This is a genomic window from Hahella sp. NS-SX17, from assembly GCF_057367735.1.
This window is the reverse complement of sequence record NZ_CM170632.1, coordinates 4035746-4093416: the sequence shown is the minus strand read 5'-3', so window position 1 is coordinate 4093416 and position 57671 is coordinate 4035746. Positions and strand designations below refer to the sequence as shown.

General features: G+C 55.2%; 44 protein-coding genes and 1 pseudogene (2 of these 45 running past the window's edge). 22 read left to right on the top strand and 23 right to left on the bottom strand.

Translation table 11 applies throughout. The features are described from left to right. From AC2IBB_RS18190 to AC2IBB_RS18175, 4 genes are all read right to left on the bottom strand, one after another. Positions 1-539, bottom strand: partial view of a hypothetical protein gene (locus tag AC2IBB_RS18190; RefSeq protein ID WP_486328180.1) — the beginning only. It extends 1051 nt beyond the left edge of the window; only the first 539 of its 1590 coding nucleotides appear in the window; its start codon is at positions 537-539; its stop codon lies off the left edge, out of view. Between the two features lie 20 nt (positions 540-559). Then, positions 560-2770, bottom strand: a complete 2211-nt coding sequence (locus AC2IBB_RS18185) for an SAM-dependent methyltransferase (RefSeq protein ID WP_486328179.1) — start codon at positions 2768-2770, stop codon at positions 560-562. Positions 2771-2783: 13 nt separating this feature from the next. Then, positions 2784-4631 (bottom strand): hypothetical protein, encoded by a 1848-nt coding sequence (locus AC2IBB_RS18180; protein WP_486328178.1) that lies wholly within the window; start codon positions 4629-4631, stop codon positions 2784-2786. 97 nt (positions 4632-4728) lie between these two features. Further along, complete coding sequence (locus AC2IBB_RS18175) at positions 4729-6519, bottom strand: hypothetical protein (RefSeq protein ID WP_486328177.1); 1791 nt, start codon at positions 6517-6519, stop codon at positions 4729-4731. A 721-nt stretch (positions 6520-7240) separates the two neighbouring features. On the opposite strand from AC2IBB_RS18175, the gene AC2IBB_RS18170 reads away from it, so the two are divergent. From AC2IBB_RS18170 to AC2IBB_RS18155, 4 genes are all read left to right on the top strand, one after another. After that, a complete protein-coding gene (locus AC2IBB_RS18170) occupies positions 7241-7630 on the top strand; it encodes a GFA family protein (RefSeq protein ID WP_486328176.1) in 390 nt (129 codons plus the stop codon). A 269-nt stretch (positions 7631-7899) separates the two neighbouring features. Further along, positions 7900-8412, top strand: a complete 513-nt coding sequence (locus AC2IBB_RS18165) for a hypothetical protein (RefSeq protein ID WP_486328175.1) — start codon at positions 7900-7902, stop codon at positions 8410-8412. A 206-nt stretch (positions 8413-8618) separates the two neighbouring features. Then, positions 8619-9314 (top strand): DUF1963 domain-containing protein, encoded by a 696-nt coding sequence (locus tag AC2IBB_RS18160; RefSeq protein ID WP_486328174.1) that lies wholly within the window; start codon positions 8619-8621, stop codon positions 9312-9314. Between the two features lie 279 nt (positions 9315-9593). After that, entirely contained in the window at positions 9594-10013 is a 420-nt protein-coding gene (locus AC2IBB_RS18155) for a hypothetical protein (protein WP_486328173.1), read from the top strand. Between the two features lie 62 nt (positions 10014-10075). On the opposite strand, the gene AC2IBB_RS18150 is transcribed toward AC2IBB_RS18155, so the two are convergent. From AC2IBB_RS18150 to AC2IBB_RS18135, 4 genes are all read right to left on the bottom strand, one after another. Beyond that, positions 10076-11563, bottom strand: coding sequence for an aldehyde dehydrogenase (locus AC2IBB_RS18150; RefSeq protein WP_486328172.1), 1488 nt, complete (start codon positions 11561-11563; stop codon positions 10076-10078). Between the two features lie 21 nt (positions 11564-11584). Beyond that, positions 11585-12466: a 4-hydroxy-tetrahydrodipicolinate synthase gene (dapA, locus tag AC2IBB_RS18145; RefSeq protein WP_486328171.1), complete on the bottom strand. Its 882-nt coding sequence runs from the start codon at positions 12464-12466 to the stop codon at positions 11585-11587. A gap of 285 nt (positions 12467-12751) precedes the next feature. Further along, on the bottom strand, positions 12752-14323 hold the full coding sequence (locus AC2IBB_RS18140; protein WP_486328170.1) for an RICIN domain-containing protein: 1572 nt from the start codon (positions 14321-14323) through the stop codon (positions 12752-12754). A gap of 420 nt (positions 14324-14743) precedes the next feature. After that, positions 14744-15991 (bottom strand): NAD(P)/FAD-dependent oxidoreductase, encoded by a 1248-nt coding sequence (locus AC2IBB_RS18135; protein WP_486328169.1) that lies wholly within the window; start codon positions 15989-15991, stop codon positions 14744-14746. Positions 15992-16144: 153 nt separating this feature from the next. Between AC2IBB_RS18135 and AC2IBB_RS18130 the strand changes: the two genes are divergently transcribed. From AC2IBB_RS18130 to AC2IBB_RS18120, 3 genes are all read left to right on the top strand, one after another. Then, complete coding sequence (locus AC2IBB_RS18130; protein ID WP_486328168.1) at positions 16145-17152, top strand: 4-hydroxyproline epimerase; 1008 nt, start codon at positions 16145-16147, stop codon at positions 17150-17152. Positions 17153-17272: 120 nt separating this feature from the next. Continuing rightward, positions 17273-17950 (top strand): GntR family transcriptional regulator, encoded by a 678-nt coding sequence (locus AC2IBB_RS18125; protein WP_486328167.1) that lies wholly within the window; start codon positions 17273-17275, stop codon positions 17948-17950. A 98-nt stretch (positions 17951-18048) separates the two neighbouring features. Next, a complete protein-coding gene (locus AC2IBB_RS18120) occupies positions 18049-18366 on the top strand; it encodes a hypothetical protein (protein WP_486328166.1) in 318 nt (105 codons plus the stop codon). A 56-nt stretch (positions 18367-18422) separates the two neighbouring features. On the opposite strand, the gene AC2IBB_RS18115 is transcribed toward AC2IBB_RS18120, so the two are convergent. Beyond that, entirely contained in the window at positions 18423-19187 is a 765-nt protein-coding gene (locus AC2IBB_RS18115; RefSeq protein ID WP_486328165.1) for a PEP-CTERM sorting domain-containing protein, read from the bottom strand. Positions 19188-19459: 272 nt separating this feature from the next. On the opposite strand from AC2IBB_RS18115, the gene AC2IBB_RS18110 reads away from it, so the two are divergent. Next, a complete protein-coding gene (locus tag AC2IBB_RS18110) occupies positions 19460-20440 on the top strand; it encodes a hypothetical protein (RefSeq protein WP_486328164.1) in 981 nt (326 codons plus the stop codon). A gap of 296 nt (positions 20441-20736) precedes the next feature. Here the strand turns inward: AC2IBB_RS18110 and AC2IBB_RS18105 are convergent, their stop codons facing one another. From AC2IBB_RS18105 to AC2IBB_RS18095, 3 genes are all read right to left on the bottom strand, one after another. Next, a complete protein-coding gene (locus AC2IBB_RS18105; RefSeq protein WP_486328163.1) occupies positions 20737-21039 on the bottom strand; it encodes a hypothetical protein in 303 nt (100 codons plus the stop codon). A 43-nt stretch (positions 21040-21082) separates the two neighbouring features. Beyond that, a complete protein-coding gene (locus AC2IBB_RS18100) occupies positions 21083-22549 on the bottom strand; it encodes a winged helix-turn-helix domain-containing protein (RefSeq protein WP_486328162.1) in 1467 nt (488 codons plus the stop codon). 180 nt (positions 22550-22729) lie between these two features. Beyond that, positions 22730-23503: a helix-turn-helix domain-containing protein gene (locus AC2IBB_RS18095; protein ID WP_486328161.1), complete on the bottom strand. Its 774-nt coding sequence runs from the start codon at positions 23501-23503 to the stop codon at positions 22730-22732. Between the two features lie 246 nt (positions 23504-23749). Here AC2IBB_RS18095 and AC2IBB_RS18090 point away from each other — a divergent pair, with 246 nt between their 5' ends. The 5 genes from AC2IBB_RS18090 to AC2IBB_RS18070 all read left to right on the top strand — a co-directional run bounded on the left by AC2IBB_RS18090 (position 23750) and on the right by AC2IBB_RS18070 (position 28434). Continuing rightward, a complete protein-coding gene (locus AC2IBB_RS18090; protein ID WP_486328160.1) occupies positions 23750-24094 on the top strand; it encodes a hypothetical protein in 345 nt (114 codons plus the stop codon). A 496-nt stretch (positions 24095-24590) separates the two neighbouring features. Beyond that, positions 24591-25370, top strand: coding sequence for an ABC transporter ATP-binding protein (locus AC2IBB_RS18085; RefSeq protein ID WP_486328159.1), 780 nt, complete (start codon positions 24591-24593; stop codon positions 25368-25370). Then, positions 25367-26380 (top strand): FecCD family ABC transporter permease, encoded by a 1014-nt coding sequence (locus AC2IBB_RS18080; protein ID WP_486328158.1) that lies wholly within the window; start codon positions 25367-25369, stop codon positions 26378-26380. Before AC2IBB_RS18085 ends, AC2IBB_RS18080 begins: the two co-directional genes overlap by 4 nt. Continuing rightward, the gene (locus AC2IBB_RS18075; RefSeq protein ID WP_486328157.1) at positions 26377-27438 is read left to right on the top strand and encodes a FecCD family ABC transporter permease; all 1062 of its coding nucleotides are present in this window, start codon (positions 26377-26379) and stop codon (positions 27436-27438) included. The genes AC2IBB_RS18080 and AC2IBB_RS18075 overlap by 4 nt, the downstream gene beginning before the upstream one ends. A gap of 39 nt (positions 27439-27477) precedes the next feature. After that, positions 27478-28434, top strand: coding sequence for an ABC transporter substrate-binding protein (locus AC2IBB_RS18070; RefSeq protein ID WP_486328156.1), 957 nt, complete (start codon positions 27478-27480; stop codon positions 28432-28434). A 59-nt stretch (positions 28435-28493) separates the two neighbouring features. On the opposite strand, the gene AC2IBB_RS18065 is transcribed toward AC2IBB_RS18070, so the two are convergent. Then, positions 28494-30560, bottom strand: coding sequence for a TonB-dependent receptor (locus tag AC2IBB_RS18065; protein ID WP_486328155.1), 2067 nt, complete (start codon positions 30558-30560; stop codon positions 28494-28496). Positions 30561-30845: 285 nt separating this feature from the next. On the opposite strand from AC2IBB_RS18065, the gene AC2IBB_RS18060 reads away from it, so the two are divergent. Further along, positions 30846-31655, top strand: coding sequence for an IclR family transcriptional regulator (locus AC2IBB_RS18060; protein WP_486328154.1), 810 nt, complete (start codon positions 30846-30848; stop codon positions 31653-31655). 83 nt (positions 31656-31738) lie between these two features. On the opposite strand, the gene AC2IBB_RS18055 is transcribed toward AC2IBB_RS18060, so the two are convergent. Further along, entirely contained in the window at positions 31739-33055 is a 1317-nt protein-coding gene (locus tag AC2IBB_RS18055) for an NtaA/DmoA family FMN-dependent monooxygenase (protein WP_486328153.1), read from the bottom strand. A 207-nt stretch (positions 33056-33262) separates the two neighbouring features. Beyond that, positions 33263-34954 (bottom strand): hypothetical protein, encoded by a 1692-nt coding sequence (locus AC2IBB_RS18050; RefSeq protein WP_486328152.1) that lies wholly within the window; start codon positions 34952-34954, stop codon positions 33263-33265. A gap of 421 nt (positions 34955-35375) precedes the next feature. Between AC2IBB_RS18050 and AC2IBB_RS18045 the strand changes: the two genes are divergently transcribed. The 3 genes and pseudogenes from AC2IBB_RS18045 to AC2IBB_RS18035 all read left to right on the top strand — a co-directional run bounded on the left by AC2IBB_RS18045 (position 35376) and on the right by AC2IBB_RS18035 (position 37948). After that, positions 35376-35708 (top strand): hypothetical protein, encoded by a 333-nt coding sequence (locus tag AC2IBB_RS18045; protein WP_486328151.1) that lies wholly within the window; start codon positions 35376-35378, stop codon positions 35706-35708. A 52-nt stretch (positions 35709-35760) separates the two neighbouring features. Next, a pseudogene (locus AC2IBB_RS18040) lies at positions 35761-36147 on the top strand (formate/nitrite transporter family protein); the annotation flags it as partial. An 82-nt stretch (positions 36148-36229) separates the two neighbouring features. Next, positions 36230-37948, top strand: a complete 1719-nt coding sequence (locus AC2IBB_RS18035; RefSeq protein ID WP_486328150.1) for a bifunctional protein-serine/threonine kinase/phosphatase — start codon at positions 36230-36232, stop codon at positions 37946-37948. 81 nt (positions 37949-38029) lie between these two features. On the opposite strand, the gene AC2IBB_RS18030 is transcribed toward AC2IBB_RS18035, so the two are convergent. Next, the gene (locus AC2IBB_RS18030; RefSeq protein WP_486328149.1) at positions 38030-38833 is read right to left on the bottom strand and encodes an AraC family ligand binding domain-containing protein; all 804 of its coding nucleotides are present in this window, start codon (positions 38831-38833) and stop codon (positions 38030-38032) included. Positions 38834-39040: 207 nt separating this feature from the next. On the opposite strand from AC2IBB_RS18030, the gene AC2IBB_RS18025 reads away from it, so the two are divergent. Further along, complete coding sequence (locus tag AC2IBB_RS18025; RefSeq protein ID WP_486328148.1) at positions 39041-39958, top strand: pyridoxal-phosphate dependent enzyme; 918 nt, start codon at positions 39041-39043, stop codon at positions 39956-39958. Between the two features lie 1349 nt (positions 39959-41307). Here the strand turns inward: AC2IBB_RS18025 and AC2IBB_RS18020 are convergent. Both AC2IBB_RS18020 and AC2IBB_RS18015 read right to left on the bottom strand, forming a co-directional pair. Next, positions 41308-41751 (bottom strand): DUF6210 family protein, encoded by a 444-nt coding sequence (locus tag AC2IBB_RS18020; RefSeq protein ID WP_011397016.1) that lies wholly within the window; start codon positions 41749-41751, stop codon positions 41308-41310. Beyond that, on the bottom strand, positions 41748-42320 hold the full coding sequence (locus AC2IBB_RS18015; RefSeq protein WP_486328147.1) for a hypothetical protein: 573 nt from the start codon (positions 42318-42320) through the stop codon (positions 41748-41750). The genes AC2IBB_RS18020 and AC2IBB_RS18015 overlap by 4 nt, the downstream gene beginning before the upstream one ends. A gap of 229 nt (positions 42321-42549) precedes the next feature. Here AC2IBB_RS18015 and AC2IBB_RS18010 point away from each other — a divergent pair, with 229 nt between their 5' ends. Beyond that, complete coding sequence (locus tag AC2IBB_RS18010) at positions 42550-43050, top strand: hypothetical protein (protein WP_486328146.1); 501 nt, start codon at positions 42550-42552, stop codon at positions 43048-43050. 65 nt (positions 43051-43115) lie between these two features. On the opposite strand, the gene AC2IBB_RS18005 is transcribed toward AC2IBB_RS18010, so the two are convergent. Together AC2IBB_RS18005 and AC2IBB_RS18000 are read right to left on the bottom strand one after the other, a co-directional pair. Next, positions 43116-44696 carry an ATP-binding cassette domain-containing protein gene (locus AC2IBB_RS18005; protein ID WP_486328145.1) on the bottom strand — a complete coding sequence of 527 codons (1581 nt, stop codon included), beginning with the start codon at positions 44694-44696 and terminating at the stop codon, positions 43116-43118. Positions 44697-44884: 188 nt separating this feature from the next. After that, on the bottom strand, positions 44885-45274 hold the full coding sequence (locus tag AC2IBB_RS18000; protein WP_486328144.1) for a nuclear transport factor 2 family protein: 390 nt from the start codon (positions 45272-45274) through the stop codon (positions 44885-44887). A gap of 184 nt (positions 45275-45458) precedes the next feature. Between AC2IBB_RS18000 and AC2IBB_RS17995 the strand changes: the two genes are divergently transcribed. Further along, on the top strand, positions 45459-45764 hold the full coding sequence (locus tag AC2IBB_RS17995; RefSeq protein ID WP_486328143.1) for a hypothetical protein: 306 nt from the start codon (positions 45459-45461) through the stop codon (positions 45762-45764). Here AC2IBB_RS17995 and AC2IBB_RS17990 read toward each other — a convergent pair. From AC2IBB_RS17990 to AC2IBB_RS17980, 3 genes are read right to left on the bottom strand one after another with little or no spacing between them, the layout of a single operon-like run. Then, on the bottom strand, positions 45761-46291 hold the full coding sequence (locus AC2IBB_RS17990; RefSeq protein WP_486328142.1) for a phage tail protein: 531 nt from the start codon (positions 46289-46291) through the stop codon (positions 45761-45763). The two genes, AC2IBB_RS17995 and AC2IBB_RS17990, sit on opposite strands and share 4 nt — an antisense overlap. A gap of 19 nt (positions 46292-46310) precedes the next feature. Further along, positions 46311-46832, bottom strand: coding sequence for a phage tail protein (locus tag AC2IBB_RS17985; RefSeq protein ID WP_486328141.1), 522 nt, complete (start codon positions 46830-46832; stop codon positions 46311-46313). A gap of 21 nt (positions 46833-46853) precedes the next feature. After that, positions 46854-47372, bottom strand: a complete 519-nt coding sequence (locus AC2IBB_RS17980) for a phage tail protein (RefSeq protein WP_486328140.1) — start codon at positions 47370-47372, stop codon at positions 46854-46856. 390 nt (positions 47373-47762) lie between these two features. Between AC2IBB_RS17980 and AC2IBB_RS17975 the strand changes: the two genes are divergently transcribed. Then, on the top strand, positions 47763-48584 hold the full coding sequence (locus AC2IBB_RS17975; RefSeq protein ID WP_486328139.1) for a sulfotransferase: 822 nt from the start codon (positions 47763-47765) through the stop codon (positions 48582-48584). A 63-nt stretch (positions 48585-48647) separates the two neighbouring features. Beyond that, positions 48648-57671, top strand: the 5' portion of a protein-coding gene (locus AC2IBB_RS17970) for a tandem-95 repeat protein (protein ID WP_486328138.1). 4737 nt of this gene lie beyond the right edge of the window; the window shows 9024 of its 13761 coding nt (coding positions 1-9024); it begins with the start codon at positions 48648-48650; the stop codon falls past the right edge of the window.

Sequence of the window (57671 nt, the reverse complement as noted above, 5' to 3'; positions counted from 1 at the left end):
ATGTCCGTATAGCCTTCTACGCCGCCTTGTCCCTCCGGCGAGTAATGGCGAAAGGAGCCGCTCGTGATCATCTCATTGGCGTAAGTGACAACGCCGTCGCTGCGCAGGGTTTGAGAATCACCCCGGCGTGAAGTGAATTTGACCTGACCGCTGTGAATAGTGGTGGCCGGCGTCCATTTCACATTACTGAAATCCGCTTCCACCTGTTTGGCGACGCCACTGGCGAAGCGATTGTTGATCTGTGTTTTGGCTGTGGCGACATTGCCGTTGGCGAAGGCGAGGGTGGAGCTGTTCAACGCGTTGCCATTGGCGTCTGTTGCGCTATGGCTCAGGGTTCCGCCCTGAATGTCGCCCTGCGGGGACAGTTTTAAGTTGGCGTAACTGGTTTTGGAATAGGACGCGATTTGCTTACCGTCCGCCCCGTAATGGGTGGTGCTGGCATTCTGCGGCAGGCTGGCGACGACACCAGCCAATTGACTGACGTTGGCGATATTTTCCGACGCTTCGAGGTGATCGCTGAGTTCGTGTGTGGCGTTCAAGGCGCATTCCTCCTCAAGGATTAAAGAAGATGGGTTAAATAGCGATTGACGATAAAAGTTGTGAGATTGAACTTTTCCCACTTATGCCATAACAGCAATCCTCCCTTAGGGCTGTTGTGGTGCGCGATATCCGCCAGGTGGCGCGCGGCCCAGTCAGGCAGAGTCGGACCGCAATAATCGGGCGTCGTTGCAGAGATGGAGGAGCCGTAGCACGTGAAAACGCCTTTCTCTTCGTGGGAGCGGGTTGCGCCGTAAAGCTCAATGGAGTTGATGATGGGATCGCGCAAGAAGGTCGCTTCTCCTTCGTAGCAGGCTTTGTCGCCGCCGCGCCAGCGCAGCGTCCCTTTGTTGAAAGAGAACTCTGGAACCATGCGCTGGTTGATCGTCAATCCAGTCTCCGACAATTTGAGGTCGTTGACGTCCCGGTAAAAGCGTCCATCGGTGCGAACGGCGTATTCGCCATAGATGGCGCTAAGGTCATCACAGCCGCTGAAACTACAGGCTTGGGCGCTAAGCGCTTTACGTTCAGGGTCGGCTTCCCGGGCGACAAAAGCGGACTGGGCGCCGTCGCCGTTGGCGTCGCTCCAGATCTTGCCGATCAGGCGGCGGGCGCCGTTGGCGTCCACGTCCAGGCGCAGAAAACCGTGGTGGGGGACCTGGCTGTCCGCCTTCCAGCGAATGGCGCCAGAGTCAAAGGCAAAGGATCGGATACGGACATCGTTGATGTAGATAACGCTTTTATGACGCTGTTTGCGGGCGCCGATGATCGTGATCACAAACTGCTGTTCCGGCTCGATATATACCCCGGTCCAGGGGAACGGATTATTGCGGAAAATAAAATCAATGGCCCCGCCCAAGTGCGCCCACTCAACCTGATAGTTTCGCGACGTTAGCCAGGTCTCGAAGGCGGCTCTGGCTTCTGCTTTGGGCTGATCTCCAAGGGCTTTCACCAGTTCCATCGCAACGGACTTCTGCGTCAGACAGGCGGTCACCGTTGCTTCCGTAGCGGGGGAACGGATGTAAGCGCCTTTGGCGGCGATCTGAATGGCGCCCGAATCCCGCGACGCCAGCATCGCCCGTTCGCGGTCTGACAGCGCGCTAAAACGAGGGTCTTCCAACGCGGCGAGGGGATCGCGACGATAAAGATCCTGCAAGCGCGTATCGAAACGCAGCGCAATCAGGAAGCGACTGGCGGCGGTTTCGTCCTGCCACTTATAGGACGCCGGGATACGAAAATGCTTGAAGGCGTCGAAGGCTTTCATTTCCCGGGGTCCATAACGGTCGATTTCACGCAGGGGCGAGCGGGGCGTCAGCAATTTCTGCCCGGGCTCGATGACGCCCAGATCGACGGCGGTTTGGTAGTCCGTCGGGACCGCCTGCATGGGTGGAATATAGAACGTGGATAGGCCCGTTATTTTGATCTGATTTTCAGGGTCATGCAGCGCGCTGAGGCGATAGGTTTCGATCAGCGGGTCGATGGTGGGATAGCGGGAGCCAATGTAGTGAGTGACTTCATAGTCCACCCCATAGATTGACTGCAGCCAATGGATGAAATAAGAGAACTTGTTATTCAGGTAGCCTTGTCGCCGATAGCCCATTTCTCCAATCAAACCGACCTGCCATAACACCACATGAAGGCTGGCGTCCAGGCGACGGCGGCGGATCAGGCAGTCGGTGGCTTCGTGAGTCTGCAGGCCGGGGTAGCAAGGGTCGATGCCCAGGTCGGAGCACAATGTGTCCAGCGCGCAGACGCCGGCCTTCATGGTGGCCTTATAGCCCTCCCGTCGCGCCAGCTTGATCGCCCGGTGCGTGGACAACACGAATATGCCGGGATGGCCGTAGAACACCACGACAACCTTAAGCCCCTGTCGCACCCAGTAGAGCTGGGCCTCCGTCATCTGCATGTAGGTGGTGTAGCGGACCTTGTCTTCCCCGTACAACACGTACAAGTCCAGGGCGTCGGGTCGCAACTGCTTGAGCCAGACCACGGTGGCGGGGTCGGCCACGCAGTACAGCACTTTGTCCGCTTCTTCGATGAGACGAGTATCGCCGACGGAGACGCCGATTGTTTCAATGCCGGTCCCCAGAATGATCAGCTCGCCTTGCTGTGAGCCGGCGGGGATTTCGCCTTCCTGCACTTCTCTGACTTTATCTCTCAGCGCTGCGATGCCCTGCGCCAGTTCTTCCCAGTGCTTCTGATGATCTTCATATTTTGGATAAGCGCTCGCCATGTGACGTTCTCCCTTACAGAATTTTGGCGACGAATTTCAGGGCGACGCTGGCGCCCACTTTCAACGGCAGGGTTTTGCCCTGGTAGGTATAGCTGGCCAGCGTGGTGTAGGCTTTGGGCCAGTCGCTTTGCGAGGAATATTGCGCCATGGCGTTGACCGCCGCGTTTTCATCGTCCTGGCTCCAGCGCCAGGCGCTGAAGGCCTGATCTTCGGCGTCGTTTTTCAGGGACAGGATGCCGGACACCGCCATGTTCTGCTCGTCAGCGCTGGCGCCTTGGTCCACGTAGTAAGAGAAGGTGGTCCAGCGTTCCTGAATGGTGTTGGCGGGGTTTTCCATGTAATCCATCAGCAGGCCCAGGGGCGCGGCTTCGGAAGGCTGTTCGTCGGCGTAACTGTCGCCGGCCTTTTTGCCCCACATGTCCAGCAGTTTCTGGGCTGCGGTCATCCCCCCCATCACGGCGGCGTTTTTCAGGACAAACTTGAAAATAGCGCCTTTGTTGGCCCACAGAGACTGACCGATGTTCTTCACCAGCGAGCCCAGCGCCGAGCTGTCGACATTGATATCCGTATCGATGTCGGTATCGATATCGGTCACGTTGTCGACGACATTGTCCACTACGGTGTCCACATCAGTGTCGATGTCTACGTCGATGTCGACATCCACGTCCACCACCACTAGGGCGTCGATATCTATGTCAATGTCTACGTCGATATCTACGTCCACATCGACGTCCGTATCCACGTCGGTATCGACATCCACGTCCACATCCACGTCTACATCGGTATCCACGTCCACATTCACCAGATCGCCATTGTCCGCCGCCGCGCTGGTGAACTTGCTGGATATCCATTGCGCCACGTTGCTGAGGTCGGATTTCACTGCGCTGATCACCGCCTGACCTCCGGTTTTTAATGCGTTGAACAGCGTAGGAAGGTTCTTCGCCAGGGCGATGACTGTGTGGCTGATCATGATGATGTTGATGGCGGTGTAAGCGGTGTACGCCAGGTCATAGGCGGACATCCACCAAGCCAGTTGCGGAACCTGATAGGGTTGGACAATGACGTCGTCGCCATTGACTTTGCCGGTAAAGAACAGCTCGTAAACGCCGGCGTCGCCGTTATGCATGATCATGTCCTGCATCACCGCGCTGAGATTGACGCCGCTGGTGTCGGTGGCGCCGTTGGAGGTCAGCGTTCCTTTGCTCAGCGTAAGCTCCACCGTGCTTCCGCTGGTGGGCTGGTAGAGGGCGCTGCCGTCGGCGCCGAGAATAATCTGTCCGCTGCTGTCGTTAGGCAGCACCAGCGGAATAATGGGTTGCGGCGGTTGCGGGTTGTAACAGTAGAGGGTCAGGCCTTCGCTGCCGGCCCAAGCGCGTACGTCGTTTTCCGCCCAGTAGGAAACGGAGGAAAAGGTGTTGTAGTCGAAGCCGACGTTATTGTCGGAGAACCATTGATTCAGCTTTTGATTCTGCTGCGTCAGATCGCTGTTGTTCAGAATGATGTCGTTGACCGCCAGCGCATTGGGGCTATAGGGGCTGCCTTTGTATGCTTTGTAGAAGGCGAAGGCTTTTTGCGCGCTGGCGAGGTCGTCCGCCGTGATGGTGACATTGGTGTCGCCGAGGATATTGGTGACCTGATTCAGCAACGGCATGCCGTCCGACTGGCGCGCAAACGACAGATTTTCCAGAGGGTTGGAGGGGGTATAGGTCTTTTTGGAATTGGCGGCGACGGAGTCCACTTTAGTGTAAACCGGGTACATCGTGCTGGGATTATCCGCCGAGGCGCCGGAAGGCACGGTAAACGTATAGATATCGAGAGCTTCGCTATATTGATTGTCGATGTTAACCACATTCGCGGCCATGCGGATCTCCTTCAAGCGTGAGTAGGGCGTGACAAAGGCGGCGACGGGAGTGCGCGTCGCTGCGCATCCCGTCGCCAGTAGTCAATGAAGTGGGTGTTTAGAAATCTTCGAGTGGCTTGATTTCGTCTTCCGCTTTGGGATCGCTGTTGGAGGCGTCCTCTTCCGCATTTTTCTCCGAATTCTCGATATCTTCGCTGACTTTTTCGCTGGCGGCCTGATTGCTTTCAATCTGCGCCTGCTGCTCGCTGGAAATGGACTTATCGAGGGATTCCGTCAGCGCGGAAGTATTAGCCTGAATGTCCTTGAACGCGCTGGTCTGCTCAGTGACGACCTCATGGAGATTCTCTTCGGTAGCGCTGTTTAGCGCGTCATTGGAGTTCTTGATGCTGGTGGCGCTGGATTCCAGTTGCTCCAGTTGCTGGCCGTTCATTTCACTTTCATATTGCGCCTGAATTTCCAGCGTGCTGGCTTCGGCTTTCAGACCTTCTTCCAGGTTGATGGCGTTCAGGTTGTCATCAATGGAGCCACGTTCCGAATTGATCTCCTCCAGTGCGCTTTCGGTATCCTCCGGCGCGTTTTGTTTGCCATTGCTGAGCTTCTGCACGGCAGTGTCGATCTTCTCGTTCAGGGCCTTCTCAAAGGCTTCCTGCTGCTGCTTGAACAAATCCTCGGTGGTGGGCTCTTTGGCTTTGCCGCGGTTTTTGACCCACTTGAAGATGCCGTACAGAGTTGACGCCACGAAATGCAGCATCATCACCGCGCCGCCAATGGTCATGATGGAATTGAACAATTGCGCGGAGTTTTTCGGGTGGAACAGGGTGTTCCAGAATTCCGAACTTTGATCGGTGCTCAGTTGCGGCGAGTCGAAGCCAATACAGGTTTCTCCTGCAACGGTGCCGGTCAGCACGGGGATGATCTGAGTATCGGACGGATTTTGGGTGAACACGCGTTTCAACTGAAATGTGCCTTTCACCGCTACGTCCGGGATATCCGCGTTCACGTTGTCGACGAACAACGCATTGCTGTAAGTCAGGGTTTTCGCCTGCGATGAATCAACGTCCACGGTGCTGGTGTCAGTAGGGTCTTTTGCGGGAGTGAAGGTGCAGGCGTATCCCGCATTGGGTTTGCTGAGATCCAGCGCCGACGGTTTGGTCAGAGAGAGCGTGCCCACAAAGGAGGTGGTTTTGCTGTCGCTGCTGTACAGGTAATAAGTCGTGCTGTCATATTGCGCCCACACGAACGGGAACTTGCTGTAGTAAGACTCCACGGCGACGAGACCCGCCAGGGTGACGTTCTGGAAGCCTTTGGTGGACGCAAAGAAATCATTGACGCTGTTGGTAATGGAATTGGCCACATTGTCGGAAGAATTCGCGCTGCCGTCCGCCTGACCTTGTGCGGTAGTCTGCGCGCCATTCATGGCGGTTTCATAGTTCTGGGTTAACTGTGAGGTAGGGTAGGCGGCGATGGTCTGATAGAACGTGGCCGCATTGGCTATGGACTGCTGCTCATCCGTGGTTACCGTCTGCGCTGGGAAGGTAACGGGAGAGCCGAAGATATTTTGCATGACGCCGATATTGTCTACCGGGAAATACCAGCTGGAGGTGCTGGCCAGCAGGTTATAAACCAGAGAATACTGCTGCTGTTTGGTGTTGGGATCGGTGTAATACTGGTCCAGGTAAACCGTTCCGGAACCATTCTGGCTGATGACGGTTCCGCCTTCGAGCAATGAGAGAATTTCCAGATCCTGATCGTAAACGCTGGCGTTCTGGGTGTCGCCAGGAGCCTGTGCGGTAGTGGGAGACAGAATGACGATGTCAGAGGTGCAGTTATTGGTGATCACACACTCTTTGCTTGGGTCGGGTTTAGGGGTGGAAGCGGCTGTTGACATGGTACTGGTCCTTGTTAAGCGTTGTAGTGAATAAAAGCGTCCTTCGTACTACAAACTTCGCCTTGCGGCGGTGCGTGCGCCTCCTGACTTTCGGTGCGAGAAAGCAGCGGTGATGCGGTTTGCTCTCGCTTATCCCTGAGAAGCGCGCGCGGGAACGCGCCATACTTTTCGGCGGTTAGTCAGAGGAGTGACTCCCCTGATGCGTCATAACTGTTTAGTCAGGATTGTCGGTTTAAGCAAGGCGACCACAGAGAAAAAACTAAAACCGTTTTGTCTTACTTTTTATGGGCTGATCGCGGCCGGTTATATCGGGGCGTCAGGCCATTGTTATATATTGATTTATGATTTTTAGGTTTTTAATTAGTGGCGCATGAGTTATAAAAAATATTTATTCTATAAAGCTAAAAAGTATATGCGACATTCCTTAAAGTTAAGCCGAACGATTAATGTGATAAGTCAAGTTAATAGTTTAAGAAAAAGATTAATAAGAGAAACTCAATGACATTATTGATGTCCACGCCCATGTTCACGGAAGAGCCGCGAGTTTCGCTTGTAGGCGCCGAAGCGTTCAAGGGTGCTAGAGAGCAAGAGGGCGCCATATCCTTGGGGTAAGAGACGCCATTATGGGGGGTGGAATAATGTCGGCGTCACTCTTTGTGGGATACACTAAGGCGCTGATTCGGGGTCTGTCGCCTCGGAAATCGTTAAGGAGAGTTGAATCATGATTTCAGGTAGCTGCCTGTGCGGCAAGGTGAAATACGACATTACGGGAAAAGTGGGAGACATCATCCACTGCCATTGCCGAACCTGCAGAAAAGCCCACGGCGCCGCATTCTCCAGCGTGGCGCGAGTGGATGACAATGACTTCAACCTGAAAGGCGCTGAGCACCTGAACGCCTTCGAATCCTCCCCGGGAAAATCCCGCTTCTTCTGCTCCCATTGCGGCACGCAGGTCTACGCGAAAAGAGAAAACACCCCCTTCACCATCCTACGACTGGGATCACTGGACAATGACCCACAATCCCAGGAAAGAAGCCACATCTGGGTCTCCGATAAAGCAAGCTGGTATGAAATCAATAAAGAACTGCCGGTGTATGAGGAGTATGAATAGCTTTATTGAAGAGCTTAAATACGAACGTTTTATCTATGAAAGCTCTCTGAAGGAAATTGTGCACTGAGATTGGACCAGAGCACGCCAATGGAAGCATTTTGGGGAGCATTTCTGCGCATTAAAAGCGAGTTATGTTGTATATATTGGTTGAATAAAAGAAATTCGCCTTGAGCTGTTTTAAAGTCATCTTCTACAACCTTATATTCAAGGCGGACGACGCCAGATGGATATTTTAATGCTGGCCTGTAGCTATTATTAGGAAATTAAAAGTGGAGAAAATCGAGTACTATCCATACCTGTTCAGACTGGAAAATACTGATCGCTTCCTTATTTGGTCAACGGAAAGCCCCTCAAGGATTTCCCTGATTCACGGAAAGCTCGCGCAGTTTTCTTCCATTTCTCATCTTGAGGATTTTGCCAAGTTAATTGGAATTGAAATAGAAAAAAATAGCGACCCAATATTAGTGGACTTGGATCTAATTATTAGATTTATCCAAGCCCCACAGAAGAATAGCTTCGACGCAAGTCAATCCCTATCTGCATGGAATTTGATCGACGACTCACTCTTTAGCTGTCTTGGGGAGACTAATAGCTTTAGGAAAGAATTTCAGTCAAAACGGTCTCTTTATGAAAAGCTTTTCTTTGATAATAACTACTACTTTTATGATCGTAGTAGATCTTCCTCAGGAATTACCTGGAGCAATACCAACATAATAGAAATAGCTGAAATACTAAGCCTGGGGATTGGGCTGTTTAAAAATAACTTAACTGACATCCAATAGAGGTTAAACGCGCATGGGGAATTCAGGCCACTGCGTCGACCAATTCACAGATAGGTGTGAACGTCTACTTCATCCCTCGTGCATAATGATCTAATGGACTCGTTTGGCGCAGGGAAAAATCTTTACCTCCGTGGCCGTAAAGCTCTCGGGATTAGGTTTGGGCTCAGTTTTGGACTAATGGAATAAGTACAAATCAAATTTAAAAAATGAAAACAACAATCGAAAAATTTAAGAGCCAAATTGCCCGTAAAGCCATTGTCTTTGATATTGGCGGGGTTCAGCTTCCAGAGGACCCGTTAAGTTCCTGGTTCGGCAAAGTGACTTCTGGTGGAAAAGGGGAAGCCTGGCCTGAATACGCTGGATGCCCCATGCATGCGCTTGCGCAGATAAATCTTTCAGGGCTTCCATTTAAACCTAAAGGGCTTGAAGACCTGGCTTTTATTTGCATCTTTATCTGTCCTGATGAGCTTCCAGATCACGACCCAAATGGGACGAAGTGGCTGATCCGGACCTATACGAGTACTTCCGATCTTGTCCCATTGCAGAACATTGCAACGGGAAGCTCGATCAAAGCCCTTCCTATGAGGCCTCGGTTGATTGAGCAGGATTACCCTTGTTGGGAAGACTTACCTGTCGACTGTCCTGATGAATTCGAAGATGAGTATTACGACCTGTTTGAAAATGTCGATGGCTTCAAATTAGGGGGCTGGCCAAGCTTGATTCAATCTGAGATCTTCTGGGCTCCCTGGAATAAGCACGACGCCGTTCCGGATTATGTCTTTCAAATCGACTCGACTGAAAAGGGCGGCTGGATGTGGGGAGATCAAGGAGTCGGTTATTTCGGTCGCGGGACCGCCTCTGGTAAGAAAAACGAATGGACGTTGGAATGGCAATGCTACTGACTCTCGCCATGCGCTGATATTGACACGTCAAGCAGGCACTCTCTGATTCTCTCGAATCCCTTCCAGAACGTGATGTAGAACATTTAATTTCATCTTAACTTACTGTTTATACGGCAATTAAATTACTATTGCAGGATCTTGGCTGTGTTTGAGCTGGGAGAGTAATGCGCCGATTTCCGTTGGCGTTATTGATCATGTTGTATGAGCAGAATGATGTATCCGAAGGGTATTTATTGCCTTTGGAAGAGATTAAAAATTTGGCGAGTAAGGAGAACAGAAATGCCAGATGCGAGAGCGCGTATTTCAGAGGCGACCAAATCCAGCAAGAGTTGGTTTGGTCAGCTGGTATACGGAACGAACAAGTTTCTTGCGGAGAATAAAGTGCCTTTGAGCGATCAAAGCGCCAACTTTGTGATAGAAAACGCCAGAAAAGCGAATGACGGCGTAATTTTTTCCAGCACGGCGCACAGACGGGAAGCCTGGCACTGGTTGCGGGAGTGGCGCAAACCGCAGGATATGCAGCTGAGTAACGCGATCAGCTCCTTGGACCCTAACTGGTATCTGAGAGGCGTTGTGTTGAATACGGCGGCTTCGTTTTGGAATTGCATCGACCCCGCCAGTGAAGGGCCGGAGTTCGCGCAAACAGGATTCGATCCAGGCGTTGACGCCTATAATCTGTTTAAGCGCTCGGCAGGCTAGGAGTCGAGGACTTCTGATCAACGCTGCGCAGTGTCGCGCAGCGTTATTAGCGCAATTAGACTTTATCCCCCATACCAGACTGTCTTGGTCTGCACATACTGCTCCAGTGCTTCCAGGCCTTTGTCCCTGCCGCCGAAACCGGAGGTTTTATAGCCGCCGAAGGGCGTGGCGATGTCGCCCTCTGAGAAGCAGTTGATGGAGACCGTGCCGGCCTTGATGGCGCGGGAGACCCGTTGCGCGCGGCGCAGGTCGGAGGTATAGAGAGACGCGGCCAGACCATAACTGGTGGCGTTCGCCAGATGAATGGCTTCGGCTTCCGTTTCGAAGGTTGAGACGGCGAGAACGGGTCCGAATACTTCCTCTTGAAACAACGTCATTTCCGCCGTGACGCCGTCGAAAATAGTTGGCTCGACACTCATTCCTGCGCCTAATTTCAGGGCTTCGCCGCCCCGTATCAATTTGGCTCCTTCCCCTTTGGCGGTTTTGATGTAACCGCAGACCTTCTCGAAGTGCGCCGGCTCGATCATAGGTCCGATAGCCGTTTCAGGGTCTTGCGGATCGCCCACTTTCCAACTGTCCACTAACCGTTTTTGCAGAATTTTGAGCAACTCTTCTTTTACGCTTTTGTGAACGATCAAACGCGAGCCGCAGCTGCAGTTTTCTCCCATATTCCAGAATGCGGCGGAGAGAATATTGTCCGCAATGTCCTCCAGGGCGTAGCTGTCTTCAAAAACAATCTGCGGACTCTTGCCGCCGCACTCCAGTACGATTTCCTTGAGATTGCTTTGCGCGGAGTAGGTGAGGAACAGGCGGCCCACCTCGGTTGAGCCTGTGAAGGACACCATGTCCACGTCAGGGTGCAGCCCTAATGGTTTTCCGGTTTCTTCACCCAGGCCGGTGACCAGCGTCAGTACCTCTGTCGGGATTCCCGCCTCGTGGGCCAGTTGCACGATGCGGTAGGCGCTTAAAGAGGTCAGCTCCGCGGGTTTGATCACCAGCGAGTTGCCGGCGGCGAGAGCGGGCGCGGCCTTCCAGGCCAGCATCAGGGCGGGGAAGTTCCAGGGCAGTACGGCGCCGACTACGCCAATAGGCTCCTTCACGATCAGCCCCAGGTTGTCGCTGGCGGTAGGGGAAATCTTTCCAAACAGCTTATCGACGGCTTCGGCGTACCAGGCGATGGTGTGAATGGTGTCGGGTATGTCCGTATTCAGGCACTCGCTGATTGGTTTGCCTGCGTCCAAACAGTCCAGCGCCGCCAGCTCTTCATGGTGCTCCTGCAGCAAAGTCGACCAGCGCAGCATGATGCGCTTGCGTTCTCCGGGTGGCAGTTTTGACCAGGCGCCAGACTCGAAGCCGGCGCGACCGGCTTTCACCGCTGCGTCCACATGGCGGCCGTTGCAGCGCTGCACCCGACCGATGACCTGCTGATTGAACGGGTTTAGCGTGTCGAAGTGAAGTTCATGGCTATTGTCCAGTCCGGGAACCAGCGCGCCTGAGTATAGCTGTGCGTCTCTGGCCAACTGAAAAACATCTTCTTTTTTTATAGGCATGATTGTTTTTCGTCCTTGTCGTTATTGATTTACGATGCTCGCCGCCAAGGCTTCCAGAAATTCCGCTTTGTCCTCTTCGCCGATCGGCGCCAGTGGCGGACGGGTGTCGCCGACGGGATAACCGATGTAAGCGCAGCCGACTTTGGCTTTCTGGTTGTAATCCGCTTTCTCCTGATTCTTGAGGGCGGGAAGGATTTTGCGCATGCCGTCCCGCAAGCGCTGATAGTCGCCCGCTTGCGCCGCCTCGATCAACGCCACATGTTCCTTGGGGAGATAGTTGGCCGCGCCGCCGATCCAGGAGCGCACGCCCCAGAAGAAATAATCCGCCGCCTGATCATCCGAGCCGCATACCACCTGAAAGTTCGGCAGGTCCGCGTTGATCAGGGTCAGTGCGCGACTGAAATCGCCGCTACTCTCTTTGATGCCGATGATGTTCGGGTCATTGGCGAGCTCCATAACGGCTTCTATGCTGATCTCCACGCCGGAACGGGCGGGGAAGTTGTACATAATGATCGGCATGCCCACGGCTGCGCTGACGCTTTGATAATGCTGAATGATTTCGTGTTGCTGGGGCAGGCAATAAATCGGCGGCGCCAGCATCAGGGCTTGGTAGCCCATCTCTTTGGCTTCCTTCGCTTTGGCGATGGAGCCGGCGGTGTGCGTATCGTTCACCCCGGCGATCAGTAAGGCGCGGCCGCCTGCCTGTCTGGCGATATACGCCATCAGGTCGCGACGCTCCTCCATGCTGAGCGTGTAGTACTCGCCTGTGGTGCCGCAGGCGACGATCCCTCTTACGCCGGAGTCTATGAGGTGGTCAAGCAATCGGCCCAGCGCCGGATAATCTATCTGATTCCGGTCATCGAAGGGGGTGACGACAGGAACCAGTACGCCATCAATGTTCATCCTTATTTCCTTTGCGATCGGTCGTTTTTGTTTTCCCGCTCAGAGATCCTTTGCTGAACCAAGGCGACTGAGTGGGGCGTCGCTCTTCATCTTATGTAAACGGTATATTGTATACAATATACATGTCGACAAAATTTATAGCGCTATGGCGCCTTATCCTCAAGACAGGCCATGAGAGTGAGAACTAAGAGGAGATAACGGGAGGTTGCGATAAAAGTGGGAGACTGGGAGTTGGCGTCCTTGCCATGGGGGAAATGTCCCTATAGAAACAGGCGAAAGCGTGGTTTACCGAGGACCGGTCTGTGATTTCAGAATCCCTGGCAAATTAGACGCGCTGTCCAGCTTGTAGGGATACATGTCGATGTCATAGAGAACGGCGTCGCCGCTGTCCCGTTTGGGATCGGTCGCCGATGAGCCGGTATAAAGGTTATTGGATGCTTTCATGTAGCCGGATTCATTCCAGTGTGGGGAACGGGCGTTTTCAAAATGGTTGTTCTGAATCAGACCCTGCGCGCCATTGGCGGTACTGATGGAGAAATAGGTGATGTTATTCCAGTAGTTATTATAAATGTGCGCGCGCGTATCCCAGCCATACAGCTTCGGATTGCGGCCGGATGCGCGATCCCAGAAGTTGTGATCTATTGTGACATGGGAGTCCTGCACGAGCATGGTGTAGTGATGTTGTTTACCGCAAACATGGGGATTGTAGCCATCAAAGTGGTTCCAGCTCAGCGTCAAGTTGCGGCTGTTTTTGATATCGATATGTCCATCACTGATCATTTTGGCTCGAATATGATCCACCCATATATGACTTGAGTTTTCAATGGTGATGCCGTCGCCAGCTTCAACAAGATGTGGATTTACGCCCTCGATCGTTAAGTTTTTGACGATGATATTTTTTACGCCGTTTATATTTAATGTAGCGCCGATAATGCGACTGTTTGCGCCTTGGCCCTTCAGCGTTTTATTGGATTTGATATGTATCCGGCTTTCATCGCGGTTTACAGAGACGGTGTCATTGGATGTGCCGCACAGCTCCGTACATGTCTGGTTGCCGACCGGGACTCTATAGAAGGTTTTGTTCTGTTCCTGATAAGAAGGACAGGTCATGGCGCAGACGCTGACTTTGCGTACTGGCGTACGGCAGTCAATCGTTGTGTTGTCAGGAACGATGACTGTTTTGGAGCCGTCGGACGTCAAGGCGGAAGTCAGCGTCTGGCAGTTGGTGGCGATAACCGTCTCGCCGCCGGCCCCGCCGGTAGTGGTGGCGAGACCGTCAGAGCCGGGCTGCCCGGCGAATCCATTAACCTGGCTGCACTCACCGTCAATAGGGTTGAAATACCAGCGTTGCAAGCCGCTGCCTATGTCCGCCGATTGCACGATGCGGGCGCCCATATTCTGTGTTTGCGCGGTAAGCGCCTTCTCGGTGTGGCGAGCGCGGATGCTGTATCCGCCAGTGCTTGATTTCACCAGGAACCATTGCTGGTTGAGGCCGCCCCAATAAGGCCACTGGATGAGATCGGCATTATCATGTTGAGCCAGGTTAAGAACGTCCAGCGCCAGATTGGAATGTGTGGCTTCAATTTTGTAGTTGTCGCCGCCGACATTCGTGACTTTGAACTTTTGGTTGGCGGAGCCCTTTGCGCGCCACTGAATCACCGCCGCGCCGTCTGCCTTGCTGACCCCTTCGATGTCCAGCGCCAATCCGGTTTCTCTGTTTACAATGCTATAAATTTTGCCGCTGACCGGCGTTGCTTCACAGTTGGCCGCTACAGCGAAAGAAGGAGTCAATAACGTGGCGGTGAGGAATGACAGGCTGACTGCGCAAAAGCCTATCCTGTGTGTTTTCATGTTCATCTTTTATCCTGAAATGAATTGCTTTGTATATTTGAGAAACCGAGGGGGCGAATTGAATATATTTTTATGGAGGAGAAGAGTATATGAAATACAGTTGCTTTTGTGAGGTTTTTCACGGTAAAAGATAACTTAACTTTGTTTTTATAATTATATGTTTGAGGATTATATTTAATGGGTTAAGCCTAATGGTTTATTTTCCTGTGAAGGCTTATGTCACGCTGGATGAGGGCGGTTTTTAATTGAGTGTCAACTTCTATTAAGTTAACTTCATTAATTAAATGGTATTAAGTTAAATGGCCGTGCGACAAGCATTTTAAGCACAAGTGTATATTTACGGTTTGGGTGTATTTCGAGTAATACTTATTAGAAAATTCCTGGCAGAAAAGTCAGGCGTGGAGTAGACGCCTGACTTTTCAACTCTTAAAAGCGACTCAAACGCAAAGACTGTAGATCGATGGTTGGCGTTTGATCCGTCGCCAACTGACGCACCAATTCACCGGTCAACGCGGCTTGAGTCAGCCCCAAATGTTGATGTCCGAAAGCGAGAATGATCTGGCGACGTTCGCCGACTCGGTCAATGACGGGAAGCGAGTCGGGCAGAGAAGGGCGGAATCCCATCCAGGTTTCGCCCTGGGCGTCGTCTAGGCCGGGTAGCAATGCCCGGGCGTGGGTGGCGAGCATGGTCGCCCTGCGCATGTTGGCGGGTTGTTGCAAGCCGCCGAACTCGACGGTGCCGGCAAGACGCAATCCTTCGTTCATGGGCGTCATAATGAAGCGCCGCTCGGCGGAGGTGACGGGAATCGACAGGGACGCCCCGGCGTTGCGCAGCATCAGGTGATAACCGCGCTCCGTATCCAGAGGGATCGATTTACCGGTCAGTTGCTTCACTAAAGGTTTGGACCAGGCTCCCGCCGCCAGCACCAGTTTGGGAACCCGAATCTGATCCCCATCACAATGCAGTTGCACGCCCTCTGTCGTTGGCGTGGCGCTATTCACCATCTTGTTCAGCACGGTTCCGCCCCGACTTTGAAAGAGCGCCCCCAACGTGCGGGTGAGGTGATAGGGGTTGGCGGTATGGCCGGTGTCCGGAAAAAATACGCCGTGTTTGACCGTCGCCCCCAATCCGGGCTCCAGTTCTCGCGCCTGAGCGCCATTCAGAACCTGGGTTTTGACGCCGCGGGTGCGCAGCGTGTCCAACGTAGCTTGATAACTTTGGAAGCTGGCGTTGCGTTCGAAGGTCAGCAATGAGCCGTTGACCCGGATCTGGCTTTCCTTCCCTGTGCCCGCCAGCAGGCGACGCCAGGCGGGCAGGGAGGCGGCGTTCAGGGCCTGTAACGCCTTACCGCTGCGGTTGTAGGAGGCTTTGCGGGTATTGAGCATGAAGCGAACCAGCCAGGGTGCGATATGAGGCAGATAGGACCAGCGGATCGCTACCGGCCCCAGCGGGTCCATCAGCATACCGGGAATCTTCCACAACAGGCCCGGCGTGGCTAAAGGCAGTATCTGCTCCGTGGCGAAGTGTCCCGCATTGCCCCGGGAGCAGCCTTCGCCGACGCCACGACCGTCAATGAGACTGACCTTCATGCCCGCCTGCTGCAGCGACAGGGCGCAACAGACGCCGACTATGCCGCCTCCCAGTACCGTGATGTCCGTGTCCAGCTCTTGCATTGAACGTCCTCTTCATTTGTGAAATTGAATATTGTATAAAATATACATTTATCTGAAGGCGGACAATCCATCACCAGCCACGGTGGCTGCTGATGGCTGGATTCGTTCTAATGACAGCCCAAGCATCACTGCAAAATTAAGACAAGAAGGGATATGGATATGAGAGAAGGCACGTTTTTCTGTATCGACGCGCATACCTGCGGCAATCCGGTGCGACTGGTGGCGGGAGGTTATCCGGCTTTGTCGGGAAACACCATGAGCCAGAAACGGCAGTACTTCATGGAGCACTACGACTGGATTCGTCAGGCGCTGATGTTTGAGCCTCGCGGGCATTCCATGATGTCCGGGTCCATTGTCTATCCCCCTTGTTCCGAGGACGCCGACGCGTCGATCCTGTTCATCGAAACCAGCGGCTGTCTGCCCATGTGCGGTCATGGGACCATTGGAACGGTCACCGCTGCCATTGAGAATGCGATTATTCGCCCGCGGGTTCCCGGCAAACTGATCCTGGACGTGCCGGCGGGCAAAATCGCCATTGATTACGAGCAGCAGGGCGCCAAGGTCGAAAGCGTTAAAATCTATAACGTGCCGGCTTATCTGGCGCACAGCGAGGTGGCGGTGCAGGTTCCCGACATTGGCGAACTGGTGGTGGATGTCGCCTATGGCGGCAACTACTACGCTATCATCGATCCGCAAAAGAACTTTCCCGGATTGGAGCACTTCAGCGTGGATCAGATTCTGCGCTTCAGTCCGTTGATTCGTCGTATTGTCGATGAAGTGGTGGAGTGCGTGCACCCGGACGACCCCACCGTACGCGGCGTGTCCCATGTACTCTGGACCGGCAAACCGACGCAGCCCGGCGTGGACGCCCGCAACGCCGTGTTCTATGGCGACCGCGCCATCGACCGTTCTCCCTGCGGCACCGGCACCAGCGCGCGCATGGCGCAATGGTTCGCCAAAGGTAAACTGAAAGTCGGCGATACCTTTGTGCACGAAAGTATTATCGGCAGCCTGTTCCAGGGCCGGGTGGAAGATGTGGCGACAGTAGGCCCGCATCAGGGGATACGACCCAGCGTGCAAGGCTGGGCCAGAGTCTATGGCCACAACACCATCTGGGTGGACAGCGAAGACCCCTATGCCCATGGATTTGAAGTGAAATAGTTAAACACTCGGCAACAAACTTTCGCTCGCCCAGAGGAAATTTTCTTGACTACTGCGGCGAGCGCCTAAAATGATAGTATCGCCTCCTTTTTTGACATCCGGGATCATTTATTGTCCGTTATGAGCACCGCAGCCGTTTATAAAACCCGTACACAGATGGTCGCAGATATTCTGCGTAAAAAAATTCTCTCTGGAGAAATTGTGGCGGGGGAGCCTTTGCGACAGGACGCCATCGCCAAAGAATTTAACGTCAGCCGTATTCCGGTGCGGGAGGCGCTGTTGCAACTGGAAGCGCAGGGACTGGTTTGTTTTGAACCCCACAAAGGCGCCACGGCGACAGAGTTGCGTCCTTCGGAAATTCGCGAACTGTTTGAGCTGCGGGCGTTGATTGAATGTCATGTGCTGGAGCAGGCCATCGACAACATGACTGACCTGGATCTGGCCGCAGCGGAGAAAATTCTCAAAGCCTTTGAGGAAGCGGTGGAGAGCGGCGACCGGGTGGAGAGCTGGAGCGAGCTGAATTATGAACTGCATGCCGCCCTCTATCATCCCGCCAACCTGCCACAGGCGATGGAAGTCGTGCGCAGCCTTAACATCAAATCTGATCGCTATATCCGTCTGCAATTGTTGTTCACGACCGGCATAGAAAAGGCCGAAAGGGAGCATGCGGATCTATTGGAATTCTGTCGCCAGCGCAACAAGAAAGCGGCGTCGGCGTTGCTGAAAAAACATATTCTGGAAGCCGGTCAGGCCATTCATGACTTGCTGATCGAACAGGCGGGCGGCGCGAGCCTCTGACCGCGCAATATCGCCGCCGCGCAGGCGCATTCATGCCTGTTTATCAACATGCCAATATCATTGCCATGTTAATAATAACGCGTTAAATCGAGGTGTTTATGACATCGTTCTGGGTGGTGGATACGAAATGCAAAGTCGCGCCGGAAAGCACTCTGCCGCAGGATGGCAGCGCCTATTACTATGGTCGCAGCGTCGTTCCTGCGCAGGCCCGTGAAGAAGCCATCGAGAATCTGACGCGCTATCTTGCGGACGACGGTATTCTGGTCGAGGAGGTGCAATCGGCGGTGTTATATGAGAACGGCCATTGGGACGCAGTGGACGAGTTCGAATTGCCCCAAAGCTATGCCGACGCCAAATTGAACAATGAGATTGAAATTGGGTGTTTTATCTCGGAAAACGCCCGCAATGAAGTTTAAGGCGGCGATCCCTGCCGCCATTCTTCTTTATGAACGACTCTAACGCGGCGAGGTGATCAGGCGGCCGTCCCCACTTTTGATCGCGCCGCTTTTCTGATGCCTGCGCCAAGCAAGCCTAAAGATAACAGCGCCCAAGCGGCTGGCTCCGGCACGTCATGGGGTTCGCCGGCGTCAAAGGGCGTAAACTCGCCGGCGACCTGCAGACCGGTGATAGCGCCTTCAAAGATAGCGAACCCAAAGCCCAGTCCAAACGCATCGCCTACGCCGGCAATGCTTCCATCCACGGGATATTCGTCAAAATCCACCTGATAATAGATGCCGTCACCCCAGGCGCCGTCCGCTCTGTAGCGGCTATTGGGCGCATCCGGCGCATAGCCTATCTCGCTGTATGCGGTCAGCAGGGCGAAACTCAGATCTTCAGTGCCGTAGATGGTCAGCTGATAAGGCGAGAAGCTGGCGCCGGAGAAGAAGACGCGGTTGATACCGTCAATATCGTCCGGCGCGGCGCCGACTCCAGAGTTTGAAAGTTCGTTGCCGCCGGCCTGATGATAGAGGACATCCGCAGCATGGTCTGTCCAGGCGACGCTGGCGTCAAACTGATGGCCTTGTTCATCACGCAAGTGGGTGGGGGTGTCGCCCGCCACGACCTGATTCCAGTGCGCGCCGCCGGCGCTGAGAATACCGTCCGCACCGACGTAGGCGGCTTCAGCGGCGCTCGTCGTGAAGTCGATATTGATCACCGTGGCGGATACGGGAAGCGCGCAAAGTGCGAACATGGCTGGCGCCAGGGATTGGCTGAGTTGTTTCAGTAGGGGATTCATAATGTGACTCCAATGCGTTTGATGAGCAATTCTCCCAGTGGTCTGGAAGAGCGTAATAAGTTGCGAGCGATGGTTGCTCTGCGTTGGAGTGAACTTTAAGAGATCAGGCGCGGGTCTTACTTGTAAATATCCGCCGTCTTCATGTCAAAAGCGCTCATAGTCCAATTCGCTTGCCATTAATCAGGCAGGCAAGTAGCCTCAGATAACCCTTTATAATCATGCAACAAAACGGACTGCTCCTGACCCTCAGGCAAACAGGATAAAAACTGGCCATGACTACCCTCAAATACTTTCTGTTTCCTCTGTTCCCGCTCTTGTTGCTGCTTAATGCGGCTTACGCTGGCGCAGAGTATTGGTGCGGCTACAGTGATGAAAACATTCGGGACTGGCGCGTCAAACGGGACAGTGAATGTCGCCTGCCGACAGGGAAGGGGGAGTTGGTGCTGATTGAAGCCGAAAAGCACTTCAATGTATCCAGCAATACCTGGTTTACGCCGGTGAAGGGACGTCATCCTGGCGCCATGTTGCGCAAGTGCGAAGGGGGCAAGGCGGCCACTTTATCCGGCGACACTATGCTGACCACCGCTAAGCTGCAAAAAATCTGTAGTCTGCAAAAAGACGGCTCGCATGACCTGCTGACTTCCGAGGGGGTACAGGCGACAGTGGAATGCCAAAACTATCAGACTATGAATATCAAGATCCAAACGGAAGCAGGCGAGAAGGACTGTGGCGTGCCGGAGGTTCTGCAGGTGGCGACGCCTCACTACAAAATCGAGTCAGCCAGGTATGGACTTGACAGCGCGGACGTCACGCGACGAGGCATCGCTCCGGAAGAAGAGCTGTGTTCGCTGGCGGTGACGGACCCGACTTATCCTGAAGATCTCACCATTGCGTTTGTCTGGGGTGATGTCGCCTGCCATTTGACCAGCTACTACAAGAACAAGCACGCCTGCGGCTGGTTCGCCAACGATAACGGCATGCGCGGTTCGAAGATGTCCAGCTTCTATGCGCAGCCGATATTGGCCAAGCTGTGCCAGAAGACAAAGAATGGCGAAGTAGAGGTTACCAAACCCTTTCGGCGCCTTGATAGCCATGATGAGAGCCTGTCCTACGTGAAAGGCTATATCCAGTGCGTCAAAGGCGCGCCGACGGGGGTCAGGCTGGCGATTAAACCTCTGGTCGGGGAAACTCAGGAAAAGCAGTGTCCCATACCAGAGGCGTTGCTGAAGGATAAGCCCGTTCATAAATCGTAACGGTAAAGGAACGGGGCTCAGTCTGTTCCATTGTCTTTATTCTTGTTGCGGCGCTGCGTTTTGTTGTAGCGGTGTCTCAGTTCGCCGATAGCCGCTGCAGTCAGAATGAGGACAATAATAAGTGCTATGTTCATGGGGTTTCTCCGTTTGCGTTGTTGATGAAACGGATGTTAAGGCGACCCCATGCGCCGCTGAATCTTGCGGCTATCCAATTGCTCTCTAATTTATCTCAAATTTATATTAATGTTTATAAATCAATGGCTTGATAAAGGTGTGCGAGCATGGATTCCGGCTCTTCAATCGAACAAATGATTGTCGATCAACACGGCGGAGACCTCGCTGAGAGGGATTATCGCATCGAATGTTTCCCGGGTGCGCAGCTCCTGCAGACGAATGACCTTAGCGCCGACATCTTTTAACACGCCATGTAATTCAACGCCGGAATTCAGCAGTACGCCGATCTTTTTATCCGCCTGTCCGCGTAATACGTCTTGCAGAGAATCGTTTTCTTTGATCACCAGCTTTGGCTCGGCGGCGAGCGCCGTCGTCGACATAAGAGCGATCAAGAAGATCCCAGGCAGCCAGGTTTTAACATTCATTGTCAGTCCTCTCATGATCTCAAGTGTGAATGTGTTCGCCGGATTAATATCGCAGCGCGCAGGCTTTTTCAACGACGTCGCCTATGACGGGCTTAAACGACAACTGGATAGCCTTGGGCTGCTGTTGTTCGCATAGCAGATAGGCGTCCAGCGACGTTTTGTCTTTATGCTGAGGGCGCCACCAGCCTTCCTGCGTCAAGGCGATCTTGTCCGCGCCTTTGGCGCATTGGCTCTGCAGTTGTTCCTGCGTGAAGAAGTCGCTCACCGTCGCCCCGGTGCGTCGCGCGTTGTGGCTGAGGACGCCGCACCCGACAGGACTGGAGCTGCTGTCCGTGCAGCGCCGGGTTCCCCATATCCAGGCGAATTCGATTGTTTCAATCCAGGTCGGGTCTTCTGCGTTGAGAATACAGCTGGCGTCCTCATCAATACCGAGATCGGCGAGTTCGCCGCGGCGAACTCCGTACCAGTAATCCGGATCTTTGACCGCGTTGGGGTGATTCTGGGTTAATGCGGGCGGTAAAGCACAATGCTTTTCCGAACTCGGCGTCTGTAAGTGAATGGACTGCGGCTGGTAATCCGCGCATACCAGCGACGCGCGGGCGCCGCCTCGTTCAGCGATTTCGACTTCGCCGTCGCGTTGAGTCATGCAACGCTCCTTCAGCGTGACGAAATTCAAGGGGCTGTTGTTTTTATGTCCTAGTCGCTTGTGGTTGCTTTCGCAGAAAAAAATATCGCCAGCGATGTCTCCGGTATCCGCCGACTGATAATAAGAGGTGCCGAGCTTCGCCATGCGGTCGCCAATCACCAGGCCGAACTGACCCTGTTCCGTCTCCAGCATGCAGGCGCTGGCGGAGTCGATCCCCAGCCGCTCCACGGTTCCTGCATCGACGCCGCACCAGTAGTTTAGCGCCGGCGGCGTATCCCCGCCGTCGTAAATGATCCTGCCAAGGAGCGCCACCGCCGCCAGCGCCAGCAATGAACAGCCCGCCACAATCGGTCGCTTGAGGCGGGAAGAGGGAGCAGGCGCAGGGCCTGCGTCCACTGGGCGCTCCGACTCCATCTCCCTGCCCACCGTGTTTGCTTCGTTATCCGGCGGCGCAACGGCGGGTTCAGGGGCGGGCGGCGGTGCGGACGCTGGTTGCGGCGGCGGAGAAGGGATATCCGGTATTTTCTCAAATGGAATAATGGCGACATCCTTGAGTAATCGATAGCCTTTCTTGGGGATGGTTTCGATATATTCCGGGGCTTCGCTGCTGTCGTTAAACGCTTTGCGCAATTGCCAGATGGCCGTGTTCAAGGCCTGTTCGCCCACATACTCGTTTTCATTCCAGACCTTCTGGATCAACGCTTCCCTGGTCACTGTCCGGCCAGGGTTCTCAGCCAGCGCCAGAAGCACTTTGCAGACTTTATCGCTTAACTGATGTTCAGCCGCTTCACGATAGAGCCGGTTCGTTTCCACATTGATGCGCCATTCGCCTATCTGCATTTCTTCATAATCTCGGTCGGTCACGGGGGGCTCCTGCGCTGAAAACGGTTGGACTGCATTATACAAATCCTTTACCGGATATCAGCACAAGGAGTTAAGGAACCTTTGAAAAACTACCTGGGCAGCCATTGCGGCGTCCTTGCCAACGTTTTTCCGAGGTCCCTTCAGGGTTATTCTCACTTCACTGGGCTCGCCTTTGTTTGTTCAGGCCACGCAGATCTTGAGTTCAGATTCGCTCAGCCATAACTGCGAGGGGCAGATGCCGAATAATAATTTGTGGCATTTGTTTAAGTGCGCCAGATCCGCAAAACCTGAGTCATGGGCGGCGGTGGTCAAATTACGGCTGCGGGAAAACTGCTTGATGAAATACAACACCCGCACCCCCAGACGAAATCGTGCGAAAGAAATATTGGTTTCCTGTTTGAATAATCGACTGAGATGCGCCGCCGAAATGGGCATTAACTCCGCATAATCATCAATGGATTGGGAAAGATCAGGATTCTTCAATAATAGCTCAATCAGCTTTCGTACCCGACGGTCCATGAGTGGAGGCGATAATGGATAATGTTTGGGATTAAGGATCGTCTCCAATAATTGCTTCGCCTCACTCGCAATAGGGCGTCTCTCATATAAATTTCGGAAATCCTCTGCAATATTATCCGCGTCAAGAAAATCAAAGAGAAATCCATCCTGTTCACAACAATAATAGTTATAAGTCAGGGTGGTTTTAATGTTGCGCCAGAAATGAGAAGACACAAAGGCGATACGCTTATTAGTCAATATAAAGTCACAGCGTGCGTTAGCGGGAATCATCAGGCAGCGGGTAACAATCGATTCGCCATTCGGGAGTTTGACCTCAAACTCGCCATCCAGCCCGACAATATAACTATCCGCTATGTGCTGCCAATTATATACGCCGTCAAAGCGCCCAATATAAAGACATAAGTTGTTCCAGTGATAATACAGCGACTGATCCATTTTTCACCTCAGGTATCGACCAAATGACAATGCGATCGATTATCGAGAGGTGGTCATTTTCATGAATCTCGCGGGTCTCCGCTTTATCTCAAATTTGTATCAAATTTATATTTATGTATATAAATCAGTAGGTTGGTGTGGTCATAAAAAAGAGGATGTCATCCGAAGCGAGGTCTTCAGGCTGCGCTTCTGGCGCTCTCCAGAGACGAGAGATTACTATTGAGCCTATTAAAGGGAGGGCTTTTCGTGAGATATGTAAAAGAATTGGGCGCTTCTTTTTCTACGGCTGATTCCGAGTTTCCCAGCATATGTAGTGAAAGAGGCGATTTAACGGTTTGTTATCGGGACTGGCGGGAAGAAAGAGTAGAAATAGGTTTTAAAGATGTTGTTGCGTACAAATGGAATACTGTTATGGAGCTGTTGGATAAAGAGAGGGATGATTCGAGCTATGAAGTCTGTCAGTCGGACTGGCTTGAGTTGCATTGCCGATTAGGATTAACGACTGAGAAAAGTCACAAACATTACAGGCTTAACTTTAACGAAGTCGGCCAGCTGGAAGTATTGGCGGCATACTACGTAGTGAAAGAATGAACTGAGTAAACCCTGAATTAATAAAATCAGGAATCGATGACGAAAAGAGTAAACCGGCGCGAGGCCGGTTTATAAAAGTGGGGCCTCTCTGAATGGCCCTCCGTTAAGGGATAGTCTCTTGGGAATAGGGGAGTGAAAAAACCTAGGGTTTTCCTGTGTAAAGTCGAGATGACAGGTATTCCCCTTCACTTATCGTTCAAATCGCACGACGCGCTTGGCGGCTGGAATCGGGGCCAATAAGGCGCCGACGAATCAGGCGATAACAACGCTGGTGCACAGGGTTAAGTGTGTAACGGTAATGATAATCAATATCGTTAACGAGGCCGGTGTGCTAAAATCGCTTCCTGTTTTTCTTAATAAAGAGGGCTCTGGGGGCGACATCGATTACCTTCGAGATGCGATGGATCAACCGGCAATAACAACGGTTATCCCTCCATTCTCAGCGGCCCCCGTTATGGCCTGACGACGCTCGTCCAGGATTATTCAGGTAAATGTCATGCTAGAAGTTCGGCGACTATCCGCCGTTTACGGGAAAGTTCGCGCGCTTGACTCTGTTTCCCTCAGCTTCGCTCCCGGCAAGTTCACGGCTTTGCTGGGGCCAAACGGCTGTGGTAAGTCAACTTTGCTGCGCGCCATCATGGGACTGATTCCCTGCGATGGCGAGGCGGCCCTGGAGGGGCGTCCGATCCAATCCATACCCCGCCGCCAGTTGGCGCAGCGCATCGCGTACCTGCCCCAGGAGTGCCACTGTCCGGACTATCTCACTTTGGGAGAGCTGATTGAGCTTGCCGGCTACTCCCGCAACCCTCTGCTGGGCGGCCCTTCAAAACGGGACAAGCGTCTTTTCCGCGACGCTCTCGACAGAATGGGACTGGCTCAATGGGCTGATCGGCCGCTACATGCGCTGTCCGGGGGCCAGCGTCAGCGCGCCTGGATCGCCATGGTGCTGGCGCAGGATGCGGAGCTGATTCTGCTTGATGAGCCGGTTAACCATCTGGATATATCCTGCCAGTATTCCGTGCTGAAACTGCTTTCAGAGCTGACCCGAAGTGAGAATAAAACCGTCGTCAGCGTGCTGCATGACCTCAATCTGACGGCTGGGTTCGCCGACGAGGTTGCTCTGATGCGCGAAGGCAGGCTTATCGCCCATGGGGCGGTGACGGAAACCATCACGGCGCAAAACATCGCCTGCGTGTATAACATTGAGGCGGATATTTTCACTCGCAATAACCGGCTGGTGTGTTTGCCTGGCGACGCTGGCATGGCTCCGGCATGAAGCGCAGAGCCTTATTCCTGCTGACGGCGCTGGCGTTGCTTCTCATCGCGCTGGGGGTGGAGCTTTCGATTGGAGCGACGCGCATTCCCGTCAGCTCGGTGCTTGACGCTCTGTTCGCATTCGACCTGGATAACTACGATCACTTTATTGTGCTGTATCAACGCTTTCCCCGGGCGTTGCTCGCCATGTACGCAGGGGCGTTGATGGCGTGCAGCGGGTTGGTGCTGCAGGCGCTGGCGCGTAATCCATTGGCGTCCCCGTCAACGCTGGGAATCAACGCTGGCGCGATGCTGTTTGTTCTTGTCGGCGCCTTTTTCTTTGAACTGGGAACGGCGGCGCAGGGGATCGCCGCCCTGGCGGGAGGCGGATTCGGTTTCGCCTGCTGTATGGCGATGGCGAAAGCCGTGGGGCTGGCCAAGGACCCGAGGGGCCTGACGCTCATTCTGTCTGGCGCGTTGGCGTCCATGCTGCTGTTTGGCGTCGCCAGCGCGATTCTGCTTACGGACCCGTCCCGACGCAGTGATTTCCTGGGCTGGGCGATGGGCAATATCAACCATGTCTATGCGGAGCGGCTGTATGACTTCTGGTGGCTGGGGGTAAGCGCGGCGGCCTTGCTGGCGGTGCTGGCGCGGCCTTTGACCCTTATCATGCTGGGGGAGGATAAGGCCGTCTCCACTGGCGTCAATGTACGCTGGGTCGTGCGGCTGGCGTTCGCCGCCGTGACGGTGGCCGCCAGCTCCGCCGTGGCCGTTTGCGGTCCCATTGGGTTTGTCGGTCTGGTCGTACCTCATATCGTGCGTCCCTTCACCGGAGCCAAGTTCACCTACAGTCTTCCGGGCGCCGCACTGATGGGGGCCTGTATCTGTCTCCTGGCTGATGTTGTCGCCCGTCAGGCGTTTGCGCCCTTTATCCTGCATACGGGACTGGTCATGGACTTGCTCGGCGGCATTGTTTTTGTCTTTCTTGTGCGACGTTTTTATCTCACTCCACGTCATGGAGTCGCGGCGTGAAGTTGTCGACGGCGACCGATGGCAGGCGGGTATTGCTGTTTGGCAATGGTCTGCAAATCAGAACGGGCAACCTGATCGCCGCCGGCGGACTCCTGTGCGCCGCCTTGTCGCTCGCTGTTTTGTCCCTGACCGTTGGCGCCACTGCCGTCAATCTGGAACATCTGCTCTCCGCGTTAATGGACGGCGCTGATGGGGATGTCGGCTTCGCCATTTATGAGGTGCGATTGCCGCGTATCTTACTGGGGTTCATGGCGGGCTGGTGTATCGCCATTACCGGCGCGCTGCTGCAGTCACTGTCGCGTAATCCACTGGCGGACCCAGGCTTGTTGGGGCTTAGTCAGGGTTCTATGGTCACTATCCTGTTGTTGCTGATATTTGCGCCGAAGGCGCCCCTCAGCATTATCCCCCTGACCGCCATTATTGGCGGATTGTCAGTGGCGGGATTGCTGATCTGGCTGACCAAAGGAGGGCAGGGGGACGGTCTGGCGATACTGTTGATGGGCATTGCGGTGGAAACCGTGCTGTCGTCGGTGTCTTCGATTCTGATCCTTTATACGCCGCCGGAGACCTCTTATGCGGTGTCCAGCTGGCTGGCCGGCTCTCTGTTTCAGTCCAGTTGGAGCAGTATCCTGACGCTTCTGCCCTGGTGCGCACTCAGTCTTCCCGTCATCATCGTGCTGGGAAGGTCCATTCGCAGTTACGATTTGGGCGAGAGCATGGCGTTGGCGCTGGGCGAGCCGGTTTCCCGCTCTCGTCCCATGATTCTGTTCGCCTCGGTATTACTCACTTCGGCGGCGGTGACCGCTGTCGGCCCCTTAAGCTTTCTGGGCGTTATCGCCCCTCATCTGGCCAATTTTCTATCTCGTTCATTGGGGCGCGCGCGACTGACGCTGTCTGGACTGATGGGCGGGGTTCTGGTGATCGCCGCCGATATGCTCACCCGCGGCGCGGCGGACGCCGCCGCTTTGCCCATTGGACTGAGTCTTACATTGGTTGGCGCGCCGCTGTTCATCCTGACCATGCGTTTACGGACGCTTATCGCCAGGCGCGTCTCATGAATGGCTCGATTTGTTCTTTTAACCTTGAGAGAGGTCATTATGCGTTTACTGCTGACTATTTCCGCTGCTTTGCTTTCCTGCCAGACGGCGTTCGCCGCTTCGCGACAGGCGACCGATGACGCGGGTCGCAGCGTTTCCCTGCCGGATACTCCCGCCCGGATTGTGGTGCTGCATGGACCTGCGCTGGGAATCCCCATCGCTGACCTGGGTTTGGCTCCGATTGGCAGCTATGGCCGGGCTGACGACGGCAGTTCGCTGATGGCGGTGGACTTCTACCGGGAAGTGCTGGGAGAGGCCGCGCCGAAGCCCAAGGGCGTTGGCAATCTTGGCAATATGGATATGGAAAAACTCAAGGCTTTGCAGCCTGATCTGATACTGGGCTCAGAGCATGATCAGGACAAAGTCCAACAGCTGTCAGCAATCGCTCCCGTCTATCTGCAGAATATCAGCGCTGGTCTCACCAGTGGTTTTGATGTGGAGAAGGATCTCGCCGGAGTGATTAACCGGCAGGATGAGTATCAGCGACGTCATCAGGCGTATTTGACGCGCGTAGAAGAAGTGAGAAGCCAGCTTCCTTTTGATCCTGAAAGTAAAACTTATCTGGCTGTTTTTATTACCGATCAGATTAACGCGATAGGCGATATGTCCGGCGCTGTGCAAGCGCTCAAGGACCTCGGCTATACGCGTCTGGAGCTGCCGCAGACAGGCGCGCTGTCAGGGTTCGGCTCGACTCTGCTGGCGCCTCTCAGCCCGGAAGTCTTCGGGAGGCTGAACCCTGATCTGTTGATGGTGATGAATACTTACGTCGGCGCCGAAAGAGACGCCGCTGGCGCTCAGGCCAGTCTGGATCGTATTGCGCCGGGCTGGCGGCGTTTCCTCAAACCGGCCCGTGAAGGCCGTGTTCTTTTTGTGGACTCCGCCAAAGTCACCACGCCGTCCATCGCCAGCGCGCTCCATACGCTGGAAGCCATCGCCGCTTGGGGCGCAGGTCAATAACATCGCCAGATTAATACTGTCAAAGATAAAAAGAAGCCAGGAGCCTGCTGGACTCGCAGCTACAGGCGAAATTTGACGCCTACGCCCAGCTCTCTTGGCTCGGTGACATTGGCCGCGACGCCGCCAATGGATCTGTCGTCATACTTGTAGGTGGCGGTAACCTCGTCGAAAACATTGTTGGCGAAGGCGAAGACTTCGATCTGCTCACCCATGGCGTAAGTCAGTCTCGTATTGACGATGGTGTAGCCGTCAACCTCGTAATCTGGGTCATTTTCATCCGTGGAGTGGTAGTCGTCGGTGTGGCGCAAGTCCGCCGCCAGGGTCCACTGTTCGGCGAAACGCCAGTCCCCGCCAAGGCTGACCATATACCCGGGCGCCCGCGAAAATTCGTTGCCTTCATACGTATTGCCCAGCGCATCTGTGAATTCGCCGACTTCTGTCTCCAGTAAGCCAAGGCCGGCGCGCAGATTGAAGGCCTCGTTGACCTTGAAGTCCATACCCAGCTCCATGCCGTAGGTATGCGCTGCTTTGGCGTTGGTGACGGTCACGCCATAAGGAATGGCGCCGAGGTAATCCGGCAGCAGGCGTTGTGAGTCTTTGTAGTCGCTGTAAAACAGGTTGCCTGTGAGCAATAAGCGTCCATCAAGCAGAACCGCGCGACTGAAAACCTCATAGTTCCAGACCGTTTCTTCGTCGAAGGTCACGTAGTTTCTATTGGCGAAACTCAGGTTTACGCCGCCGGGGTTATAGCCCTTGCTGGCGAGGACGCCGACTTTGACGCCGGGAGAAAACTGGTAATCCAGAGACAGCTTGGGCAGTAGCGCACTGAAGGTTTCGTCATAATCCAGTGGAACGGCGGCGAATGGAGAGGCGCCGCGGCGCTTTATGTCATCGCGCTGATAGCGCAAACCGCCGGTCAGGGTCCACAGGTCCGTCAGTGGATAACTGATTTCGGAGTACAGGCCCAACTGCTTTTTCTCATCGTCAAACTCAGACACGCCGCGAAGATAAAGAATGTCATCAGAGGTGGTGCGGGCAAGGTAAAGACCAATCACTCCCTGCATGGCCGAGTTCGGGTCGTCCAGCACCAGACGCAATTCGTTGGAAATGTTGCTCTGATCGACCTCAGCGCCGCCGTTATTGCGGGGCTCCGTCACTCGATCTACATGCAGGTCGGAATAATGCAGCTGATTGATAAGTTGCAGGTTGTCATTCAGCGCGTAATTCGCGTCCGCCACCACCGTGGAGACGTCTTGCTCCCAGCCCGGCATCGAGGTAGTGCGGTTATTGAGTTCGTCATGTGGGATTGATGCGCTTTCCCAGGTTGGGGCCTTGTTCTCGGTGCGGGAAAGGGTCAGTTTGGTTTCCAGTCCTTCAATCTCTTGCGGTAACCAGAGCAACTTCAAGCGCGCGTTTTTGTACTCAAAGTCCAGGTCGGCGTCGCCTTGCTGAAAGTCCGGGTTGGTGTAATCGACAAAGGTGTCGCGGGCGTGATAATCCAGCGCTATCCTCGCCGCCACGTCATTCGACAGCGCGCCTGACGCCGCCAGCGCGGCCCGCTTTTTATTACGTGAGCCGTACTCCAGCTGTGCGGCGCCTTCGGTGTCGAAAGTGGGGTCTTTGGTGTTAACGATGATGGCCCCGGCGATGCTGTTGGCGCCTTGAGAGGACGTCTGTGGTCCGCGAAAGACTTCAATGCTGTCGACATCCCAGATGGAGACGGCGCCAAACACCAGCTCATTGAAGCTGAGATAGTGGCCATCCAGATTGATGGTTGCCCGTGGGATTGTGCCGCCGAAGAACGCGGTGGAGCCGAAATTGGGGCCCTGGGCGTCCTGACCTCGAATGACCGGGGCGCCTGGCGTGCCGGTATACAGCACGTTGGGGACTTCCTTGATCGCGTCGGCCACGGATTCCTGGCCTTTTTTACGTTCGAGGTCCTCCTGGGTCATCACCTGCACGGAAGAGGCGGTATCTTCAATATTTCGCGTTAGCTTTTCGCCGGTGACGACGACCGGCGCCAGCTCCAGTACGGGATCTTGCGGCAAGTCGCTGGCGCCGGCGAAGGGGGAGCTGAGGGCTGCGCCCAGGCAGCCTGAAAGTGTTGCTACATGACGATACTTCATTATTTCACCTGAGAAATATGGGGCTGATCTGACAACAGCCGAAAATGTTTCCAATTGCATTGAGTCAACTAAAACCACACAGTCCAGATCAGTAGGACAGCAGGATATTCACGTCTGAATCCTTTTGTTCCGCATAATAGAATGCGTTCCATATTGTTAGTGAATCTTAATGAAAATGATTATCAATAACAACTTGGTTTGCGCAGACAGTGGCGCTTCTGCGGCGTTGTTGCATGCAGGGGCATGCATTAGAATTGCCCCGGACATCACTTGGAGCCGGAAAATATGCCCCCTCGAACCGCTGCGAATGCACAGGCTACGGCGGATAGACCGTCAGGGACGATTCAATCTGTATCTATCGCAATGCGATTTCTGGATATTCTGGCCAATGCGGGAGAACCCCTCGCGCTCGGCGCTATTGCGCGTCAGGCGCAGGCGGGCGCGTCAACCACTCATCGCTATCTGCAAAGTCTGGTGAAGGAAGGGCTGGCCTCCCAGGACCCGGCCAGTGGTTTTTATGATCTGGGGCCCGCTGCGTTGAGTATTGGCATTGCGGCGCTGAGAAGGATGGACCCCATCGAGATCGCCGCCGAGCAGATGAAGCGTATCGCCAACAATCTGGCCAGCAGCAGCGGCGTGGCCATCTGGACCCGTCGCGGTCCGACTATCGTACGCTGGTATCGCAGCGCTTATTTTTCTATCAACTCTGTCGGGCTGGGCGATGTATTGCCGATTGATAACTCCGCCTGCGGCCTGCTGTTTCAGGCGTTTCTTTCGCCGGAGGCGGTGGCTCACGCCCGCACCCAACAGCCGGAGCCGTTTCGAGGCCAGTCGCCGTCCGCGGAAACGCTGGATGAGATCCGGCGAACCGGACGCGCCAGCCTGCATAGCCACCTTCTACCTAATGTGACAGGGCAGGCGACGCCGGTTTTTGACGCGCAAGGGGAAATCTGCTGCGTGATGACGACAGTGACCAATCTTGGTCAGGACGAGACGGATAATGACGCTCTGTTCAAAGCGGCGGAAGAGGTCGCCAGGAAAAGCGGCGGCTGGGGAACCTTCCAGCGCTATTTCGGAGAGCAAGGGCGGGAATAAGTCCGCCCTGCAGAGCCTGATATGTGCAGCGCCTGTCGTTGCAGACAAATTAGAAGGAAGCTGTTTGTCTTCCTGATCAATAGTTATCCAGAAGCTGCCTGGCTCTCGTCGTCAGTCAGATGCGACATGAAAGTCGTCCCTGAGTATTCGCGGCGAAACAAACCACGCTCCGCCAATGCCGGAATAACTTGCTCCAGGGCGAGATGCATGGAGGTGACAGAGCCTCCCGGCACGCATATAAAGCCATCGATGGCGCCCGCCGCCGCCCAGTCAGCGATTTCCTCCACCGCATCCTCTGGTCTGCCTATCACCTGCCAGTGAGAGGAGCCGATGACCTCCGGCCGGGTAAGCAGCTCTTTCAAGCTCGGTTCGTCACGCAGTATCAAGCGACGTAACAGCCCCGCGTGAGTGCGACTGCGGAGCTGGGCGGGCGGCTCGGGGAGATCAGCGCGGGTTATAGCGCGATCCTGCGGCCATTCGGACAGGTCCAGGCCGGTCATTTCTTCAATGGAGGCGATTCTTCGCGCGCGATCCAGACGGGCGTGCGTTTCCATGTAAAGCGCCTTGGCCTGTTCCCGGGTGTCCGCGAGATAGAGGCTCAAGCCGGGCAGAACCCGAATATCCCGGGAGTGTCTTCCTTTGGCTTCGGCGCGCTGATGCAGATCCCGACGCAACTCAATTGCCGCTTCTTTATCTGGAGTGGAGGCGAACACCGCATCGGCGATAGTGGCGGCGAAATCGCGCCCGGTTTCCGAGGCGCCCGCCTGAATCAAGGGGATGCGGGAATCGCCGTAAGCGGGCAGGTTCAATGGACCCTTCACCTGGAAATGCTCGCCATGATGATCGATGGCGGCGACCCGGCTACTGTCGGCGTAGCGGCCTGTCTGCCGGTCCCGCAGCAGCGCGGACTGGGGGTAGCTGCCCCATAACCCCTTCACAACTTCCAGAAATTCGGCGGCGCGGGCGTAGCGTTCCTCCGCTGAGGGCATTTCCGTTTGGCCGAAGTTCTGATGTCCGCCGAGAGCGGTGACTACGTTCCAGCCTGCCCGGCCCTGACTGATCCAGTTTAACGACTGAATTTGCCGGGCCAGAATGTAGGGAGGGTAAAAGGTGGTTGAAGCCGTGGTCAGCAAGCCGATATGCGTCGTCTCTCTGGCGATGGCGGCCAGCAGCATTGTAGGATCGACGCTAGTGAAGCCGGGGCCGGTCTCCAGGACGCCGCTGTCCAGAAACAGCGTATCCGGCAGGAAGGCGAAATCCAGTTTCGCGGCTTCCGCGCGTCTGGCTATATCCAGGTAATAATCTGTCTGCAAGAGACTTTCCACGCCGCTATCCGGCCTTCTCCAGGCTTCTCCGCTCAACCAGGTCGGCGCCAGTGACATCCCGATATGTAGTTTCATAGATGGTGAATCCGTATGCCGGGGTTCGTGATTCGAAACCCTGAAAGTTGTGGTTCAAAAGGCAGCGGTCAGCGCTTTGGCGATAACCGCAATGAGGAGCTTGGCGGCCGAGTATAAACCAGCTAATTCATCATCTGTAGATGCAAAAGGCGATAACGAAAACTTGTTCGTTACCGCCTTTATCACAATGTTGAAGGCTAAAAGGAGTTACTGAATGGAAAAGTTAACGGCTTTCTCTTCGCTCCATACGCCCGTCGCATGCTCGCCTTTTATTGAAATGACATAGCTGCCGGTTTGCCAGTTGCGGTAAGCGCTGGCGGGCGCCAGTTCCACGCTGTAGTTATACGAGTACGGGGCGTTGGAGGAGGCAGTGGCCAGTACGTTCCAGTCGCTCCAGCACTGACTGGTGGTGGAGCCTGTCGTTGGGTTGACGCATTGTCCGTTACGGGTGATCTTGCGCTGAAAGCGCGAAATCTTGTCGTTACTTTTCACATTCCAGCGAAACAGAACGTTGCTGTTGTCGCTTTTGCTCACTCGACTGGGAGACACAGAAGCCTGACTCAGCTTGAATGAACCGCCGCCGGTTACGTTGATGAACGCCGAATTGCTCAGCTTGCCCCGGTCGTCCTCCGCCACCACGCCCCATTCGCCGGACTGAGGCAGCAGGTTATCTTTGGTTTTGAAAGATACGCTGTAAAGAGTATAGGAACGATAATCGGCGTCGTACTCCACCCGGGATGAAAACACCGGGGCGCTGCTGGTGACCGCGGTCATCAACAGGTCAATGGCTTTGGCCGGCGCGGATACTCCATTGGGCTTTTCCGTCAACCAAAGACGCTTGATCGGCGTTAAAGAAGTGAAGGTATAGTTATTGCTCGCCTGATTGACCACTTGGGGGAAGAAACTGCCGTTGACGCGGAAATGAGGATCGCCGCCGGCGAAATTCTCAATGCGCTCCACCCAGTTCTGATCGAAGAATAAGGACTCGTTGACGCCCGTGTTGTAACGTCCTTTGAAGGGATCGACCAAACGCGGCGACATATCCATATGTGTATGCGTGCCGCGCAATCCCGCATCGCCAGAATAGCCAATTCGCGCCAGGCGCTGCAGGGAGCTGACTCGCGCCGGCAGCTGAATGCGGGAAGAGGGCGCAGGCGCGCAGTTATCCGGGTATCCAGTCACATTGTTGATCATGACTGTCCCGCACTCCAGATGCAGCAAGCGCATGCTCATTTTGCTCCAGCTGGGAATGTCGTCAACGCACTGCTTGAAGGCGGCGCCTGATGGGAACGCGCGAGCGCAGTCTTCCGGCGTTTTGTTCAGATAGGTGGTCAAGAACAAATGATTGCCCGGCGACCCCACCGGTTGGTTGGGGGCGTCTTCTACGCCGTCGTAGATGCCTGTCACAAAGGTGTCGGCCCCTTTCGGGAACGGGTTAACGAGATAGTTGCCGGATTCACCTGTTTTGCCGAAATCAATGAAGCTGGTCCAGAAGTCCGTGCCGCTGTGTCCATCGTAAACCGGTTTGCTGGCGTCTCCGTCGTACGGCTGAGTGCTGGAGGTATGGCTATGGTCGTAGTAGCGCCAGATGCCCCGGAACTTTTTCCGTTCTACGGGCAAGGTGATTTTTGGATAGTAGCGACGGGAGAACTCTTTAGGGTTGCTGTAAAACAAGCTGCTGGCCTGCGCTTCGGTAATAGCGCCGCTTTGCAGATCTCTTCGCAAAGGATTGTCAAAGCGATAGTCTTCGAAGCGAGTCGTCGACGCTTTGGCGGATGTCTCGATGGCGTGAGCGGACGCGGCGGCGCTAATCGCCAACGTCAGAATGCTGGGCGCAACCCACAGCAGGGACTGGGGAGCAATGCGTTGTGTTCTGGGATATAGAGATGAATGCGACATAGATAAATTTCCTTTTATTGATCAGGCAGACAAACAGCTTCCTTCTATTCGCCTGCAATGACAGAGCCTGCACCTGTCAGGCCCGGCCTCCTGCGGCCAGCCGCCGCGCAGGCGCATCCAGGCGCCTGATTATTAACATGCCAATCATCGTCACGTTAATGTTAGGGTTGGATCTGAGCTGACTGGCTCTGAAGCCGCTTTCAACTCAGCGCAGTCATCATATCGGCGAATATTTTCCCTGACTTGTAAAAAAACGGCGCCTTTCCGGAGTATCAGGGAGGTATCCGGCGCTTGGGCTTGCCGATTAAAAATGTAGTTATTCTGTCATCTTCATCGGCTATAAATGGCGACAGTCACTCTTCTAAAGTCCATTTCATTGTTAAATGGAATCACCACATACTCAGTAAGTTGTTTGTTATCTATGAAAATACGGTTGGTTGATCATTCATGGTTGGCTGCCGGGGATGGAACTCTGGATACGGGGACAATGCTGTCTCTCGTCAATCGCAAACTTGAGCAAATCAAAGACATCGCACAATGGCTTGTGCGGAAAAGCGGTGAGTGCGCTCTTGAACGGGTGCTTAATTACACCGCTTTGGTTACTGCTCTCCTGAGATGTAAAGAATCTCTTTCAAGCCACGACGACGCGCTCAAACAGGAAGTTTTCTGTGCGCTCAACGCCCACGCCACGGTGCAGCTGCTGGCGGCGGAGCGCAAGATACATTACGAATTTGGGCATATGGAGAGCTGGTAGCCGCCTCTGGTTACAGGGTGTATGAGCCTACGTCATAGGCTGAATTAACATGGCGCTGACGGCGGCGTTCATCATGGCGTTTGTCTTTACCTATGGCTTCAATACGGACCCTGGCCCGGTCGGGAGCAAAATCGCCAGTGTCGGCGAGGCCCGCACTTTTGGTTATGCCGAATACGGACTGGCGGGGTGGATGCCCATCATGCTGTTCTTCTTTATGGGGTTCGAACACTCCGTTGTGAACATGTTCCTGTTTCCCTCCGCCATGATCATGGGCGGCGATTTCTCCATCATGGACTATTTCATTTGGAACGAGATTCCCACAGCATTGGGCAATCTGGTGGGCGGGCTGGCCTTCACAGGATTAACCCTGTACAGCACCCACTATAAAACAGCGCCCAAGCGCAAACTGGTCGCCTCCGGCAAACAAGCAATGGTTTGAGTCGGAACGCCTGAAAAGACACGACGTAAGGACAGTAATAGAGCCTCGGCGCGGATGAACGGCGCCGGGGCCAGACCTATTTATGCGCAATGAGCTGACGCTTTCCTTCGGTCAATGGACCGATAAAGGCCGTAAAGACATCAATCAGGATTTTCATGGAAGTTACGTTCCGAAAGGCGCGCAACTCGCCATGAAAGGCGCTGCGTTTGCAATGGCTGACGGCGTCAGCAGCAGCTCGGTCAGTCAGGTCGCCAGTGAAACGGCGGTGAAAAGCTTTCTGGAGGATTATTTCTGCACTTCCGACGCCTGGACGGTCCAGCACGCCGCCCAGCGGGTGTTGAAAGCGACCAATTCCTGGTTATACGCGGAAGGCCAGCGTAGCGCTTATCGGTATGACAAGGAAAAAGGCTATGTCTGCACGTTCAGCGGCATCGTGTTCAAATCCGACGTCGCTCATATTCTGCACGTGGGCGACACAAGGATATACCGCTTGCGTGACGGTGCGCTGGAGCAGTTGACTCACGATCATCGTTTGTGGGTGTCGCAAAGCCAGAGTTACTTGAGCCGGGCGCTGGGATTCAGGGAGTTCATTGAAATCGACTACCAGCCTCTGCGGCTCAGACTGGGCGATATCTTCATCATGGCGACCGACGGCGTATATGAATACTGCGACGCGCGGACGTTGATCGAGGCGATTCAGGCCGCCGAGGATTTGCAAGAAGTGGCGCGATGGCTGGTTGATCACGCGTTGGAGCAGGGGAGCAAGGACAACCTGACGCTACAGATCATTCGCGTCGAGGCGCTGCCGTGCGAGGTCGACGCTTTGTTCCAGAAGCAGCTCGAAACCCTGTCGCTTCCGCCAGTTCTCAAGGAGGGCGCGGAGTTCGACGGCTATCGAATTTTGCAATGTCTGCAGACCAGCAGCCGCAGTCATATTTATCTGGCGGCGGACATCGACTCAAAAGCCAAAGTGATCATCAAGGCGCCGGGGACGGATCAGCAAGACGACCCTACCTACCTGGAACGGCTGCTGATGGAGGAGTGGGTGGCCAGACGGATCAACAGTGCGCATGTGGCGAAAGCTGCGCAGTTCGAGCGTCCGCGTCAGTTTATATACACAGTGACGGAATTCATTGAGGGACGAACCCTGAGCCAATGGCTGCGCGATCATCCGCAACCGGATCTGGAAACCGTCAGGGGTATTGTGGAGCAAACGGCGCGGGGACTGATGGCGTTTCACCGCATGGATATGCTGCATCAGGACCTCAAGCCGGACAACCTGATGGTAGACGCGTCCGGCGTAGTGAAGATCATTGATTTCGGCTCTACGAGAGTGGGCGGCGTCATAGAGAACGATCAAGGCCTGCGCCAGCCCAACCTGCTCGATACAGCCTTGTACGCCGCGCCGGAATATTTCCTGGGCGAAGTTGGCTCACCGGGGTCTGATCTCTACTCTTTGGGCGTACTGACCTATCATATGCTGTCAGGCGGGTTCCCTTACGGCGCTGACGTCGCCAAAACCCGCACCGCCAGCGCGCAGAAACGGCTCACCTACAAATCCGTCCTCAGCGAAGACAGAGACATCCCCGCCTGGATCGACGCCACCTTGAAGAGGGCCGTCCATCCCAATCCCCACAAACGCTACACCGAACTTTCGGAATTCCTCCACGACCTCCGCCACCCCAACCCCGCCTACCTCAACCAGCCCCGGCCACCTATTCTGGAGCGCAACCCGGTGATGTTTTGGCAAGGCCTTTCGTTAGCGTTGTTGGCGATTCTGATCTGGCAGGTAATGAGATGATGTGTAATGGCGTTACCCTTAGGCGCCGTTTCTTTCAAGCGAATCCAATATGGCCAGTAGTTCTCTTACGTCTGTCCGTGGCTAATACCCAGACGGAGCCACCCCGAACGCCTGCTTAAACGCGCGGTTGAAATGGCTTTGGTCGTAGAAGCCGACTTGTTGGGCGATGTGCGTGAGGGGGAGGGCTCTTTGGGTGAGCAGGGCGCAGGCTTGTTCCAGTCTGAGTCGCAGTAGCCAGGCGTGGGGCGTCATTCCGATGGTGCGTTTGAATTGCCGGAGCAATGCGAAGCGACTGAGATCGCATAGCGCCGCGAGGGTTTCCAGTGTGATTTTTTCAGACAGGTTTGCGAGACAGTAATCCTGCATACGGCGCCACTGCGTGTGGGAAAGCGCGGATTGTTGAGACCTGGGTTTGAGGGCGCGGGTTTGAATGAACAGCGCGTGCAGCAGGGAAAGCCACTCGGACTCCAGCGCCAGCGGAGAGACTGCGTCGGCGCACATGGCGTTGTGCAGGTGGAAGAGTCGCGCCGCCATGCGAGGTTCTTCAAAGACATTGCCAAATAGTTCAGGGCCATAATGCGCATCGCTCATCTCCGCGCTGGCCTCCTGCATCAAATCGTATGAGACGCGAAAAGTTCGCAACGTGTAGGCGTCGCTGTCGCTGGCTCCGTCATGAATCTCGCCAGGAGGCATCAGGGAAATATAGCCCGGCCCCAGCACTTGTGTCTCCCCTTTGTACTGCTGACGCTGTACGCCTTCCGTCACGATGCCGATGTGGTAATCCAGATGATAATGACGGCCGAAATCAAACTTGGCGAAACGCCCCGAGCCCAGCACCAGGCCTGGGATATTGGGGAGTCGTTGGTATTGGACGTTGTCGTTCATTGTGAATGGAATCGTTATCGGTCGCCGTAAAGACATACAAAGCAAAAAAACACTGAAAGAAGCAGCTTAATCTGCATGAAAAAAACAGCTGACGTCAATATTTTACAATCTCCGTCCTGTCGGCGACGCTATCTTCTTTACCTCTTGTGCTTCACTCTTAACACAAGGCTGGATTGGAAACTGGGTTGATGCAAAAGGTAGGTCATCATGAGCCTTCATATCGAAACACCGCTATTGGAGTCGCGTCCACTTAGCGTTAAATCAGGACGCGCAGTCTGGCTCAAAATGGAAGCGCTGCAGCCGTCGGGATCATTCAAGATTCGCGGTGTAGGCGCAGCCTGCGAGCATCATAAAGCGCAGGGCGCACAGCGTTTTATCAGTTCTTCCGGCGGCAACGCCGGGCTCGCGGTCGCCTATGCGGGACGATATCTTGGGGTTCCAGTGACGGTTGTCGTGCCGGAAACCGCCACTGAGAGAGCCATTGAGCTGCTGCGTCTGGAGCAGGCGGAAGTCATAGTGTATGGCGGAAGCTGGCAGGAGGCGAACGGTCGGGCGCAAGCGCTTGTCGGCGCGACGGACGCTTTTATTCATCCTTTTGATGATCCTTTGTTGTGGCGGGGCCATGCCACCTTGGTGGACGAAGTGGCGAAGGCGGGAGAGAAACCGGAAGCCGTGCTGCTTTGTGTTGGCGGCGGCGGTCTGCTCTCTGGCGTTGTCGAAGGTCTGCAGCGCAATGGCTGGGGGGATGTCCCGGTTATCGCAGCGGAAACCCTCGGCGCGGCGTCTTTTCACGCTGCGTTGCAAGCGGGCGGCGTCGTGGAGCTGGACCGCATCGACAGTATCGCTACCTCTTTGGGGGCTAAGCGCGTTGCGGAGAGGGCGTTGACCTGTGCGAAACAACATCCCGTTCACAGTCTCACCGTGTCCGATCAAAGCGCTTTATCCGCCTGCGAACGATTCCTGTCGGACCACCGCATTCTGGTGGAGCCCGCCTGCGGCGCCAGCCTCGCGGTGGTGTATGAAAGTCATCCGGTATTGGCGTCTTTCAGCAAGATTTTGGTGATAGTTTGCGGCGGCGTCACGGCGACTATCGACCAGATTCGAAAGTGGGCGGAGGCGGGATAGGCTTACCGCTCTGGGAGGCCCTTCGACAGGCTCAGGGCGAACGGGGTGGGGTTATCGTTTGTGGTTTGCTTACGTGTCCTCTGCTTTATGGGAAAGGCGGCGGCGATCTGGCTATCTGGATAATAACAACCACCCAGAAACTGTTCGCCCTGAGCTTGTCGAAGGGCGGCAGTCTCGCAGTGACCTTGAGCAAAACTGACCCAACGGGAAATAAAGTCCACTTGAGCCGATTGGGTTGGGGCGCTCTGGGAGGCCCTTCGACGGGCTCAGGGCGAACGGGGTGGGGTTATCGTTTGTGGTTTGCTTACGTGTCCTCTGCTTTATGGGAAAGTCAGCAGCAATCTGGTTGCTTGGATAATAACAACCACCCAGAAACCGTTCGCCCTGAGCTTGTCGAAGGGCGGCAGTCTCGCAGTGACCTTGAGCAAAACTGACCCAACGGGAAATAAAGTCCACTTGAGCCGATTGGGTTGGGGCGCTCTGGGAGGCCCTTCGACGGGCTCAGGGCGAACGGGCTGGGGTTATCGTTTGCGGTTTGCTTACGTGTCCTCTGCTTTATGGGAAAGTCAGCAGCAATCTGGTTGCTTGGATAATAACAACCACCCAGAAACCGTTCGCCCTGAGCTTGTCGAAGGGCGGCAGTCTCGCAGTGACCTTGAGCAAAACTGACCCAACGGGAAATAAAGTCCACTTGAGCCGATTGGGTTGGGGCGCTCTGGGAGGCCCTTCGACGGGCTCAGGGCGAACGGGCTGGGGTTATCGTTTGCGGTTTGCTTACGTGTCCTCTGCTTTTTCGGAAAGGCGGCGGCGATCTGGCTGTCTGGATAATAACAATCACACAGAAACCGTTCGCCCTGAGCTTGTCGAAGGGCGGCAGTCTCGCAGTGACCTTGAGCAAAACTAGACCTAACGGGAAATAACGACCACCTGAGCCGACTGGGGTGGAGGTGCTCTGGAAGGCCCTTCGACAGGCTCAGGGCGAACGGGCTGGGGTTATCGTTTGTGGTTTGCTTACGTGTCCTCTGCTTTATCGGAAAGGCGGCGGCGATCTGGCTGTCTGGATAATAACAATCACACAGAAACCGTTCTGTCCTGAGCCTGTCGAAGGGCGGCAGTCTCGCAGTGACCTTGAGCAAAACTAGACCCAACGGGAAATAACGTCCATTTGAGCCGACTGGGGTGGGCGCTCTGGAAGGCCCTTCGACAGGCTCAGGGCGAACGGGGAGTGCAGTTGGGTGGTTTTTCGGGGGAGGCCTTTGGACGGGCCCGGGGTGAACGGAGTGGTGGAGTGGCTGAGTCGGAGAATCTTTCTGGGAGGAACCTTTGGTAGATTTAATGCGAATGGGGCGTTAATCGCTGTTCTGCCAGGTCAGCACGCCTTTCCTGGGATAAGGGCCGAAGCCGCTGAAAAGTGAGCGGCCTTCCACTTCGACAATATTGATATGTATCCATGCTTCGTGGGATTGACGAAGCCTACTGCGGTCAACGCTGATTTGATCGTCAAGCGCGTACTCTTGCAAGATCGCTTCTATCGCCAAGGCGTCATCTTCGGAGATGCCGCGCGTTGCTCCTCCGCCAAACCAAGGTGGGCCGGTGAAGTAATTTTCCAGTTCATTTTCAGGGCTGACCAGATTCAAGTCCGGTATACCAATTGTGTTCGCAATGGGGATCAATACGCCTTCGTATTCGGGCTGCAAGCAGGCGGTTCCGCCGGTTTGATTGCTGTAAACCACCCCGGATTTACAACTGATAATAATGGCGGTTCCAACAACGTCGTAGAGTGTGATTTTCATGGTTGTGCGGCGTCTACCCAGCGCTTCTTCGACGCAGAATACTGTTTCGCCAGGTTGCGAATGCGTTTGTTGGCGCCGTGTTCGGCAAGTTCCTTCATCATTTCCCGATCCATGTCGCTACGCTCCAGCAGGACTTCATGAAGGCTGGAGTCCCGCTGTTGCAAACAGTCTCGAAACAGGGATCGCGTTAAGCCGCCAGCTCTTAGGCGTCGCATCAGGGCGGCCCGTTCAACCTTGTCGGTTGTCCAGTTTCCAAATTCCAGAGCCCGTCGAATGAGCAAGTCGAACTGGTCGTTTGTTAGCCAGGACGCAGACAGTAACTGAATAAACGCGCTTCCGCCCATCATGCTGTCCGGGTCATTAAGCGCCAGTTCCACGAAATGGTTCAGCGCCTCATCCGGGGCGGCGGTTCTGGTTGCGATCCAGTGCAGAAAGGCGGCATAGCGATAGTGCTCTGTATGGTTGTCGCCGTTTTCCTCATAGGCTTGGCATTGTTGTTTGAATAGCTCTGGATCGAGAACCTGATATTCCAGCCACTTTTCGTCATATCCCAGCTTATGTAATTCCATTATTGAGCGCCCTGAAAAAGAGGAGGGATTCTATCACTACCAGGCAATCAGGGCCCAGTCGTTGTTAAGTTAAATGAAAATGTCAGCGACAAAAGCTCGGGTATAACTCAGCGATAACGTTAGAAATTCTTAAAACAAATCCCTTTGCAAATTAGGTAGGATTGGCGGCGACGCCACTAAAAATCAGGCGCGGCAAACAAGATAGAATATTACCTAAAAGAGAACCCTAATGAGCATTGAATCCTTTGTGGGGACCTGGCTGTTGGTCAGCAGCATATCCGTAAGCAGCGAAATCGCGCAGGAGCCGGGCGCGGTCCACCACGACAAAGTTAAATCCGGACTGCGCGGCGCAGGCCAGGAGCTTATTGAGAAAACCCAGCCCACCTCCGGACTGGCCTTGACCATTGACGACAACGGGGAGTTCGAAGAAGAAAAAGAAGGCGAGCCGCAAATCAAGTGGTTCGATACGGATGGCGTTCTGACTTCTAAGGTCATTCCCTTCAGTGGTGTGATCAAATCGAATAATACCGGCGTATTTCTGCAGGCGGACGACATCCCTTCGTGGGCGGCGCCCACTGACAGATACTCCGTGATTCTCCGGTACGATGACGGCGACACGACCATCAGTGAGCAGATTTACCGCGTTGACGATAAATTAGTGCGCACAGTGAATGTGGTGACGGACGAAGCCTACCTGGATCGCACCGTGATCGTTTACACCAGGCTCTGAGATAACCTGCTCAGACCATTTTCATTCATCGAAGAAGGGATGCTTCGATAGAACTGCTGTCAGAACTAGCCGCTCAGGCATATCACTCCGCTCACTCCAACATCGTCAATAAAATCCTGATCATGGCTGACGACTAACAGGCTGCCGGTGAAATCGCGAAGCGCTTGAGCGAGCATCAGGCGGGAATCCAGGTCCAGATGGTTGTCCGGTTCATCCAACAACAATAGGGTGTCGCCGGGTTGATGACTGACAGCCAGCATGGCGACTTTCATTTTTTCACCGCCGCTCAAGGTGGCTACCGCTTGATCCGCTCGTTCCCGTCTTAGTCCAATGCCCGCCAATAGCGTGCGCTGGTCTGTTTCCGACAGATGAGGACAGAAATGCGCCAGGTTTTCCTGTGCGGACTTTGCGTTATTAAGTAACGTAAAGTGTTGGTCCAGATAGCACAGGCCTGCGTGCGCCTGAATGTCCCCATGAATAGGCGACAGGCGTCCGGTGATCGCTTTCAGCAGGGTGGATTTACCGCTGCCGTTGGCGCCGGACAGGCGGATTTTTTCTCCGAAATCGACAGAGAAGGTGATGTCGTTTTCCTGTTGCATATAAGGCAGGCGCACTTCGGTGATATCCAGAATGCGGGAGACGCGTTTTTCTGTTTTGCCCAGAGAGAGGCTCTGCTGTTTGAGCATTTCATGCTGTTTATTCAGCTGGCTGAGCTGTTCCCGCACCTGCGCCATTTGGCGGTTCTGGTTGCTTTCCCTTGCGCCGCCGGCGCGTTCCGCGTCCTGCTTCTTGTTGTTCAATAGAATCTTCGCCTGACTGCCAGAACGCGCGACCTGCTTGCCCTGGCCGGCCCGTTGCTGCGCCTTTTCCCTGTTCTTTTGCATGGTTTGGCGCATCTGCTTGATTTGCGTCTTTGCATGGTCGATGCGTCGTTCCTGGCTGGCCAGTTCATTGGCGCGCTGTTCGGCATAAACGTCATAGGCGCCGCCGTAGTGACGCACGCCGAGGCTATTCAGTTCCAGGATATCGTCCACGCAACGCAGAATATCGCGATCATGACTGATGATCAGAACCCCGCCAGGGAAGCGTCGCATTTGTTCGATCAACCAGTGTTTGCCCTGTTCATCCAGGTGGTTGCCTGGTTCGTCGAGAATGAGATAACCGTAATCGGATTGGAAAAGTTGATGCAGCGCGAGCCGGGTCAGCTGACCGCCGCTCAGGGCCTGGCAGGGTAAAAAGGGGTCTGCAGGCAGTGCCAGCGCTAATAATTGCTGCTCCAGCTCTTCCCGCAGCAGCCAGTTGTCGCCGATCAGCTCGAAATCATGAGGATCGCATCCGCCCGCAGCGACCCGGGAGAGGGCTTCCAGCTTACCGCGAACGCCCAGAAAATCGCTAACAGTCTCATACTGAACCAGCTTTTCCTCCGCGCCAATCTGTCGCAGCCAGCCCACTCGGCGGAAAGTGGTGACAGAGCCGGAATAGGGCGTCTTTTCCCCCGTCAGCAACGCCGCCAGAATCGACTTACCCGCCCCATTGCGCCCGACCAGACCGGTGATTTTATCGTCGAGGGTAAACGTCAGATCGGAAAACAGAGTGTCGCCGTTATCGAAACGATAAGTTAAGTTTTGCACGCTGATGCTGGCCATAGAACCTCCTGTCAATGGCGGAAAGAGACGCGCCTGGGATACGCCCGGAATAGTTCGCGGATGAAGGCGGGACGAAAATGGCGTTGGGCGGCGCGTGGGAAAAACCGGAAGCAGAGTAGCTCAAACCGGTTTTGGTTGCTATAGCTAACTCATTAACAAATATAGATATTTCATTTATAAATGGCGGCTCAGCGCATCGCCTCTACGACAGGCAAACTGTCGACAAACTGCTCAAAACGGACGATTTTTCCCTGCTTCAAGGTCCACAGATGCATGACCCGGGCGGTGAAGTGTTTACCGCTCTGTTTATGGGCCCCGGAATAACTTCCATAGGCCGCGACTCTGTCATCCTGGGAGATGTAGCCTTCCACGGTGAATTGGTAGTTATCCCAATCCGTCGCCAGACGCTTGAATACATTTTCGACAATCGCATCAGGCCCAACGTAAGTCCCTGCATAGGGAAACCCTGCGGCTTCCGTCCATCTGACCTCCTCCGCCAGATGCTTCAACAAATTACGGCCGTTTTCCTCTGAATGGGCGCCTTCATAAGTGCTTTTAATGATATCGAGATTGGTCATAAACCCTCCGCCTGCATTCTGGGTTAATCGGTATGAATTTAAATCAGGGGAGGGAGTTTAAATTGCGTAAAAGAGAGGAAAAACCGGGAGTTCGTCAACTCACTGTTGCGTAGAGTGAGCGGATGAGTCTGCTGAGCATCGACATAATCAATAGAATGATGGCGTCAGCCCAAAGCAGCTTCTGTTGCTCCGCTTCGATGTCTTGGCTCTGAGCGCCTCTCCCGACTCAAGGCTGGCGGTGCTGGATATCGTTCCCGCCATGCTGCCCTCACGACTAGTCGCTGACAACGACAAATACCGCGTCGTTGAACGTCTTGTAGAGATACCGGGGTTCGAGATGTCTATGTTCTGGCGCGAACGTTCACACAGAGCCCCGGCGCATGAGTGGTTGCGGGAGTATTTCGTCAATGGAGTGGGGGATACAAGAAATTATGACGTCTGCAGGCGAAAGAAAAATGGGCGCTTAGCGCCCATTTCGCCAAATGCTTAATTGCGAGGAGGATAGGTCCCCGTTAACGCAATGCAAAATGGAATGGAAAGATAGGGTTGCTTATTTTCATGCGCAGTCGAGCCGCCCGTGAGTGTAAGCATTTGATTGGACATAGCGAGCAATGTGCCTAATGGAGGCTGTTTATAGTCAGGTTGAAGGTCTCCCGCTTGATACGCAAAAAACTGGTTTCCAGGCTCTGGTGTGGAGCCTGCGTTTGTCACAACGTTAAGTGGGTGGCTATGAAGGGGAACTTGACTGGAAGTCAGCTGTACCGTGGAGAGTCCTCCACTCTGTGCGAGTTGGTACGGGCTGAGTCCCGAGGTGGTTCCCCAACCAATTGGAGTGCGGCCTGTTAAATTTGGAAGACCCATTGAAGTGCGAGCGTCTCCACCATAGTAAGATCCAATTAGAGAAAACAACGCTTCGTTTCCTGAAATTGGAAGGAGACTTCCACTGCAGTAGCTCCAACCATTGGGCGAAAACTGATAGGTGAACATACGAACTTCAGCAATAAACTGATCAGACATGGCTCCATGCTCCTTCAAGTTAGTTACGTGGGGGATACGTACCTGTCATACAAATAATAAAACTGAGTGCAAGGTAGGGCATCAAGTTGGAATGTGGTTGCCCGCCGCTATTGTTGCCTATTGCTTCCGGGGACAAATTGGTGATGTTCGTTGAGTCTGTTGTATAGAAGCTGACGGTGGTGACGCCAGTGACTTGGCCTGAGGGACTGACATTGGTGGTAACGGCGTCGTTAGACGCTTGTAAGGTATGCGTGTGAGCAGGAATATTCGCTGTGGTTAGCGTTACTGTTTCGGCGCCGAAGGCTCCACCTAAGGGGCGGGGAGTTAGTCCTGGACCCGTCCCATAGTGAACCGGTGCGCGGCCTTGCATATTTGGAATACCGAAGTTGGTTGTCCCGTTACCGCCATAGTTAGTCCCCAGTAAGCTGTATAGCGCGGCCTGTTGGGAAATGGTAAGGAGTTGGCCGTTACAAAAGCTCCAATTTTTGGGAGCAAAGGCTCCTGCAAATATTCTGATTTCACCAATAATTGGGTCTGACATGTTGCATCTCCATTGCTGGCATTAATTGCGAGGTGGGTAAACGCCACTTAGCGCAATACAAAAATTTACTGTTAGGGAAGGTTGCATGTTTGAATGAGGCGTCGCATTGCCACTGGTATCGCCGCCGTTGCTGCTGACAGCTCCCGCGTTCATAGCTATGAGATTAGTTGCTGGGCCGTAAATGTCGGGGGTTTCCGCAAGAATGCGGTCGTTTTTCGGGCCGCCTTTATCTGCAGGAGATGATGAAGCGTAAACTGGGTGATTGTGAGTTCCCATGGTGGATTCGGTAAGCGTAACCTGCTCCAAGCCGCCTACGACGCCCACCTGAGCGGAGTAGGGAGCGCCTATATGGACTGGCGTTCGTCCGCGAAGGTCAGGTAATGCGTAGGTTGTTGAGCCATTTCCACCGAAGTAAGCGCCAATGAGAGAAAACAATGTCTGGTTTTGATTGATCGGTTGAATCTGGCCATCGCATTGCGCCCAATCAAAGGGCGGAAAACCAAATCCCATCATGCTTATTTGTCCGATATACGGAGTCATTGAGGCGTCTCCTTGTTTGATCCTTGTACAGCCCCGTTGCGCCGACAGATCGCCCGCCAACGGGTTGTTATCGAGAGTACTAAACAGCCGGAATGGTCTGCATTTAAGGAAATGCGTACAGAAAAGACTAGTTGACGCTTTTTTAATCAGCAAGGAGGCCAAACTTAGGCATGCTGGCGCGCCTGCCGTCGCCTTCTCAAACTGAATGTTGGCTCCGCTCTACAAATCGCGGCGGTTTTAATTCTTTTTGTTTCTCCGTTTGCGAAATATCTGAGTGCTCTATACTTGATCATAATCTGAACATAATAAAAATCAGATCGAGATAGATTGGAAGCCCTCTCTGGAGAGAGGACGCATCTCGGTCCTGGGTTGGGAGACAGCTTTTATTTCATGGAAAGTCAGGTTCACTTCATTGCAGGATTGCCCCGGTCAGGGTCGACGCTTCTATCCGGTATTCTTAGACAAAACCCCCGCTTCTACGCCGCTATCAGCAGCCCGATTTGCGCGTTGATGAGTGGTTGCCTGGAGCAGATGGGGGCGGAGTCGGAGTTTTATACGCTGTTTGATGAAAACCGGCGCAAGATGATCTGTCGGGGAATTTTTGACGCCTATTATCAACCGAACTCGGACTACGCGTTGATATTCGACACTAACCGCATGTGGCCCGCCCGGATGCATCAGCTTGTGGCGCTGTTTGATAACTTTAAGATGATCTGCTGCGTGCGTAACCCTGCGTGGGTGATGGATAGCTTTGAAAGGGTGTGTCGCTCCAATCCGTTTGAATACAGCCGCATGTTTAACCCGCAAACCCGACAGACCGTTTATAGCCGGTGTGAAGCGCTCGCGGCGGAAAGCGGTTCGGTCGGCATGGCGTTGACCGCGCTGAAAGAAGCATTCTATGGCGAGTTGTCCGATCGACTGTTATTGATCGACTACGATCTGCTGGCCCAATACCCCCAGAAAACCCTGTCTCTCCTGTATCAGTTTATTGACCAGCGAGAGTTCCCCCATGATTTCGACCATGTTGAATTCGACGCCGATGAATTTGATCACGCCATCGGCGTAAAAGGCTTGCACCGGGTGAAGAAGAAAGTGGAGTTTCGCCCCAGGCCCAGCATATTGCCCCCCGATCTTTTCAAGAAATACAGTGAGTTGGCGTTTTGGCTTGATACCTCCGGGACCAATGCGAGTTGCATTGCGCCCAAGCAATAACGGCGTCAGGCGAAGACTCATGGACAACACGGACATCTGCGTGTCCGATAGCGAGTCAGACTTATGAATAGATTTCTGTTGAATGGATTAACCTCTGTCTTTGTTTCCCTGGGGCTGAGCGGCGCCTCCCATGCAGGCTTGGGCGCAGGCGGCGGATATGCCTACCAGGGCGGACGCCGGGGAATGTCTGCAGGCCCCTTCGCAGGGCTGATAACGCAGGGTTCGGCTGCTGCGCTACCTGCGGATAATGCGCTGACAGCGGGGTGGGAGCGCGGCCCCGCGCCACGTTCAACAGCTGACGAGCTGGAGCTGGCCAAGGCTACGGTGGTCAAAGAGCTGGTGATTATTGACGCCGCCGTGCCGGAAAAGCACCGCATCTATGAAAAACAGGAAGCAGGCGTAGCCTTTGAAGTGTTACGGCAAGGGGAGAACGGCCTGACGCAGTTGGCGGAGATATTGTCCCGCTATCGCGACCTTGATGCTTTACATATTTTTTCTCACGCACAGGATGGAGCCCTGTATCTGGGCGACACTGTGGTCACCAAAGCCGCGCTCAGCCAGGAGGTCAACACGCTGGCGTCTATGGACCGGGCGATGAAGGATGGCGCGGATGTTATGTTCTACGGCTGTAATCTGGCGCAGAGTGAAAAAGGGGAAGCGTTGCTGGAGCTGGTCTCCGCCGCCGCCCATGTGGACGTCGCCGCTTCCAGCGACCTTACCGGCGCAGAAGGATTAGGCGGCGATTGGGATCTGGAAATCAAGAAAGGGGATATCGACGCCAAGCCCCGCTTTGACTCCATCGCTATGGTGGATTACACCTCGGTATTGCCATTCACCGGCACGCTGGCCTTGGGCAATATGCCGACGGGATACGCTAACGCCAAAAGCTACACGATCAGCGGCACTTCTTACACCATCAAGGTTAAATCCGGCGGCAGCGGCTCCAAAGATCTGTACAACTACAACACCGGGTATGTGTACGTGTCCACCAACACGTCTTTGCAAACCACCACCAGTGTGTATTTCACTGGCGGTGAAACATTCAGCCTGAGCAGCATTTATATTTATCAAGGCTTCGGCGCCCCCACTAAAACGATCAGGATCACCTCCAGCAAAGGAGGAACCCAGGACTCAGCCGGCCCGGTCAGCGCCAGTTCAGGAACGACAATCAACTTTTCCGGCGCTCAGTGGACGGACATCACCAGTTTTACGATTCAGTATTCCGACAGCACCACCATGCACTGGGTGAAGCTGGATAATATCGCCGTCGTCAATCTTCAATCTGGTTCGGATTCTGACGGTACGTTGACGGCCTCCGCTGTGGTCACGGAGCCCGTGGGGCTCAGCTCCATCGCGGATACCTCCGGTGAGGCGGTGGATCTGTTTGACTTCACCTTGACGGATGGCGGCGGTGGGGACGGCTTACCCATGACCATCAGTCAGATCATCCTGAATGTCACAGGAACCAGTACGGACACGGAGCGGGGGAAAATCATCTGGCGTCTGAACGGTAATGACGCCAGCTTCGTCACAGGCAGCTACAACGCCGCTTTGGACCGGATCACTTTTTCCAGCCTGGGCATTTCCATCGCGGATAACAGCAGCGAAACCTACACAGTCAGCGGTTATTACGGTACGCCCACCGGATTAACCGAAGATCGTACGATTATCCTGAGCGTGGACGGCGACGCCGATGTCACTGTCGGAGGCTCTGGCACGCAAATGGCGGGCGGTCAAAGCGCCGTCACCAATGGTTCCGGCACAACCCTGGATATCATCGCCTCCAACCTGACGTTCTCGACGCAGCCAGCGGGCTCCACCTCCGGTTCTGTATTGACGACGCAGCCGATAGTGGCGGCGACAGATATATTCAGCAACGTGGATGTGGATTACGCCAGTGACATCAGCCTGTCGGAATCCAGCAGCGGCTTTTTGTCTGGAACGACCACGCAGACACCCGTCAGCGGCGTCGCGACCTTTACCAACGTGGCCTACACCGCGACTGCAGACCAGGAAAACTTCGCTTTGACCGCCGCTGCTTCCGGGCTCAGCAATGGGACCTCCAGCACTGTCACTGCGGATGTGGTGGCGACCCAGCTGATATTTTCCACGCAGCCGGCGCCGACCAGTATTGATAGCGGCTCTTCCACCAGCTTTACCACGGTTCCGGTAGTGCAGGCGGTGGATGGCTCCAGTACGCTGGATGTCGGCTACAGTACGGATATCGTCCTCAGCGTGACCGACCCTAACGATGGCGTATTGGATGGGACCGTCAACAGCATGTCGGGAACCGGCGATGGCGACGGCTCCGGAACCACCGTTACGCTCACGCCCAGCAGCGGCTCAGCCACTTATACCAACCTGGCGTTGCAGTACACCAATGGCGGCGCCACCGATACCATTGCGCTTAAAGCCACCTCTGGAGGGCTAAGCAGCGCAAACAGTTCGTCTATTACCTCCAGTACCAATAACGCTCCAGTCATCTCCAATCTTAACGGCGACTCCGTCTCTTGGGCTGGCGTAGGAGCAACCGTGAATCTCGACTCCGGCGGCGACGCCAGCGGCAGCGACACGGAGCTGGATGCGCTCAATGGCGGCAATGGAGACTATGCCGGCGGAACCTTGACCGTGCAGCGGGTCGGCGGCGCCGTCACCAGCGATCTGTTTGGGTTTGATACTAGCGGCGCGGCGTTTACGGTGAATGGGAGCGACCTGCAATCCTCCGGGCAAACCTTCGCTTCATTCACTAACGCCAATGGCGTTTTGTCGATCACGTTTAACAGCTCCAGCACTACCGCCACCACGGCGCTGGTGTCGAATGTCATGAGCCGGGTCACCTATCGCAATGATACGCCGGGAGGGAACGCCTCGGTCCGCTTCACCTTAAGCGATGGCTCCAAATCCACTACTGCGGACGCCACCGTGCAGTCCGACAGCATATACATCACTAACACTACGGATACCGCCTCTATTGATCAGACCGATGGCGTGAGTTTCAGCGAAGCCATCGCCATCGCCAATGCGGACGGAACCGGCACTCAAACCCTGATTCTCGCCAGCACCATGGCGGGTCAGACGATATCCGCCACATCCGCTTCCAGTCTGGCGGAGAGCCTGACTCTGGATCTGGATTCAGCCACCGGCGCGACTATCTCTGGCGGAACCCTGACACTGGGCGGCGGCGTCACGCTGACAATGAATAACGGCAGCGGCGACACAGGGTCCATCGGAACCGTATTTGCGGGAACCGGCAGCCTGAGCAAAACCGGCGCGGGTACGCTGACGCTGACAGGAACTCAGACTTACAGCGGAACCACCACGATCAGCGCAGGCGCGCTCAGCATAGCGTCTGGTAGCAATGTGGGAAGCGGGCAGTTGGTGTTGAACGGAGGGACGCTGACGGTGACTGGATCGACCACGCTCACCAACGCGATCAATGTCGCTGCGGACAGCACATTCAGCGTCAGCAACAGTGTTACTGCCTCTGGCTTGTTGTCGGGCTCCAACGCATTGACGAAAACCGGCGCGTCGACGCTGACGTTGTCGAATACGGGGAACGCTGCTTCTTTCAGCGGCGCGATGACTGTCTCGGCGGGAACGCTGGCGGTTTCCAGTGACGGCAATCTCTCCAGCGGCGCCATTACGCTGGATGGCGGCGCGCTCAACCTGATCGGCGCAACCTTTACCGTTGATAACGCCATCTCCCTTGGGGCCGGAGGCGGTACAGTCGGGGCGGTAAGTGGCGCCAAAGTCTTGTCCGGCGTCATTTCAGGAAGCGGAAGTTTCGCTAAAACCGGCGGTCCTGCATTGACTCTATCGGCAACCAACACCTTCTCCGGCGGAGCCACGGTTAGCGGTGCAAACGGTTTAAGCGTCACAGATAGCTCTAATCTGGGATCAGGCAGCGTGACGCTAAACAGCAGCAGCCTTTTGACTGTGACGGGGTCTGGCGTAACCATCTCCAACAACCTGGTCATGAGCGGCGACGCGACGTTGAACGTCAACGATATGACCTGGTCTGGCGTGATCAGCGGCTCCAGCTCCCTGACCAAAACCGGAGCGGGAACATTGACGTTGTCCGGCTCCCAGACTCAGACAGGCGGGCTTAACGTCACCGCGGGAAGCGTCAGTATCGCCGGAGACGGCAATCTTGGATCAGGTACGCTGACACTGGATGGCGGCTCACTGATCGTGACTGGGTCCGGGATAACTGTCGACAACGCTCTCAGCCTGGGCGCAAGCAATGGGACGATCAGCCACGCCAGCGCGTTAACCTGGTCCGGCGTGATCAGCGGCTCTGGCGGGCTGACTAAAACCGGTGCGGGAACGCTGACGCTGAGCGCAACCAACACCAATACCGGGTCCATTGCGCTGTCCGCTGGAACCATGGATGTCAGCGGCGCGGTCGGAGGCGCAGTCAGCGTCGCGAGCGGAACCACCCTGCAGGGCGAGGGCTCCATCAGCGGTCTGGTGACCGTGAACAGCGGCGGTACGCTGCAGATAGGAAGCTCTCCCGGCGATCTTACCCTCGGTAACGGCCTCACCGTGAACAGCGGCGGCACGCTGGTGTCGCGCATCAACGGAACCTCCGCCGGCTCCAGCTATGATCAATACAATGTCACCGGGACAGTGGCCCTGGGCGGAACCTTGAACGTCATCGGCAGTTACACCGGCAGCGGCGGCGACAGTTTCGTGATCATCAATAACGACGCCAGCGACGCGGTCAGCGGTATTTTCAATGGATTATCTGAAGGCAATAAATCCACGACGCTAAATGGCCTGCCGCTGACCGTGAGCTATCTCGGCTCCAGCGGCAACGACGTTGCGCTTTCCATCGTGGCGCCCACCGTCACTGACGCCAAGATCTCGATATCCGGCGCTTCAGGAACCAGCGGCGCTTATAAAATCGGCGATACCGTCACCGCCACCTGGGATGACACGGGCTCCGGCGATAACAATGGCGATATCACTGGCGTAACTGTTAACTTCTCCGCATTCGGAGGCGGCTCTTCCGTTGCCGCCAGCAATTCGGCGAATACCTGGACCGCAACCTATCTGATCACGGCAGGGGCCATCGATGGAACCAACCTGAATGTATCCGTCACTGCGACGGATGTAGATGGCCTCAGCAAAACTACGGCGGACACCACCAACGCGACGGTGGACAATATCGCGCCGACAGTGACCTCCGGCAATATCTCCTTGTCTGGCGGCTCTGGAGCCAGCGGCGCTTATAAGACCGGCGATATTGTCACCGCCACCTGGAACAACACGGGCGGAGGCGACAGCAACAGCGACACTATCAGCGGCGTGAGCATGGATTTCTCCGCTTTTGGCGGCTCTTCCGTCGCCGCCAGCAATAGCTCCAACACCTGGACGGCGACCTACACCATTCTTTCCGGCGGCATCGACGCGACAAACCAGAATGTCACCGTCACCGCCACGGACAACGCCGGCAACACCAAAGCCACCGCTGGCGCGGATAATGCCACGGTGGATAATGTCGCGCCGACGCTGACCGACGCCAAGGTCTCAATCTCGGGCGCTACCGGAACCAGCGGCGCCTACAAGATCGGCGATATCGTCACGGCAACCTGGAACGACACCGCTGCGACGGGCGACAACAATAGCGACACCATTAGTACTGTGACCGTGAACTTCACCGCCTTTGGAGGCGGGGCCTCAGTCAGCGCTTCCAACAGCAGCGACACCTGGACGGCGACCTATACCCTGGTCGCCGGGGCTATCGACAGCAGTAATCTGAATATCTCCGTGACCGCCACGGACAACGCGGGCAACACCGCCTTAGTTTCGGACACCAGCAACGCGACCGTGGATACTCAGGCGCCGACAGTTTCCTCCGTCACCTCGTCAACCGGCAATGGGTCTTATAAAGCGGGCGATGGCGTATCTATCCAAATCCTGTTCGACCAATCCGTGTTTGTCTCCGGCACGCCGCAATTACAGTTGGAAACCGGCGCAACGGATCGAAACGTCAATTACGCCTCCGGTTCCGGCGGCTCTACGTTGAATTTCGCCTATACCGTGCAGTCCGGCGATACCAGTACGGATCTGGACTACACAGGAACCGGCGCGCTTGGCCTGAATGGCGGGTCTATTGTCGATGACGCAGGTAACGAGGCGACCCTGACTTTGGCCACTCCTGGCGCGACGAATTCCCTGGGCGCTAACAAAGCGCTGGTGATTGACACCACCGCGCCGACGTTGAGTTTGATCACGCCCGTTACGACGCCGACCAATGACAATACGCCCAATATCACCTTCAGCACAGATGAAGCGGGAGCGCTCAGTCTGGGCGGCAGTTGCGGCACCAGCAGCTCATTAAATATCGGCAGTACGGGCAATCACAGCATTACGCTGACGCAGACCGACAACAGTAGCGCGTTGCTGGATGGAACCTACAGCGACTGTACGGTTACGGTCACTGACGCGGTCGGCAACGCCAGTACGGCATTGGCGATTACGGCGTTCACGGTGGATACCACTGCGCCCAGCGGACACAGCGTCAGCTTTGACGACAGCACAATTAACGCCAGTGAAGCCGCCAGCCAGAGCTTTACTTTCGCCAGTGCGGAGGTGGGCGCGAGCTATAGCTACAGCATCAGCAGCTCCGGCGGCGGAACGACGGTTACTGGAAACGGAACCATCGCCAGCGCCAGCCAACAGGTGACCGGGCTCAACCTGTCTGGACTGAATGACGGGACATTAACCCTGTCCGTGACTTTGACCGACCCCGCCGGCAACGCTGCTACAGCGGTTACGAACACCACCACGCTGGATAAATCGGCTCCGACGGGGCACAGCGTGAGCTTTGACGATAGCGTGATTAACGCCAGTGAAGCCGCGAGCCAAAGTTTTACTTTCGCCAGCGCGGAGGTGGGGGCGAGCTACAGCTATAGCATCAGCAGCGCTGGAGGAGGAACGCCTGTAACAGGATCTGGTTCAATCAGCAGCGCCAACCAACAGATCTCGGGCGTTAATCTCAGCGGGCTGTCCGACGGGACTCTGACACTGTCCGTCACTCTGACTGACGCTGCTGGCAACGCCGCTACGGCGGTCACCAATACGACGTCCCTGGACCAGACTGCGCCCAGCGGTCAGAGTGTGAGTTTTGACGACAGCGTCATTAACGCCAGTGAAGCCGCGAGCCAGAGCTTTACTTTCGCCAACGCGGAAGTAGGGGCGAGCTTCAGTTACAGCGTTTCCTCCAGCGGAGGCGGAACGCCAGTTACTGGTAGCGGTACAGTGAGTAGCGTAGGCCAACAGGTTTCCAGTCTAAACCTGTCTGGCTTGAATGATGGAACGCTGACTTTGTCGGTGACCCTGACCGACACGGCTGGCAATGCCGCCAGCGCAGTCACCAATACGACGACTCTGGACCAGTCCGCGCCCAGCGGACACAGCGTCAGCTTTGACGACAGCACAATTAACGCCAGTGAAGCCGCCAGCCAGAGCTTTACTTTCGCCAGTGCGGAGGTGGGCGCGAGCTATAGCTACAGCATCAGCAGCTCCGGCGGCGGAACAACGGTTACCGGAAACGGAACCATTGCCAGCGCCAGCCAGCAAATCACCAGCCTGGATCTGAGCGGACTTGGTGACGGAACCCTGACTTTGTCGGTCATTTTGACGGATACCGCCGGCAACGCCGCAACGGCTGTCACTAATACCGCAGCGCTGGATACAACAACGCCCAGCGGGCACAGCGTCAGTTTTGACGATGGCGCGATCAACGCCACTGAAGCCGCCAGTCAGAGCTTCACTTTCGCCAGTGCGGAGGTGGGCGCGACATTCAGCTATAGCATTTCCAGCTCAGGTGGTGGAACCAACGTGACAGGAAGCGGCTCACTCACCAGTGCGACGCAGCAGGTGACCGGGGTGAATGTGAGTGGACTCTCCGATGGGACACTGACCCTGTCTGTGGTGGTCACTGACGCCAGCGGCAACGCCGCTACCGCCGTAACCGCCAACGCCACGCTGGATGCGACGGCCCCGACGCTGGCGGAAACCACTGCCGTGCTGACGCCGACCTCCGACACCACTCCGAATGTAGGTTTCTCCACTACCGAAGCGGGAACCCTGGCGGTGGGCGGTAGCTGCGGCAGCGCAGCGGAAGGCGCCGCGCCCTCGGGAACTCAGACAATCACGTTGACAGGGACGGATAACAGCAGCGCCCTGGCGGATGGAACCTATTCCGATTGCACGCTGACAGTGACTGACGCCGCAGGCAACGCCAGCGCGGCCCTGACCTTGACCAGCTTCACGGTTGACTCCACCGCGCCCTCCGGGTTCTCGGTGGCCTTCAACGATACGCTTATCAACGCCAGCGAAGCCAGTGCTAGCACCTTTGTATTTGCCTCCGGCGAAACGGGCTCAGAGTATAACTACAGCGTGACTTCCAGTGGCGGAGGAACCGCCGTGACTGGCTCTGGAACCTTGAGCAGCGCAAGCCAGAGCATCACTCTCGCCAGCCTGTCCGGCCTGAGCGATGGTTCGTTGACGCTGTCCGTGACGTTGACGGATGTCACCGGCAATGTGAGCGCCGCACAGACCGCCGCCGCCACGCTGGACGCCACCGCGCCGACGCCAAGTCTCAGCAGCACGGCCTCAGCCCCCACCAATGGGGCGTTCACGGTTTCCATTAGCTTCGGCGAGACTGTCAGCGGCTTCGTGGTCAGTGATATTGTCGCCGGCAACGCCAGCCTGAGCAGTTTCACTGACAATGGCGGCGGCAGCTACAGCGTGACGGCGACGCCATCCGCAGATGGAACCGTCACCCTGGATATCTCCGCCAGCGCGGCCCAGGACACGGCAGGCAACGCCAGCGCGGCGGCGACCCAGTTCAGCATCGTTTACGACGGCACGGCTCCTACGCCGGTGATCAGCTCTTCCGCCAGTAACCCGACAAACGCTGCGTTCTCCGCCGCCATTGCATTTGGCGAAACCGTGAGCGGATTTGCGGTCAGCGACATTGTCGCCAGCAACGCGAGTTTGAGTGGGTTTACTGATAACAGCAGCGGTAACTACAGCGTCACCGTTACACCGACCGCGGATGGTTCCGTCACCCTG

Excerpts from the sequence above, each read along its gene's own strand:
- AC2IBB_RS18050 (WP_486328152.1), bottom strand. The coding sequence starts at position 34,954 with ATGTCGCATTCATCTCTATATCCCAGAACACAACGCATTGCTCCCCAG.
- AC2IBB_RS18035 (WP_486328150.1), top strand. The coding sequence starts at position 36,230 with ATGCGCAATGAGCTGACGCTTTCCTTCGGTCAATGGACCGATAAAGGC.
- AC2IBB_RS17985 (WP_486328141.1), bottom strand. The coding sequence starts at position 46,832 with ATGTCAGACCCAATTATTGGTGAAATCAGAATATTTGCAGGAGCCTTT.
- AC2IBB_RS18120 (WP_486328166.1), top strand. The coding sequence starts at position 18,049 with ATGACATCGTTCTGGGTGGTGGATACGAAATGCAAAGTCGCGCCGGAA.
- AC2IBB_RS18030 (WP_486328149.1), bottom strand. The coding sequence starts at position 38,833 with ATGAACGACAACGTCCAATACCAACGACTCCCCAATATCCCAGGCCTG.
- AC2IBB_RS18125 (WP_486328167.1), top strand. The coding sequence starts at position 17,273 with ATGAGCACCGCAGCCGTTTATAAAACCCGTACACAGATGGTCGCAGAT.
- AC2IBB_RS18045 (WP_486328151.1), top strand. The coding sequence starts at position 35,376 with ATGAAAATACGGTTGGTTGATCATTCATGGTTGGCTGCCGGGGATGGA.
- AC2IBB_RS18020 (WP_011397016.1), bottom strand. The coding sequence starts at position 41,751 with ATGAAAATCACACTCTACGACGTTGTTGGAACCGCCATTATTATCAGT.
- AC2IBB_RS17990 (WP_486328142.1), bottom strand. The coding sequence starts at position 46,291 with ATGTCTGATCAGTTTATTGCTGAAGTTCGTATGTTCACCTATCAGTTT.
- AC2IBB_RS18080 (WP_486328158.1), top strand. The coding sequence starts at position 25,367 with ATGAAGCGCAGAGCCTTATTCCTGCTGACGGCGCTGGCGTTGCTTCTC.
- AC2IBB_RS18130 (WP_486328168.1), top strand. The coding sequence starts at position 16,145 with ATGGATATGAGAGAAGGCACGTTTTTCTGTATCGACGCGCATACCTGC.
- AC2IBB_RS18170 (WP_486328176.1), top strand. The coding sequence starts at position 7,241 with ATGATTTCAGGTAGCTGCCTGTGCGGCAAGGTGAAATACGACATTACG.
- AC2IBB_RS18015 (WP_486328147.1), bottom strand. The coding sequence starts at position 42,320 with ATGGAATTACATAAGCTGGGATATGACGAAAAGTGGCTGGAATATCAG.
- AC2IBB_RS18110 (WP_486328164.1), top strand. The coding sequence starts at position 19,460 with ATGACTACCCTCAAATACTTTCTGTTTCCTCTGTTCCCGCTCTTGTTG.
- AC2IBB_RS18150 (WP_486328172.1), bottom strand. The coding sequence starts at position 11,563 with ATGCCTATAAAAAAAGAAGATGTTTTTCAGTTGGCCAGAGACGCACAG.
- AC2IBB_RS18155 (WP_486328173.1), top strand. The coding sequence starts at position 9,594 with ATGCCAGATGCGAGAGCGCGTATTTCAGAGGCGACCAAATCCAGCAAG.
- AC2IBB_RS18115 (WP_486328165.1), bottom strand. The coding sequence starts at position 19,187 with ATGAATCCCCTACTGAAACAACTCAGCCAATCCCTGGCGCCAGCCATG.
- AC2IBB_RS18180 (WP_486328178.1), bottom strand. The coding sequence starts at position 4,631 with ATGGCCGCGAATGTGGTTAACATCGACAATCAATATAGCGAAGCTCTC.
- AC2IBB_RS18000 (WP_486328144.1), bottom strand. The coding sequence starts at position 45,274 with ATGACCAATCTCGATATCATTAAAAGCACTTATGAAGGCGCCCATTCA.
- AC2IBB_RS18105 (WP_486328163.1), bottom strand. The coding sequence starts at position 21,039 with ATGAATGTTAAAACCTGGCTGCCTGGGATCTTCTTGATCGCTCTTATG.
- AC2IBB_RS18010 (WP_486328146.1), top strand. The coding sequence starts at position 42,550 with ATGAGCATTGAATCCTTTGTGGGGACCTGGCTGTTGGTCAGCAGCATA.
- AC2IBB_RS18140 (WP_486328170.1), bottom strand. The coding sequence starts at position 14,323 with ATGAACATGAAAACACACAGGATAGGCTTTTGCGCAGTCAGCCTGTCA.
- AC2IBB_RS18005 (WP_486328145.1), bottom strand. The coding sequence starts at position 44,696 with ATGGCCAGCATCAGCGTGCAAAACTTAACTTATCGTTTCGATAACGGC.
- AC2IBB_RS18175 (WP_486328177.1), bottom strand. The coding sequence starts at position 6,519 with ATGTCAACAGCCGCTTCCACCCCTAAACCCGACCCAAGCAAAGAGTGT.
- AC2IBB_RS18085 (WP_486328159.1), top strand. The coding sequence starts at position 24,591 with ATGCTAGAAGTTCGGCGACTATCCGCCGTTTACGGGAAAGTTCGCGCG.
- AC2IBB_RS18070 (WP_486328156.1), top strand. The coding sequence starts at position 27,478 with ATGCGTTTACTGCTGACTATTTCCGCTGCTTTGCTTTCCTGCCAGACG.
- AC2IBB_RS18135 (WP_486328169.1), bottom strand. The coding sequence starts at position 15,991 with ATGCAAGAGCTGGACACGGACATCACGGTACTGGGAGGCGGCATAGTC.
- AC2IBB_RS18060 (WP_486328154.1), top strand. The coding sequence starts at position 30,846 with ATGCCCCCTCGAACCGCTGCGAATGCACAGGCTACGGCGGATAGACCG.
- AC2IBB_RS18095 (WP_486328161.1), bottom strand. The coding sequence starts at position 23,503 with ATGGATCAGTCGCTGTATTATCACTGGAACAACTTATGTCTTTATATT.
- AC2IBB_RS18160 (WP_486328174.1), top strand. The coding sequence starts at position 8,619 with ATGAAAACAACAATCGAAAAATTTAAGAGCCAAATTGCCCGTAAAGCC.
- dapA (WP_486328171.1), bottom strand. The coding sequence starts at position 12,466 with ATGAACATTGATGGCGTACTGGTTCCTGTCGTCACCCCCTTCGATGAC.
- AC2IBB_RS17980 (WP_486328140.1), bottom strand. The coding sequence starts at position 47,372 with ATGACTCCGTATATCGGACAAATAAGCATGATGGGATTTGGTTTTCCG.
- AC2IBB_RS18065 (WP_486328155.1), bottom strand. The coding sequence starts at position 30,560 with ATGAAGTATCGTCATGTAGCAACACTTTCAGGCTGCCTGGGCGCAGCC.
- AC2IBB_RS18025 (WP_486328148.1), top strand. The coding sequence starts at position 39,041 with ATGAGCCTTCATATCGAAACACCGCTATTGGAGTCGCGTCCACTTAGC.
- AC2IBB_RS18055 (WP_486328153.1), bottom strand. The coding sequence starts at position 33,055 with ATGAAACTACATATCGGGATGTCACTGGCGCCGACCTGGTTGAGCGGA.
- AC2IBB_RS17975 (WP_486328139.1), top strand. The coding sequence starts at position 47,763 with ATGGAAAGTCAGGTTCACTTCATTGCAGGATTGCCCCGGTCAGGGTCG.
- AC2IBB_RS18185 (WP_486328179.1), bottom strand. The coding sequence starts at position 2,770 with ATGGCGAGCGCTTATCCAAAATATGAAGATCATCAGAAGCACTGGGAA.